Origin of the sequence: Salipiger marinus, assembly GCF_035481585.1 — a bacterium.
Taxonomy (GTDB): domain Bacteria; phylum Pseudomonadota; class Alphaproteobacteria; order Rhodobacterales; family Rhodobacteraceae; genus Salipiger; species Salipiger marinus.
In genome coordinates this window covers 225,068-281,125 of the sequence record NZ_JAYKSL010000003.1, presented here as the reverse complement: position 1 = coordinate 281,125, position 56,058 = coordinate 225,068, and the positions used below count along the sequence as shown (strand labels likewise).

Annotated in this window: 54 protein-coding genes and 1 tRNA gene (1 of these 55 running past the window's edge); 28 read left to right on the top strand and 27 right to left on the bottom strand. The window is 68.9% G+C overall.

Translation table 11 applies throughout. From position 1 onward, the window contains the following. Positions 1-48, bottom strand: the start of a protein-coding gene (locus VK682_RS06160; RefSeq protein ID WP_230795863.1) for a sulfotransferase family 2 domain-containing protein. Its footprint begins 600 nt before the window's first position; only the first 48 of its 648 coding nucleotides appear in the window; its start codon is at positions 46-48; the stop codon falls past the left edge of the window. A 111-nt stretch (positions 49-159) separates the two neighbouring features. Here VK682_RS06160 and VK682_RS06155 point away from each other — a divergent pair, with 111 nt between their 5' ends. From VK682_RS06155 to VK682_RS06135, 5 genes are all read left to right on the top strand, one after another. Then, positions 160-1,785 (top strand): AMP-binding protein, encoded by a 1,626-nt coding sequence (locus VK682_RS06155; RefSeq protein WP_230795864.1) that lies wholly within the window; start codon positions 160-162, stop codon positions 1,783-1,785. Between the two features lie 75 nt (positions 1,786-1,860). Next, positions 1,861-3,108, top strand: a complete 1,248-nt coding sequence (locus tag VK682_RS06150; RefSeq protein ID WP_230795865.1) for a 3-deoxy-D-manno-octulosonic acid transferase — start codon at positions 1,861-1,863, stop codon at positions 3,106-3,108. Then, complete coding sequence (locus VK682_RS06145; RefSeq protein ID WP_089843207.1) at positions 3,105-3,623, top strand: NUDIX hydrolase; 519 nt, start codon at positions 3,105-3,107, stop codon at positions 3,621-3,623. The genes VK682_RS06150 and VK682_RS06145 overlap by 4 nt, the downstream gene beginning before the upstream one ends. Next, positions 3,620-4,063, top strand: a complete 444-nt coding sequence (locus VK682_RS06140; RefSeq protein WP_230795866.1) for a DUF1178 family protein — start codon at positions 3,620-3,622, stop codon at positions 4,061-4,063. The genes VK682_RS06145 and VK682_RS06140 overlap by 4 nt, the downstream gene beginning before the upstream one ends. 9 nt (positions 4,064-4,072) lie before the next feature. Next, positions 4,073-4,717 (top strand): SDR family NAD(P)-dependent oxidoreductase, encoded by a 645-nt coding sequence (locus VK682_RS06135; RefSeq protein ID WP_230795867.1) that lies wholly within the window; start codon positions 4,073-4,075, stop codon positions 4,715-4,717. An 83-nt stretch (positions 4,718-4,800) separates the two neighbouring features. On the opposite strand, the gene VK682_RS06130 is transcribed toward VK682_RS06135, so the two are convergent. Next, positions 4,801-6,240 carry an aldehyde dehydrogenase family protein gene (locus tag VK682_RS06130; protein ID WP_230795868.1) on the bottom strand — a complete coding sequence of 480 codons (1,440 nt, stop codon included), beginning with the start codon at positions 6,238-6,240 and terminating at the stop codon, positions 4,801-4,803. A gap of 174 nt (positions 6,241-6,414) precedes the next feature. Here VK682_RS06130 and VK682_RS06125 point away from each other — a divergent pair, with 174 nt between their 5' ends. Next, positions 6,415-7,068: a peroxiredoxin gene (locus VK682_RS06125; protein WP_230795870.1), complete on the top strand. Its 654-nt coding sequence runs from the start codon at positions 6,415-6,417 to the stop codon at positions 7,066-7,068. A gap of 62 nt (positions 7,069-7,130) precedes the next feature. On the opposite strand, the gene VK682_RS06120 is transcribed toward VK682_RS06125, so the two are convergent. Together VK682_RS06120 and glyA are read right to left on the bottom strand one after the other, a co-directional pair. After that, entirely contained in the window at positions 7,131-8,750 is a 1,620-nt protein-coding gene (locus VK682_RS06120) for an MFS transporter (RefSeq protein WP_230795871.1), read from the bottom strand. A 288-nt stretch (positions 8,751-9,038) separates the two neighbouring features. Further along, complete coding sequence (gene glyA, locus VK682_RS06115) at positions 9,039-10,334, bottom strand: serine hydroxymethyltransferase (RefSeq protein ID WP_230795872.1); 1,296 nt, start codon at positions 10,332-10,334, stop codon at positions 9,039-9,041. Positions 10,335-10,501: 167 nt separating this feature from the next. Here glyA and VK682_RS06110 point away from each other — a divergent pair, with 167 nt between their 5' ends. Next, positions 10,502-11,263 (top strand): NAD kinase, encoded by a 762-nt coding sequence (locus VK682_RS06110; protein ID WP_089843225.1) that lies wholly within the window; start codon positions 10,502-10,504, stop codon positions 11,261-11,263. Positions 11,264-11,275: 12 nt separating this feature from the next. Then, positions 11,276-11,659: an SMU1112c/YaeR family gloxylase I-like metalloprotein gene (gene gloA2, locus VK682_RS06105; protein WP_324781572.1), complete on the top strand. Its 384-nt coding sequence runs from the start codon at positions 11,276-11,278 to the stop codon at positions 11,657-11,659. Between the two features lie 2 nt (positions 11,660-11,661). Here gloA2 and prpE read toward each other — a convergent pair whose 3' ends face one another. Continuing rightward, entirely contained in the window at positions 11,662-13,560 is a 1,899-nt protein-coding gene (gene prpE / locus VK682_RS06100) for a propionate-CoA ligase PrpE (RefSeq protein WP_324781571.1), read from the bottom strand. A 403-nt stretch (positions 13,561-13,963) separates the two neighbouring features. Between prpE and VK682_RS06095 the strand changes: the two genes are divergently transcribed. After that, positions 13,964-14,452 carry a hypothetical protein gene (locus VK682_RS06095; RefSeq protein ID WP_230795875.1) on the top strand — a complete coding sequence of 163 codons (489 nt, stop codon included), beginning with the start codon at positions 13,964-13,966 and terminating at the stop codon, positions 14,450-14,452. A gap of 50 nt (positions 14,453-14,502) precedes the next feature. Here the strand turns inward: VK682_RS06095 and VK682_RS06090 are convergent, their stop codons facing one another. Continuing rightward, complete coding sequence (locus tag VK682_RS06090) at positions 14,503-16,782, bottom strand: NADP-dependent malic enzyme (protein WP_089843239.1); 2,280 nt, start codon at positions 16,780-16,782, stop codon at positions 14,503-14,505. Between the two features lie 165 nt (positions 16,783-16,947). Further along, entirely contained in the window at positions 16,948-17,148 is a 201-nt protein-coding gene (locus tag VK682_RS06085; protein WP_089843242.1) for a DUF3072 domain-containing protein, read from the bottom strand. A 155-nt stretch (positions 17,149-17,303) separates the two neighbouring features. On the opposite strand from VK682_RS06085, the gene VK682_RS06080 reads away from it, so the two are divergent. From VK682_RS06080 to VK682_RS06060, 5 genes are all read left to right on the top strand, one after another. After that, positions 17,304-18,224, top strand: coding sequence for a manganese-dependent inorganic pyrophosphatase (locus VK682_RS06080; RefSeq protein WP_324781570.1), 921 nt, complete (start codon positions 17,304-17,306; stop codon positions 18,222-18,224). A gap of 210 nt (positions 18,225-18,434) precedes the next feature. After that, entirely contained in the window at positions 18,435-19,553 is a 1,119-nt protein-coding gene (locus tag VK682_RS06075) for an HWE histidine kinase domain-containing protein (RefSeq protein WP_324781569.1), read from the top strand. A 61-nt stretch (positions 19,554-19,614) separates the two neighbouring features. Continuing rightward, on the top strand, positions 19,615-20,874 hold the full coding sequence (locus VK682_RS06070; RefSeq protein WP_324781568.1) for a SulP family inorganic anion transporter: 1,260 nt from the start codon (positions 19,615-19,617) through the stop codon (positions 20,872-20,874). A gap of 70 nt (positions 20,875-20,944) precedes the next feature. Continuing rightward, on the top strand, positions 20,945-21,817 hold the full coding sequence (locus tag VK682_RS06065; protein ID WP_324781567.1) for a TIGR01459 family HAD-type hydrolase: 873 nt from the start codon (positions 20,945-20,947) through the stop codon (positions 21,815-21,817). 97 nt (positions 21,818-21,914) lie between these two features. Then, positions 21,915-22,358, top strand: coding sequence for a MaoC family dehydratase (locus tag VK682_RS06060; protein WP_230795881.1), 444 nt, complete (start codon positions 21,915-21,917; stop codon positions 22,356-22,358). Positions 22,359-22,402: 44 nt separating this feature from the next. Here the strand turns inward: VK682_RS06060 and VK682_RS06055 are convergent, their stop codons facing one another. Next, positions 22,403-23,485 (bottom strand): NAD(P)/FAD-dependent oxidoreductase, encoded by a 1,083-nt coding sequence (locus VK682_RS06055; RefSeq protein ID WP_230795883.1) that lies wholly within the window; start codon positions 23,483-23,485, stop codon positions 22,403-22,405. A gap of 50 nt (positions 23,486-23,535) precedes the next feature. On the opposite strand from VK682_RS06055, the gene mnmC2 reads away from it, so the two are divergent. Beyond that, complete coding sequence (gene mnmC2 / locus VK682_RS06050) at positions 23,536-24,204, top strand: tRNA (5-methylaminomethyl-2-thiouridine)(34)-methyltransferase MnmC2 (protein ID WP_089843257.1); 669 nt, start codon at positions 23,536-23,538, stop codon at positions 24,202-24,204. After that, positions 24,201-25,073, top strand: a complete 873-nt coding sequence (locus VK682_RS06045; RefSeq protein ID WP_324781566.1) for a DMT family transporter — start codon at positions 24,201-24,203, stop codon at positions 25,071-25,073. Before mnmC2 ends, VK682_RS06045 begins: the two co-directional genes overlap by 4 nt. 156 nt (positions 25,074-25,229) lie before the next feature. Here VK682_RS06045 and VK682_RS06040 read toward each other — a convergent pair whose 3' ends face one another. Then, a complete protein-coding gene (locus tag VK682_RS06040) occupies positions 25,230-27,185 on the bottom strand; it encodes a lytic transglycosylase domain-containing protein (RefSeq protein ID WP_089843263.1) in 1,956 nt (651 codons plus the stop codon). A gap of 128 nt (positions 27,186-27,313) precedes the next feature. Between VK682_RS06040 and dapA the strand changes: the two genes are divergently transcribed. Next, positions 27,314-28,189 (top strand): 4-hydroxy-tetrahydrodipicolinate synthase, encoded by an 876-nt coding sequence (gene dapA / locus VK682_RS06035; protein WP_089843266.1) that lies wholly within the window; start codon positions 27,314-27,316, stop codon positions 28,187-28,189. 259 nt (positions 28,190-28,448) lie between these two features. Here dapA and VK682_RS06030 read toward each other — a convergent pair whose 3' ends face one another. From VK682_RS06030 to VK682_RS06000, 7 genes are all read right to left on the bottom strand, one after another. Continuing rightward, entirely contained in the window at positions 28,449-29,783 is a 1,335-nt protein-coding gene (locus VK682_RS06030; RefSeq protein WP_324781565.1) for a M16 family metallopeptidase, read from the bottom strand. Then, complete coding sequence (locus VK682_RS06025) at positions 29,780-31,135, bottom strand: M16 family metallopeptidase (RefSeq protein WP_324781564.1); 1,356 nt, start codon at positions 31,133-31,135, stop codon at positions 29,780-29,782. The genes VK682_RS06030 and VK682_RS06025 overlap by 4 nt, the downstream gene beginning before the upstream one ends. A 141-nt stretch (positions 31,136-31,276) precedes the next feature. After that, positions 31,277-31,798, bottom strand: a complete 522-nt coding sequence (locus tag VK682_RS06020; RefSeq protein ID WP_230795893.1) for a DUF3035 domain-containing protein — start codon at positions 31,796-31,798, stop codon at positions 31,277-31,279. 55 nt (positions 31,799-31,853) lie between these two features. Continuing rightward, positions 31,854-32,342: a signal peptidase II gene (lspA, locus tag VK682_RS06015; protein ID WP_230795894.1), complete on the bottom strand. Its 489-nt coding sequence runs from the start codon at positions 32,340-32,342 to the stop codon at positions 31,854-31,856. Between the two features lie 122 nt (positions 32,343-32,464). Continuing rightward, on the bottom strand, positions 32,465-34,054 hold the full coding sequence (gene purH / locus VK682_RS06010) for a bifunctional phosphoribosylaminoimidazolecarboxamide formyltransferase/IMP cyclohydrolase (RefSeq protein ID WP_089843275.1): 1,590 nt from the start codon (positions 34,052-34,054) through the stop codon (positions 32,465-32,467). A 21-nt stretch (positions 34,055-34,075) separates the two neighbouring features. Next, entirely contained in the window at positions 34,076-35,824 is a 1,749-nt protein-coding gene (locus VK682_RS06005) for a heparinase II/III family protein (protein WP_230795895.1), read from the bottom strand. 188 nt (positions 35,825-36,012) lie between these two features. Next, entirely contained in the window at positions 36,013-37,275 is a 1,263-nt protein-coding gene (locus VK682_RS06000; protein WP_230795896.1) for an RsmB/NOP family class I SAM-dependent RNA methyltransferase, read from the bottom strand. A 93-nt stretch (positions 37,276-37,368) separates the two neighbouring features. On the opposite strand from VK682_RS06000, the gene VK682_RS05995 reads away from it, so the two are divergent. Further along, positions 37,369-37,560 carry a DUF1674 domain-containing protein gene (locus tag VK682_RS05995; protein WP_230795897.1) on the top strand — a complete coding sequence of 64 codons (192 nt, stop codon included), beginning with the start codon at positions 37,369-37,371 and terminating at the stop codon, positions 37,558-37,560. A 104-nt stretch (positions 37,561-37,664) separates the two neighbouring features. Here VK682_RS05995 and dapB read toward each other — a convergent pair whose 3' ends face one another. Further along, on the bottom strand, positions 37,665-38,480 hold the full coding sequence (dapB, locus tag VK682_RS05990; protein ID WP_324781563.1) for a 4-hydroxy-tetrahydrodipicolinate reductase: 816 nt from the start codon (positions 38,478-38,480) through the stop codon (positions 37,665-37,667). 83 nt (positions 38,481-38,563) lie between these two features. On the opposite strand from dapB, the gene rbfA reads away from it, so the two are divergent. The 7 genes from rbfA (at position 38,564) to lpxK (ending at position 44,372) form a co-directional block, all read left to right on the top strand. Further along, positions 38,564-38,959: a 30S ribosome-binding factor RbfA gene (gene rbfA, locus VK682_RS05985; protein WP_089843285.1), complete on the top strand. Its 396-nt coding sequence runs from the start codon at positions 38,564-38,566 to the stop codon at positions 38,957-38,959. Continuing rightward, positions 38,956-39,708: a phosphodiester glycosidase family protein gene (locus tag VK682_RS05980; RefSeq protein ID WP_375342669.1), complete on the top strand. Its 753-nt coding sequence runs from the start codon at positions 38,956-38,958 to the stop codon at positions 39,706-39,708. The genes rbfA and VK682_RS05980 overlap by 4 nt, the downstream gene beginning before the upstream one ends. Positions 39,709-39,741: 33 nt before the next feature. Beyond that, positions 39,742-41,088 carry a TldD/PmbA family protein gene (locus VK682_RS05975; protein WP_324781562.1) on the top strand — a complete coding sequence of 449 codons (1,347 nt, stop codon included), beginning with the start codon at positions 39,742-39,744 and terminating at the stop codon, positions 41,086-41,088. Further along, on the top strand, positions 41,075-41,854 hold the full coding sequence (locus tag VK682_RS05970) for a 3'(2'),5'-bisphosphate nucleotidase CysQ (protein WP_324781561.1): 780 nt from the start codon (positions 41,075-41,077) through the stop codon (positions 41,852-41,854). The genes VK682_RS05975 and VK682_RS05970 overlap by 14 nt, the downstream gene beginning before the upstream one ends. A gap of 72 nt (positions 41,855-41,926) precedes the next feature. After that, complete coding sequence (locus tag VK682_RS05965; RefSeq protein WP_089843294.1) at positions 41,927-42,169, top strand: DUF4170 domain-containing protein; 243 nt, start codon at positions 41,927-41,929, stop codon at positions 42,167-42,169. A gap of 68 nt (positions 42,170-42,237) precedes the next feature. Next, a complete protein-coding gene (locus tag VK682_RS05960) occupies positions 42,238-43,380 on the top strand; it encodes a 3-deoxy-D-manno-octulosonic acid transferase (RefSeq protein WP_230795900.1) in 1,143 nt (380 codons plus the stop codon). Next, a complete protein-coding gene (gene lpxK / locus VK682_RS05955; RefSeq protein WP_230795901.1) occupies positions 43,380-44,372 on the top strand; it encodes a tetraacyldisaccharide 4'-kinase in 993 nt (330 codons plus the stop codon). Before VK682_RS05960 ends, lpxK begins: the two co-directional genes overlap by 1 nt. A gap of 2 nt (positions 44,373-44,374) precedes the next feature. Here the strand turns inward: lpxK and VK682_RS05950 are convergent, their stop codons facing one another. Then, the gene (locus tag VK682_RS05950) at positions 44,375-45,235 is read right to left on the bottom strand and encodes an N-formylglutamate amidohydrolase (protein WP_230795902.1); all 861 of its coding nucleotides are present in this window, start codon (positions 45,233-45,235) and stop codon (positions 44,375-44,377) included. A gap of 148 nt (positions 45,236-45,383) precedes the next feature. On the opposite strand from VK682_RS05950, the gene VK682_RS05945 reads away from it, so the two are divergent. Both VK682_RS05945 and ykgO read left to right on the top strand, forming a co-directional pair. Beyond that, positions 45,384-45,458 (top strand) — tRNA-Val (locus tag VK682_RS05945). 83 nt (positions 45,459-45,541) lie between these two features. Next, a complete protein-coding gene (gene ykgO, locus VK682_RS05940; RefSeq protein WP_089843309.1) occupies positions 45,542-45,667 on the top strand; it encodes a type B 50S ribosomal protein L36 in 126 nt (41 codons plus the stop codon). Positions 45,668-45,790: 123 nt separating this feature from the next. On the opposite strand, the gene VK682_RS05935 is transcribed toward ykgO, so the two are convergent. The 9 genes from VK682_RS05935 to VK682_RS05895 form a co-directional block, all read right to left on the bottom strand. Continuing rightward, positions 45,791-46,471, bottom strand: coding sequence for a phosphoribosylanthranilate isomerase (locus tag VK682_RS05935; RefSeq protein WP_324781560.1), 681 nt, complete (start codon positions 46,469-46,471; stop codon positions 45,791-45,793). A 90-nt stretch (positions 46,472-46,561) separates the two neighbouring features. Next, positions 46,562-46,912 (bottom strand): lipopolysaccharide assembly protein LapA domain-containing protein, encoded by a 351-nt coding sequence (locus VK682_RS05930; RefSeq protein WP_089843319.1) that lies wholly within the window; start codon positions 46,910-46,912, stop codon positions 46,562-46,564. Positions 46,913-46,917: 5 nt separating this feature from the next. After that, complete coding sequence (gene ihfB, locus VK682_RS05925; protein WP_089844074.1) at positions 46,918-47,199, bottom strand: integration host factor subunit beta; 282 nt, start codon at positions 47,197-47,199, stop codon at positions 46,918-46,920. A 287-nt stretch (positions 47,200-47,486) separates the two neighbouring features. Further along, complete coding sequence (rpsA, locus tag VK682_RS05920; RefSeq protein ID WP_089843325.1) at positions 47,487-49,163, bottom strand: 30S ribosomal protein S1; 1,677 nt, start codon at positions 49,161-49,163, stop codon at positions 47,487-47,489. 361 nt (positions 49,164-49,524) lie between these two features. Next, positions 49,525-50,523 carry an aldo/keto reductase gene (locus VK682_RS05915; protein WP_324781559.1) on the bottom strand — a complete coding sequence of 333 codons (999 nt, stop codon included), beginning with the start codon at positions 50,521-50,523 and terminating at the stop codon, positions 49,525-49,527. After that, positions 50,520-51,140: a (d)CMP kinase gene (locus VK682_RS05910; protein ID WP_230795905.1), complete on the bottom strand. Its 621-nt coding sequence runs from the start codon at positions 51,138-51,140 to the stop codon at positions 50,520-50,522. Before VK682_RS05910 ends, VK682_RS05915 begins: the two co-directional genes overlap by 4 nt. Positions 51,141-51,264: 124 nt before the next feature. Continuing rightward, the gene (gene aroA, locus VK682_RS05905; protein WP_230795907.1) at positions 51,265-52,626 is read right to left on the bottom strand and encodes a 3-phosphoshikimate 1-carboxyvinyltransferase; all 1,362 of its coding nucleotides are present in this window, start codon (positions 52,624-52,626) and stop codon (positions 51,265-51,267) included. A 176-nt stretch (positions 52,627-52,802) separates the two neighbouring features. Continuing rightward, entirely contained in the window at positions 52,803-53,516 is a 714-nt protein-coding gene (gene trmB, locus VK682_RS05900) for a tRNA (guanine(46)-N(7))-methyltransferase TrmB (protein ID WP_324781586.1), read from the bottom strand. A gap of 44 nt (positions 53,517-53,560) precedes the next feature. Beyond that, entirely contained in the window at positions 53,561-54,604 is a 1,044-nt protein-coding gene (locus VK682_RS05895; protein WP_324781558.1) for an aldo/keto reductase, read from the bottom strand. Positions 54,605-54,768: 164 nt separating this feature from the next. Here VK682_RS05895 and VK682_RS05890 point away from each other — a divergent pair, with 164 nt between their 5' ends. Beyond that, on the top strand, positions 54,769-55,992 hold the full coding sequence (locus VK682_RS05890) for an MFS transporter (RefSeq protein WP_324781556.1): 1,224 nt from the start codon (positions 54,769-54,771) through the stop codon (positions 55,990-55,992). Positions 55,993-56,058 lie beyond the last annotated feature (66 nt).

Sequence of the window (56,058 nt, the reverse complement as noted above, 5' to 3'; positions counted from 1 at the left end):
CTTGGGGATATGCACGAAGATGTAGCCGCGGCCGCGAGAGATGATCATGCCCCGCAGACTATCCCGGCCCGCGCCACGCGCAAACGGATCGTTCACGGCTCTTTCCCAAAGCGCCCTGCCCGCGCATAGTGTCTGCGGAGCAGGGAGGAGACCACCACCATGGGCTGGCTTGCCGACGAGACCGGGCTGGAGAAATGCGCGGCGAACCATGTGCCGCTGACGCCGCTGTCCTTTCTGGCCCGCGCGGCGCGGGTGTTTCCCGACCATGCCGCCGTGGTCTATGGCAGCCACCGCAGGAGCTATGCCGAGCATCACGCGCGGGTCAGCCGTCTGGCCTCGGCGCTGGCGCGGGCAGGGATCGCGCCGGGCGATGTGGTGGCGACGCTGCTGCCCAACATTCCCGCGCAGGCGGAGGCGCATTTTGGCGTGCCCGCCTGTGGCGCCGTGCTCAACACCATCAACATCCGGCTGGATGCGGACACGCTGGCCCATATCCTTGACCATGGCGGGGCCAAGCTGGTGCTCTGTGATCCGCAGATACTGCCCCGTCTCGCCGAAGCGCTGGAAATCATGACAGGGCCGCCGCCCCGGGTGATCGAGGTTGCCGATCCGGTGGCGGGCATCGCCGCCTATGGCGATTACATGGACTATGAGGAGTTTCTGGCCAGTGGCGATCCGGCCTTTGACTGGATCCTGCCGCAGGATGAATGGGAAAGCCTTGCGCTCAACTACACCTCCGGCACCACGGGGCGGCCCAAGGGCGTGGTCTATCACCATCGCGGCGCCTATCTGAACGCCATGGGGCAGGTGCTGTCGTGGCGCATGGTGCTGCATCCGGTCTATCTGACCATCGTGCCGCTGTTTCACTGCAACGGCTGGTGCCACACATGGATGATGCCCGCCATTGGCGGGACGCTGGTCTGCTGCCGTGACATCACCGCGCGCGCCATCTATGCCGCCATTGCCGACGAAGGTGTCACGCATTTTGGCGGCGCGCCCATCGTGCTCAACATGCTGGTCAACGCCCCCGCCGAGGAACGCCGCGCCTTCGGCCATGTGGTCGAGGTGTTCACCGCCGGGGCGCCCCCCGCCCCCGCCACGCTGGCCAAGATCGAGACCATGGGCTTCAGCGTCACGCAGGTTTACGGGCTGACCGAAACCTACGGGCCGGATGTGGAATGTATCTGGCGCAGCGACTGGGACAGCGGGCCGGCGCCGGAGCGCGCGGCGCTCAAGGCGCGGCAGGGCGTGGGCATGCCCTTCATGGAGGATGTGGCCGTCATGGCGCCGGATCTGACCCCGGTGCCCGCCGATGCCACCACGCGGGGCGAGATCCTGCATCGCGGCAACGGCGTGATGAAGGGCTATTACAAGGCGCCGGAGGCCACGCGCGAGGCCTTTGCCGGGGGCTGGTTCCATTCCGGCGACATCGCGGTGCGCCATGCCGACGGCTATGCCCAGATCGCCGACCGCGCCAAGGACATCATCATTTCGGGCGGCGAAAACATCTCCTCGGTGGAGGTGGAGAACACGCTGATGGGCCATGACGCGGTGCTGCTTTGTGCCGTGGTCGCCAAGCCGGATGACCGCTGGGGCGAGGTGCCCTGCGCCTTTGTCGAGCTGAAACCGGGGCACGATGCCAGCGCTGCGGATCTGATCGCCTATGCGCGGCAGCGGCTGGCCGGGTTCAAGACCCCGAAATTTGTGGTGTTCGAGGATCTGCCCAAGACCTCTACCGGCAAGATCCAGAAGTTCGAGCTGCGGGCGCGGGCGCGGATGCTCTGAGCCTAGGGCTTGCACCTCTGGCCCCGCCTGCCCTAAGCCGGGCGCAGGCGCGGCACGCGCGCCACGGAGGGATGGATGGCGCTTTACCGGCTGCTGGTCTCGGTCTTTGCCGTCTGGGTGCTGGCCCGGGCGGCGCTGGCGCGCGACTGGTCCGCGCTGCGCGACCGGCTGGCGCTGGGTCCGGTGGCGCCGGGACCGCATCTGTGGCTGCACGCGGCCTCGAATGGCGAACTGGCCTCGGTCCGCCCGGTGATCGAGGCGCTGCGCGCCGCCCGCCCCGGCCTGCCGCTGCTGGTCACCTGCAACTCCGCCTCCGGCGTGGCCTTGGCGCAAAGCTGGGGGCTCTGCGCGCGCCTCTCGCCGCTGGATCTGGGATGGGTGGCGCGGCGGATGCACCGGCGCTGGCAGGTGGTCGCGCATATCGCCATGGAATCCGAGCTCTGGCCGCAGCGCCTGCTCGCCTGTCCCGGGCCGGTGCTGGTGCTGGGCGGGCGGCTGACCCATGGCACCGCGCGCGGCTGGCGGATCTTCGGCGGGCTGCAGGCGCGTCTGCTGGGGCGCGTGGCCTTTCTTTCGGCGCAGGACGAAGGCTCGCGCGCGCGGTTTCTGGCGGCGGGCCTGCCCGCGCAGGCCGCAGGGCCGGTGGTGGATCTGAAGGCGCTTTATGCCCCGCCCGATCTGCGCGACCCTGTGCTGGAGCGTACCTTTGACCGCAGCGCCACATGGCTCGCCGCCTCCACCCATGAGGGCGAGGAGGAGATCGTGCTTGACGCCCATCTTGCCGCCCGCGCGCAGGATCCGGGGCTGCGGCTGATCCTTGCGCCACGCCATCCGCGCCGGGCCGCCGAGGTGGCGCGGCTGATCGCGGCGCGCGGCCTGACCTGCGCGCGGCGCTCCGAAGGCGAGCCGCCGGAGGCGGAGGTCTATCTGGCCGACACGCTGGGCGAGATGGCGCTGTTCTACCGGCTGGCGGGGCGGGTGTTCATCGGCGGCACGCTCACCGACCGCGGCGGGCATACGCCCTATGAACCGGCAGCCTTCGGCGCGGCGCTGATCCACGGCCCGGATGTGGCAAATTTTGCCGCCCCCTTTGCGGCGCTGGATCACGCCGGGGCGGCGCTTCGCATTACCGATGCCGCCACGCTGGCCCGCGCGCTGGCCGATCTGGCGCCCCCTGCCCTGCAGCAGCAGCGCGGAGACGCGGCGCAGCAGCTGCTCAGACCGGAGGCAGATGTTCAGGACCTGCTAAAAACCCTGCTGGGCCATCTGGACGCGGGCACGCCGCCCCGGCAGACTGACAGGCAAAACAGGCACATCCCATGACCTTCACCTTTGCCCTCCGGTCCCATGCCCCTCAGGCAGCCAGCCCGCTGCTGCAATGTGCCGCCCTGTGCTACCGCATCCGGGGCAGCAAGCTGCAGCTGCTGCTGATCACCAGCCGCAGCGGGCGGCGCTGGACCCTGCCCAAGGGCTGGCCGATGCCGGGCCGGTCCATGGCCGAGAGCGCCGCGCGCGAGGCATGGGAGGAGGCGGGCGTGCGGGGCCGCCTGCAGGGCGGCTGCGCGGGCAGCTACATCTATCGCAAGCGCCACAGCCCGCATCCGCATATGGCCATGGTCTTTCCGCTGGAGGTGACCGGGCTCGACAAGCGCTTTCCCGAACGCGGCCAGCGCAAGCGCCGCTGGCTCAGCCGCCGCCGCGCGGCGGCGCTGGTGCACGAACCGGACCTCGCCCGCCTGCTGCTGCAGTTCGATCCGGACGAGCTTGGCAGCACGCCCATCTTGACCTTCGGGCCGCACTCCCCAGATCAAGGGGGTCCATCAGGGTTTTCCTCATGATCCAGTATTCGCTTCGCTGCGCGGCGGACCACCGCTTTGACAGCTGGTTCCAGTCCGCCACCGCTTTCGACAAGCTGCAGGCCGCAGGCATGGTGGCCTGCGCCGTCTGCGGATCCACGGACGTGGCCAAGGAACTGATGGCGCCGCGCGTCAATCACGGTGCGGCAGCCCCGGCGCCTGCGCCCGCGCCGCAGAAGCCGCGGCTTTCCGAACCCGCCTCCCCCGCCGAACAGGCGCTGCGGGCGCTGCGCGAGCATGTGGAACGCACCTCCGAATATGTGGGCCGCGATTTTGCGCAGGAAGCCCGCGCCATGCATAGCGGCGACACGCCGCATCGCCCGATCTGGGGCGAAACCCGCGGCGAAGAAGCCCGCGCCCTGATCGAGGAGGGCGTGCCGGTGGCGCCGCTGCCCTTCCTGCCCACCCGCAAAGCCAATTAGGATCCTGCCATGACCCTGCTCATCACCGGCGCCAATCGCGGCGTGGGCGCGGCGCTCGCCGCAACCTTCACCGCCCGGGGCGAAAAGGTTCTGGGCACCGCCCGCGCCACGCCGGGCCTGCTGCCGCTGGACGTGACCGATCCCGCAGCCCCCGCAGCACTGGCGGCGCAGCTTGGCGACATCGCGCTGGATGCGCTGATCTGCAATGCCGGGGTCTATCTCGACAAGGCCGAGGATCTGGACAGCGGCTATGCGCCGGAGCAGTGGGCGCAGACCTTCGCGGTCAACGTGACGGGCGTGTTCCTCACCGTGCAGGCCATGCTGCCGCTGCTGGACCGGGCCCCCGCCGCCAAGATCATGATCATCAGCTCGCAGATGGGATCGAATGCGCTCGCCAAGGGCAACGCGCTGATCTACCGCGCCTCCAAGGCGGCGGCGCTCAATCTGGGCAGCAACCTTGCCATGGCGCTGAAACCGCGCGGCATCGCCGTGGGCACCTATCATCCCGGCTGGGTGCGCACCGGCATGGGCGGCGAGACGGCGGATCTGACCCCCGAACAGTCCGCCGAAGGGCTGGCGGCGCGGCTCGACGCGCTGAGCCTCGACAGCACCGGCTGCTTCCAGACATGGGACGGGCGCACCCACCCGTTCTGACGCCCCCGGCGCAGCCCTGCGGCAGACAGGAAAGCGGCGCCCGCAAGGGACGCCGTTTCCGGTTCAGCGCGGCGGAACGGGCCTTACTCGGCGGCCCAGCCGCTTACCGACTTGATCTCGAGGAAATCGGCGATCCCGAAGGTGCCGCCCTCGCGCCCGTTGCCGGACTGTTTCACGCCGCCAAAGGGCGCACCCGCCCCGCGCGAGGCGCCGTTGTTCTGCACCATGCCCGAGCGCAGCTGCCGCGACAGCCGGTTGACGCGCGCGCCATCCTGGCTCTGCACATAGTTCGTGAGGCCATAGGGCGTGTCATTGGCGACGCGCACCGCCTCTTCCTCGGTCTCGAAGCGGAGGATCGACAGCACCGGGCCAAAGATCTCCTCGCGCGCGATGGTCATGTCCGGGGTGACATCGGCAAAGACGGTGGGCCGGACGTAGAAGCCCTTGTTGAGCCCCTCGGGACGCCCGACGCCGCCCGCGACCAGCCGCGCGCCCTCGTCGATGCCCTTCTGGATCAGATCCTGAATCTTGCCCCACTGCACCGCATTGACCACCGGGCCGATGTGATCGCCCTCCTGCTGCGGATCGCCCACCTTGACCTCGGAGGCGACGCGGGCCGCTTCCTCCACCACGCGGTCATAGACCGGTGCCTCGACCAGCATGCGCGACGGCGCGTTGCAGCTCTGGCCCGAATTTTCCATCATGTGCAGCACGCCGCGCTTCACCGCCGCCTCGTCGGCATCGGCAAAGACCAGATTGGCGCCCTTGCCGCCCAGTTCCAGATGCACGCGCTTCAGCGTCTCGGCGGCGGTCTTGGAAATCAGCCGCCCCGCGCGGGTGGAGCCGGTGAAGCTCACCATGTCCACGTCCGGATGCCCCGACAGCTGCGTGCCCACGCCCGCGCCATCGCCGTTCACAAGGTTGAACACGCCCTTGGGGAAGCCTGCCGCATCCATCATCTCGGCAAAAAGCAGCGCGTCGAGCGGGCTTTCCTCCGAGGGTTTCAGCACCATGGTGCAGCCCGCCACGGCGGCGGCGCCGACTTTCAGCGTGATCTGGTTCATCGGCCAGTTCCACGGCGTGATCAGCGCGCAGACCCCGATGGCCTCGTGGAGGATGCGGTCCTTGGTGGCGCCTTCGCGCAGCGGGTGCTCGAACTCGAATTCCTTGGCGGCGCGGATGAAATTCTTCAGATGGAAGCTGCCCGCCCCCACCTGATCGGAGCGCGACAGCGAGATGGGTGCGCCCATCTCCAGCGTCATCGCCTGCGCCATCTCTTCGGCGCGGGCCTGATAGACCTCCAGCAGCTTTTCGACATAGCCGATCCGCTCGGCCACCGGCAGGGCCATCCAGCCCGGCAGCGCCGCCTTGGCGGCGGCCACCGCCGCATCGGTATCGGCCTGATCCCCCAGCGAGATGATGGCGCAGGGCTCTTCGGTGGCGGGGTTGATGACCTCGTGATCGCGGGCCGTCGCGGGATCCACCCAAGCCCCGTTGATGTAGAACTGACGCTTCTCGATCATCTCGCGATCTCCTTGTCCGTGGTGGTCTGCACATGCGCAGGCGAGGGCTCGGCCTGCGCGGCACTCTGTCACCGGCACCGGTGCGCTGCAAGCCGGGGCTTTACTTCGCAGGATCAGACCGTATCTGAAAGGGGTGCCACATGCCGCGACATCGACCCAGGAAAGGATATCTCCATGGCTCTGCGCATCAACGACACCCTGCCGAACCTGCATGTCGTCACCGATCAGGGCGACTTTGACCTGCATGACTGGATCGGCGACTCTTGGGCGGTCCTGTTTTCCCATCCCAAGGATTTCACCCCCGTCTGCACCACCGAATTCGGCGCCGTGGCGCAGCTTTCGGCGGAATGGGCCAAGCGCGGCACCAAGGTGCTGGGCATCTCGGTCGACGGGGTCGAGGAGCACAAGGCGTGGAAGGGCGACATCGAAAAGACCGCCGGCGCGCCCGCAGGCTTTCCCATCGTCGCGGATGGCGACCTGACCCTGTCCAAGGCGCTGGACATGCTGCCCGCCGATGCCTACCTGCCCGATGGCCGCACGCCCGCCCATTCCGCCACCGTGCGGTCGGTCTTCATCGTCTCGCCCGACAAGAAGGTGCAGCTGATGATGACCTATCCCATGTCGGTGGGCCGCAACTTCGCCGAGGTGCTGCGCGCGCTGGACGGGCTGCAGCGCACCTACCAGCAGCCGCTGGCCACCCCCGCCAACTGGGAAGTCGGTCAGGACGTGATCGTGGCGCTGTCGCTGAAGGATGACGAGGCGCGCGAGAAATACGGGGATCTGGACATCAAGCTGCCCTATCTGCGCTTCGCCAAGAACCCCGGCTGATCCGGTTCTGACAGAACGGCCAAGGGCCCGCCGGACACTGGTCCGGCGGGCCTTCTGCTGCCTCAGTTCTCGAAATCATAGACGCCGTTGCGGCGGCGCGGGATCGACTGGCGTTCGATCATCCGCCGGGTATGCGGGCGGGCCTCGCCCCGGTGCAGCGCCAGCAGCCGGGCATAGGTGCCCTGATCGGCCTTAGTCCGGCGGGTGTTGTGGCGGATATATTCCACCCAAGTCGGCACGTGATAGGTTTCCTCCCAGATGCGCGGTTCTTCCAGATCGCGCATCAGCACCCAGTTCTGCGCGCCGTCGCGGATGCGCACCCGCCGCCGTTCCGCCATCACCGCCAGAAACTCGGGCACGTCCGCCGGGTCGATCTCGAACCGCGTGATGGCGACGATGGGGCCGCTGCGCGCCTTCAGATCGAGATGCAGCGTCGGTTCGCGGAAGAGATCGAGCGGCGACATGTCGAGATCGCCATATTCGGTCAGGGGCCGGACCAGACCGATGGCCGCCGCCGCCGCCAGCACCACCGCCGCCGCCAGAAAGGCCACGGTCAGCCCCTGCAGATCCGACACCGCCCCCCAGAGCCAGCTGCCCGCCGCCATGCCGCCGAACGAGGCGGACTGATAGAGCGCGATGGCGCGCCCCACCACCCAGCGCGGCGTCGACAGCTGCACCGTCACGTTGAACAGCGACAGCGCCACCACCCAAGCCATGCCGCTGACCAGCAGCGCGGGCAGGCAGGCCCAGATCGTCGGCGCCACCGCCAGCCCCGCCGTGCCCAGAAGCGCCGCCAGCGCCGCCACCCGCACCACATGTTCATTGTCGAACCGCTCGCGCAGCCGCGCGTTGTTCAGCGCGCCAAGGATGGCGCCCAGCCCGAACACGCCCAGCAGGATGCCATAGGTGGTGGCATCGCCGCCCAGCCGGTCATGCGCCACGATGGGCAGCAGCGACAGCACCGCCACCGATCCCAGCCCGAAGACGAAGGCGCGGCCCATGACGTTCATCAGGTTGGGCGACATGGCGACGTAGCGCAGCCCCGATCCCACCGCCAGCCGCAGCGGTTCCGGCGGCAGGGTCGACACGGGGGGCGGCGCCTTCCAGACCCAGAGCGTCAGGATCATCACCACGTAGCTGACCGCGTTCAGCGCGAAGGCCGCCGCCGCCCCCGCCGCCGCCACGATGATCCCGCCCGCCGCAGGCCCGATGGAGCGCATGGCGTTGAAGGCCATGGAGTTGAGCACCACCGCCGAGGGCAGATCGCTGCGCGGCACGATGTCGCCGATGGAGGCCTGCCATGACGGGTTGAAGAAGGTCGATCCGGTGCCGATGAGAAAGGTCAGCAGGATCAGCAGCCATGGCGTCATCAGCCCCAGCAGCGTCAGCACGGTCAGCAGCGTCGCCGCCGCCATCATGAAAAGCTGCGCGCCGATCATCACCCGCCTGCGGTCGAAATTGTCGGCAAGCGTGCCCGCAAACACCGCGAACAGCATGGTGGGCACCGTCACCCCGGCCTGCACCAGCCCCACCATGGCATCGCTGTCGCTGATCTGGGTCATCATCCAGCCCGCACCCACCGACTGCACCAGCGTGCCGAGATTGGAGACCATGGAGGCCAGCCAGCGGTTGCGGAAGGCGGCGATGCGCAGGACGGACAGCGGAGAGGCGGCGGCGGGCATGAAGGCTCTTTGCTCTGGCCACGCGGGGGCGCGGCACGGGGGATGCCCAAAGATAGAGCCCGTTTTATGCCCTCCGCCAAGGGGCTTTGGCAAAAAACATGCGCAGTGCATGTATCAGGAGGCGCGCGTCCCCCCGGCAGACTGCGGCGTGGAGGGGGGAAAAGGCGGGGGCTCTGCCCCCGACCCCGGGATATTTTCGGTCAGAAGAAGCGCAAGGGGCGGCCCTGCCCCGCGCAAGCAAAAGGGCCGGCGCGGGGCCGGCCCTTGGTCAGTGCTGCTGTCCCGCGATCAGAGCGAGGGATAGATCGGGAAGCGCTTGAGGAACTCGGTCACCTCGCCGCGCACCTTGGCCTCCACCTCGGCATTGCCTTCCTCGCCATTGGCGGCAAGCCCGTCCACCACCTCGATGATCCAGTCGGCGATCTGGCGGAATTCGGCCTCGGCGAAGCCGCGCGTGGTCCCGGCGGGGGAGCCGAGCCGGATGCCGCTGGTCACGGTGGGCTTTTCGGGGTCGAACGGCACGCCGTTCTTGTTGCAGGTGATATGCGCGCGCCCCAGCGCCTTTTCGGTGGCATTGCCCTTCACGCCCTTGGGGCGCAGGTCAACCAGCACCACATGGGTGTCGGTGCCATGGGTCACGGTGTCGAGCCCGCCCTTGATCAGCTGGTCGCTGAGCGCCTGCGCATTGGCGATGACCTGCTTGGCATAGGTCTTGAACGACGGATCCAGCGCCTCGCCGAAGGCCACGGCCTTGGCGGCGATGACATGCATCAGCGGGCCGCCCTGAATGCCGGGGAAAATGGCGGAGTTGAATTTCTTCGCCAGATCCTCGTCATTGGTCAGGATCATGCCGCCGCGCGGGCCGCGCAGGGTCTTGTGGGTGGTGGTGGTGGCCACATGCGCATGCGGGAAGGGCGAGGGATGTTCGCCCGCCGCCACCAGACCGGCGAAATGCGCCATGTCCACCAGCAGCCATGCGCCGACGCTGTCGGCGATTTCGCGCATCTTGGCGAAATCGATCTGGCGCGGGATGGCCGAGCCGCCCGCGATCAGCAGCTTGGGCTTGTGTTCGGCGGCCAGCGCCGCGACCTGATCGTAATCGAGCCGGTTGTCCTGCTGGCGCACGCCATATTGCACGGCGTTGAACCATTTGCCCGACTGGTTGGGCCTTGCGCCATGGGTCAGGTGGCCACCCGCATCAAGGCTCATGCCCAGAATGGTGTCGCCGGGCTGCAGCAGCGCGGTGAACACGCCCTGATTGGCCTGACTGCCGGAATTGGGCTGCACATTGGCGAAGCCGCAGCCGAAAAGCTGCTTGGCCCGGTCGATGGCGAGGTTTTCCGCCACGTCCACCCAGTCGCAGCCGCCATAGTAGCGCTTGCCCGGATAACCTTCGGCATATTTGTTGGTCATCACCGACCCCTGCGCCTGCATCACGGCGCGGGACACGATGTTTTCGGACGCGATCAGTTCGATCTCGTCACGCTGCCGGCCAAGCTCGCCGGTGATCGAGGCGAAAAGCTCGGGGTCGCTGGAAGACAGGTCTTCGGTAAAAAAGCCGCTGTCGCGTTGCGGGGCGTTCATGGGCGGGCCTCCGGTGTCATGGATTCGTCACTTGGCGCCTAGGTAAAGGAAACCGGACCCAGCGCAAAGCCGTCAAAGCGACACGGGGGCCTCAACCTGCGTCGTGACTGGCAGAAGGCGGAAACTTGTGATTGTTTCGGAACGACCGGAAAGGGTCAGGAAACCTCATGTCGCTGCGAATTGCCTTCTGCGCCTCCCGCGCGCCCATCGCGCAGGCCGCCCTTGCCTCGCTGACCAACCGCTATGGCGACCACGCCGAACAGGGCGCGGATGTGATCGTGGCGCTGGGGGGCGACGGGTTCATGCTGCAGACCCTGCACCGCACCGAGGAACTGGCCGTGCCGGTCTATGGCATGAACCGGGGCACGGTGGGGTTCCTGATGAACGCCTATTCCGAACACCGCCTGCCGGAACGGCTGGAAGCGGCTGAGGAGGCGGTGATCAATCCGCTGGTGATGCGCGCGCAGACCGTGGATGGCGCCGTGCATCAGGCGCTGGCCATCAACGAGGTGTCGCTGCTGCGCACCGGCCCGCAGGCGGCCCGGCTGGCGATCCATGTGGATGGCAAGCTGCGAATGCCGGAACTGGTCTGTGACGGCGCGCTGCTGGCCACGCCCGCCGGATCCACCGCATACAATTATTCCGCGCATGGGCCGATCCTGCCCATCGGGTCGGACGTGCTGGCGCTGACCTCGGTGGCGGCGTTCCGGCCCCGGCGCTGGCGCGGCGCGCTGCTGCCCAAACGCGCCGAGGTGACATTCGAGGTGCTGGAGCATGAAAAGCGCCCCGTCATGGCCGAGGCTGACAGCCAGTCGGTGCGCAACGTGGTGCGGGTGGTGATCCGGTCCGAACCGTCGGTGGAACACCGGGTGCTGTTCGATCCCGGCCACGGGCTGGAAGAGCGGCTGATCCGCGAACAGTTTGTCTGAAAGGGAATTGGAATGATCGAAGGGCTGCATCATGTGGCGCTGATCTGCGGCGATTACGCGCGAAGCCGGGCGTTTTACGTGGATCTGCTGGGGCTGCGGGTGATCGCGGAGACGCATCGCGCCGAGCGGCAGAGCTGGAAGCTGGATCTGGCGGTGCCGGGCGGCGGGCAGATCGAGCTGTTCAGCTTTCCCGCCCCGCCCGACCGTCCCTCCCACCCCGAGGCCAAGGGCCTGCGGCATCTGGCCTTTGCCGTGGCCGATGTGGAGGCCGCAAAGGCGCGGCTGGAAGCGGCGGGCGTGGCGGTGGAGCCGGTGCGGACGGATCCGCTGACCGGCAAGCGCTTCACCTTCTTTCCCGATCCCGACGGCCTGCCGCTGGAATTTTACGAAAGCTGAGATCAGGCGGGCAGCCTGCCATAGCCCAGAGGTTCCAGTGCCGCGCGGATCTCGTCCAGAATGGCGGGATCGTCGATGGTGGCGGGCAGTTTGAACGGCTCGCCATCCGCGACCTTGGCCATGGTGGCGCGCAGGATCTTGCCCGACCGGGTCTTGGGCAGGCGGTCCACCACGGCGCAAAGCTTGAACGCCGCGACCGGGCCGATCCGGTCGCGCACCAGCGCCACACAGTCGTGCACGATTTCTGCATGCGGGCGGTCGCAGCCCCGGTTGAGGCAGACAAACCCCAGCGGCAGCTGGCCCTTGAGCGGATCGCTGACCCCGATCACCGCGCATTCCGCCACATCGGGATGGCTTGCCAGCACCTCCTCCATGCCGCCGGTGGACAGGCGGTGGCCCGCGACGTTGATGACGTCATCGGTGCGCGCCATGATATACAGATAGCCGTCCTCGTCCTTCATCCCCGCGTCGCCGGTTTCGTAAAAGCCGGGGAAATGCGTGAGGTAGGATTTGCGGAACCGCTCTTCGGCGTTCCACAGCGTCGGCAGCGTACCCGGCGGCAGCGGCAGCCTGATGGCGATGGCGCCCAGCGTGCCCGGCGCCACCTCGTGCCCGCCCTCGTCGAGGATGCGCACGTCATAGCCCGGCATCGGCACCGAGGGGCTGCCCAGCTTCACCGGCAGCGGTTCGATCCCCATGGGGTTGGCGGCGATGCCCCAGCCGGTTTCGGTCTGCCACCAGTGGTCGATCACCGGCTTGCCCAGCATGGTCTGCGCCCAGAGGATGGTGTCGGGATCGGCGCGTTCGCCCGCCAGATAGACCGCCTTCAGACAGGACAGATCGTATTTCGCCACGAACTCCCCCGCCGGATCCTCGCGTTTCACCGCGCGAAAGGCGGTGGGGGCGGTGAAGAAGGATTTGACCCGGTGTTCCGAAATCACCCGCCAGAAGGTGCCCGCATCGGGGGTGCCCACCGGCTTGCCCTCGAACACGAGGGTGGTGGCGCCATAGATCAGCGGCGCATAGCAGATATAGCTGTGCCCCACGACCCAGCCCACATCCGACGCCGCCCAGAACCGGTCGCCCGGGTCGACATCATAGATGTTCTTCATCGACCAGTGAAGCGCCACCAGATGCCCGCCGGTATGGCGCACCACGCCCTTGGGCGCCCCGGTGGTGCCGGAGGTGTAAAGGATATAGGCCGGGTGGTTGCCCTCCACCGGCACGCAGTCGGCGGGGGTCACGCCATACTGAAAGCCGTGCCAGTTCACGTCCCGGCCTTCGACGAGGGCCGCCACCTCCTGTTCGCGCTGGTAGATCACGCAGAACTCGGGCTTGTGGCGGGCGCGGTCGATGGCGCCGTCCAGCAGCGGCTTGTAATGCACCACCCGCCCCGGCTCCAGCCCGCAGGAGGCGGCGATGATGCATTTGGGCTGCGCGTCGTCGATGCGCACCGCCAGCTCATGCGCGGCAAAGCCGCCAAAGACCACGGAATGGATGGCGCCAAGCCGCGCGCAGGCCAGCATCGCCTCCAGCGCCTCGGGGATCATCGGCATGTAGATGATGACGCGGTCGCCCTTTTCCACCCCCTTGGCGCGCAGGGCCCCCGCCAGCGTGGCGACGCGGTTGCGCAGTTCCACATAGGTGATCTCGCGCTTGGTGTGGGTGACGGGGCTGTCCCAGATGATCGCCACCTGTTCGCCGCGCCCGGCCTCCACATGGCGGTCCACGGCGTTCCAGCAGGTGTTGACCATGCCATCGGCGAACCATTCGTACCGCCCCTCCCCGGGCTCCGACAGCGCCCGCGACGGCACCCTGTCCCAGTCGATGGCGCGGGCGGCCTCCATCCAGAATCCTTCGGGATCGGATTGCCAGCCTGCGTAAACATCCTTGTAGCCCATGGGTCGCCTCCTCTCGTCCACTGCGAAAGAGGATTAGGCACCTGCCCCGATTTCGGGCAAGCCTGTTACCGTGCGACAGGACCGAAGGTCGCAGAAGTTTTGCAGAAACACCCCGGAATCGGACTGCAAACTTTGCAAAGCCCCGGAAAGTTTGCCGCCACGCCGCAGCGCGGCGCGCGTTTGCAAATTCGCTAAGTCAAAAGCTGCAAATCACGCCGCAGCTGCCTGCCGCACCGGCAGATGACGGTGATTCTGCCCGTGCCAGGACCAGCACCGCGCCAGAGGTGACACAGCTTTGCTGCGGCTGCAGCATCAGGATTGACCGCCCTGCCCGCCGTGCCGTTTTCTGTGCCTGGCGGGGCCGACTCGCCGTCATTCAACCCGGATATTGTTAGGAACGACCATGAACAGAAGAGCATTCCTTGGCGCGGCGGCGGCCGCGCTGCTGTATGTGGTGGCGACCCCGGCAGAGCTTGCTGCAGCCGAGGTTCGGTTGAAAGAACTTATCGCGATGACAAAAAAGGCCAAGCCACAGGACATGGCCTCGCTCGCCTGGTCCGCCGCGGAGGCGAAGAAACTGGGCTGGGATTCCCCCACCAGCGGCAAGGACATGCACTGGCTGGGCAAGTGGAACGTGACCACCCACAAGGGCGAAAAGGCGCAGCTTTCGGTGCTGAAGGGTGGCAAGATCCGGCCCGACAATGGCGCCAAAATCCCGTTCCGGCGCTGGGAGGTGCTTGGCAAGCCGGGATCGCCCGCGATGATGAGCCTGTCGGGCTCCGGCAACCTGAACGTCTATTACCAGTATTATGAATGGCGGAACGGCGCCGCCGTGTTCCTGTCCAACTTCGCCAACCGCGCGCAATACATGACGCTGACCATGCGCAGCTGATCGGAGCCGCGGGGGCCGGCGCCGGGCGAGCCCCGGCGCCGGTTTCGGCCTTAGCCGTAATGCGCGACAGGCGTGCCCGCGATGGCGGACATGTTCAGCAGCCCGCGCGAGGTGATCGACGGCGTGACGATATGGGCGCGGTTGCCCATGCCCATCAGGATCGGCCCGACTTCGAGCCCGCCCGCCTTGACCTTCAGGATGTTGCGCACGCCAGAGGCGGCATCGGCCTCGGCAAAGACCAGCACGTTGGCGGCGCCGTCCATCCGGTTGTCGGGCAGCAGGCGGGCGCGCAGTTCGGGATCCAGCGCCGCATCCACATGCATCTCGCCCTCATAGACAAAATCGCGCGGCGCGCTGTCGAGGATGGCAAGCGCGCGGCGGATGCGCGGGCCGGACCCGTCAGCCTGATTGCCGAACTGTGACCGCGAGCACAGCGCGATCTTCGGCTCCAGACCAAAGCGGCGGACATGGCGCGCGGCACCAATGGCGGCCTCGGCGATCTGTTCCGGCGTGGGTTCGATCCAGACCTGCGTGTCGGCGATGAAGAGCGGCCCATCTTCAAGGATCATCATGGACAGCGCGCCATGCGGCTGGTGGCGGACATCGCCCAGCACCTGCGTTACATAGTTCAGATGCCAGCGGTATTCCCCGAAGGTGCCGCAGATCATCGAATCGGCCTCGTCGCGATGCACCATGACGGCGGCAATGGCGGTCAGGTTGGTGCGCATCACCGCACGGGCCAGATCGGGGGTGACGCCGCTGCGCGCCATCAGCCGGTGATAGGTTTCCCAGTAATCGCGGTAGCGCGGATCGTCCTGCGGGTTGACGATGTGGAAATCGCGCCCCGGGCGGATGGTCAGCCCCAGCCGTTCGCAGCGCGCCTCCAGCACTTCGGGGCGACCGATCAGGATCGGATGTTCGGTGGTGTCCTCCAAGATGGCCTGCGCCGCGCGCAGCACGCGCTCGTCCTCGCCCTCGGCAAAGACGATGCGGCGCGACGCGGTGGCCGCCGCTTCGAAGACCGGACGCATCAGCAGCGCCGACTTGAACACGCTGGCATTCAGCTTGTCCTTGTAGGCCTTCAGGTCCGTCAGCGGGCGGGTGGCCACGCCGGTCTCCATCGCCGCCTTGGCCACGGCAGAGGAGACGACGGCAGAAAGCCGGGGATCGAACGGCTTGGGGATCAGGTAATCCGCGCCAAAGGTCATCTGTTCGCCATGATAGGCCGCCGCCGCCTCGGCGCTGGTGGTGGCACGGGCCAGCGCCGCGATGCCTTCGACACAGGCGATCTGCATCTCGTCGTTGATCTCGGTCGCGCCCACATCCAGCGCGCCGCGGAAGATGAACGGGAAGCACAGCACGTTGTTGACCTGATTGGGGAAGTCGCTGCGCCCCGTGGCGATGATGGCATCGGGCGACACCGCGCGCGCCACATCCGGCATGATTTCCGGGGTCGGGTTGGCCAGCGCAAAGATGATGGGCCGCGCGGCCATGCGCGTCACCTGATCGGGGGTCAGCACGCCCGGACCGGAGAGGCCAAGGAACAGATCCGCGCCCTCGATCACGTCATCCAGCGTGCGCAGATCGGTCTTCTGCGCAAAGGCGGCCTTCTGCGGGTTCATGTCCTCGGCCCGGCCTTCATAGACCAGCCCGTGAATGTCGCAGAGCCAGATGTTTTCGCGCTTCACGCCCAGCTTCACCAGCATGTTGAGGCAGGCAATGCCCGCCGCCCCGCCGCCGGTGGAGACGATCTTGATGTCTTCCCACGCCTTTTCGGCCACGAACAGCGCGTTGGTGGCCGCAGCCCCCACCACGATGGCGGTGCCGTGCTGGTCGTCGTGAAAGACCGGAATGTTCATCCGCTCGCGGCAGATCTTTTCGACGATGAAGCAGTCGGGGGCTTTGATGTCCTCAAGGTTGATGGCGCCAAAGGTCGGCTCCAGCGCGCAGACGATCTCGGCCAGCTTCACCGGGTCGTTTTCCGCCAGTTCGATGTCGAAGCAGTCGATATCGGCGAATTTCTTGAAAAGGACGGCCTTGCCCTCCATCACCGGCTTAGAGGCCAGCGGGCCGATATTGCCCAGACCCAGCACGGCGGTGCCGTTGGACACCACCGCCACCAGATTGCCGCGCGCGGTGTAGCGGGCGGCATTGGCGGGGTCGGCCTTGATCTCCAGACAGGCCTCGGCCACGCCCGGCGAATAGGCGCGACTAAGGTCGCGACCATTGGCAAGCGGCTTTGTCGCGCGGATCTCGAGTTTCCCGGGCTTGGGATTCTCGTGATAGAACAGCGCGGCCTGACGGAGGGATTCCTGAGCGGTATCGGACATGCGCGGCCTCGTCCCGAAAATTGTTCAACACTGAACTATCTGCCGCATGGGCATCGGGATCCGGGTAACAGGAATGCCGCGAGGCGTAAACTCAAAATGGCCGGCGCACGGATCCACGCGCCGCCCGGCGGGCGGAGCAGGGACGGATCCTGCATAAAAGGCGGGTCAGACCGGCACGATCCGGCCTTCCAGTTCGGCAATGCGCTGTTCGGCCTGCCATTCGGTCAGCTCTTCGGTAAAGGGCTCGCCCGTCTGCTCGGACAGCTCGCGCAGGCGCACGGTCTGCACCTCGGTCATGGGTTCGCGCGGGTCGGGCGGCACGTCCATGGCAGCATCGATGGCGGGATCTTCGGATTGGGTCGACATAAAGAACCTCCTTTCGGCACAAACGCGCCGATGCTGGCCGGGGTTCCATGCGCGCCCCGCCCACCCCGCCCCAGCCGCCACTTCGCCGCGTGACAAGCCAGCGGGCCACTCCTATAACGCCCGCGAAATCCGATCATCACCCAAGGAGCATTTCCATGACCACCCTGGTTTTCGGCCACAAATCCCCCGACACCGACAGCACCGGCAGCGCCATCCTCTGGGCGTGGTATCTGACCGAGGTGAAGGGCGAGGCGGCGAAGCCCGCCCTGCTGGGCGAACCCAATACCGAAGCCGCGTTCATGCTGCGTCACTGGGGTCTGGAGAAGCCGGAGATCATATCGGATGTGGCCGAAGGCGCGCCGGTGGTCATTGTGGACACCAACAACCCGGCGGAACTGCCGCCCTCGATCAACTCCGCCGACATCCGCGCCATCATCGACCACCACAAGCTGGTGGGCGGCCTCGAAACCAAGGGCCCGATCGACATCACCATGCGCCCGCTGGCCTGCACCGCCACCGTCATGCTGGATCTGATGGGCGCCGATGCCGACAAGATGCCGAAGGCGATCAAGGGCGCGGCGCTGACCTGCATCCTGTCCGACACGCTGGAATTCCGCTCGCCCACCACCACCCCGCATGACCGCGCCGTGGCCGAAAAGCTGGCCGCCGATCTGGACGTGTCGATCCCCGAATTTGCCGCGCAGATGTTCGCGGCAAAATCCGATGTCTCCAGCTTCGCGGATGCCGACCTGCTGCGGATGGATTCCAAGGAATTCACCGTGGACGGCACCGAACTGCGCGTCTCCGTGCTGGAAACCACCTCTCCCGCGACGATCCTTGACCGCAAGGACAGCCTGATGGCCTCCATGGTCGAGGTGGCCAAGGAAGACGGCGCCGATCAGGTGCTGCTGTTCGTCATCGACATCCTGAAGGAAGAAGCCACGCTGCTGATCCCCAACGATCTGGTGAAGACCATGGCGGAAAAGAGCTTTGGCGTGACCGTGACCGGCGACACCGTGGTGCTGCCCGGCGTCATGAGCCGCAAGAAACAGATCATCCCCAGCCTCAAGGTCTGATCCCGGCACAGACCGGATGCAAAGGGGGCGCCCTGCGCCCCCTTTTTGCTGCCCTGCGGCACCGTCGCTGCACCCGCAGTTTTTTTGGGGCGCCCCCCTCAACGGGGATGGTTTCTGCTTGCGCCGTGCTAGAGTTTGGGCTCGGGCGCGACGGTCCGTAGCCACCGCCGGGGATTTGCCCATCTCTCCGGCCCGTTGGAGGAGCATCTGGTGCCGGGTCAGGCTCGTCTGGACTATCCCTTTCTTCGGGGCGGCGGGGCCATGGGACGCGCGATCACCGCGCATGACTGGGCCTCCACGCCGCTTGGTGCCATTTCCGGCTGGCCCAGCGTGCTGAAGATCAGCGCGGGCACCATGCTGCAATCGGCCTTTCCCAAATGCCTGTGCTGGGGCGACGATCTGACCATGATCTACAACGATGCTTTCGTGCCGATCCTTGGCCGCAAGCATCCCTGCCTTGGCATCCCCTTTCTGGAGGTGTGGAAGGAAGCCGCCGAAAGCCTGGCCCCCATCACCGCCCGCGCGCTGGCCGGAGAGGCGACCTTCATCGAGGATTTCGAGATTCACACCACCCGGTCGGGCACGATGGAATCCGCCTATTTCACCTTCTGCTACAGCCCGGTGCGCGACGAGACGGGGCTGGTGCGCGGCATGCTCGACACGGTGATGGAAACCACGGCCAAGGTCAAAGCGAACTCGCTGGCGCAGCTGCGCAACCGCGAACTGGTCCACCGCTCGCGCAATGCCTATGCGCTGGTCTCGGCGCTGGTGAACCTGACCTTCCGCAGCGGCCGCCCGTCCGAAGAGATCAAGTCCGAAATCCACAAGCGCATCGCGGCGCTGGTCCGCGCACAGGATCTGCTGATGGAGGCGGGGGCGACCCGCGGCCTGCTGCGGCTTGTGGCGGAACGGGCGCTGGAGCCGTTCGAGGATGGCGGCGCCCGCATCACCGTCACCGGCCCCGACATCGCCATCGGGCGCGAACAGGTCACAGCGCTTAGCCTCGCGCTGCATGAACTGGCGACCAATTCGATCAAATACGGCGCGCTTGGCAGCCTGACCGGGCAGGTCACGCTGGGCTGGCAGGTCACCGGCACCCGCTTCCGCATGGACTGGACCGAACGCGGCGGCCCGCCGGTGCAGATCCCCGCGACGCAGGGCTTTGGCAGCCGCATCATCCGCTACACCCTGCCCGAGGCGTTCGGCGGCGCGCTGTCGCTGGATTACGCCCCCGAGGGCCTGCATCTGAGCCTCAGCACGGCGGCGGACCGGCTGCTGGCCGACGATCCCTTCGCCGCCGACGCGGTTCTGCCCGAACTGCCGCGCTAGGCTGTCGCAGCCGCGACACGCGCCTTGCGCGACTCAGGATCGCGGGCGTAGCGATAAGGTCATGACACCTGCCCTTGCCTCTTCGCTGCGCGGCTACAGTGCCGCCGACCTGCGCGCCGATCTCTGGGCGGGGATCACCGTGGCCATGGTGGCCCTGCCACTAAGCCTTGCCATCGCCATCGCTTCGGGGGCCGGGCCCGAAACCGGGCTGATCACCGCCGTGGTGGCGGGGTTCCTGATCTCGGCGCTGGGGGGCAGCCGGGTGCAGGTGGGGGGCCCCACCGGCGCCTTCATCGTGGTGGTGGCCGACGTGATCGCCCGGCACGGCTTTTCCGGGCTGGTCACCGCCACCTTCATGGCCGGGCTGATCCTGCTGGTGGCGGGGCTGCTGCGCGCGGGCAAGCTGATCCGCTTTGTCCCCGAGCCGGTCATCAACGGCTTCACCATCGGCATCGCCGCGATCATCGCGCTGAGCCAGCTCAAGGATCTGCTGGGCCTGACCGGCGACCTGCCCGCCGAGGCGGTGGAAAAGATCGCGGCACTCTGGCAGGCGCGCGGCGCGGTCGAATCCTGGGCGCTGGCCACGGGGCTCGCCACCATGGCGCTGATCACGCTCTTCCGCCGCCTTGCCCCGGCATGGCCCGGGCTGATCGTGGCGGTGGCGCTGGTGTCGGGCGCGGTGGCGCTGTTCGATCTGCCGGTGGCAACGCTGGGCGACCGCTTCGGCACCCTGCCGCGCGGCCTGCCGATGCCCGCCCTGCCCACGCTCGACCTCGCGACGCTGCGCGCGCTGCTGCCCTCGGCGCTGATCATCGCCTTTCTCGCAGGGGTGGAATCGCTGCTCTCGGCCATGGTCGCCGACCGGATGACGGGCGACCGCCACCGCTCCGGCGCCGAACTGCTGGCGCAGGGCTGGGCCAATCTCGCCTCGGCGCTGATGGGGGGCCTGCCCGCCACCGGCGCCATCGCCCGCACCGCCACCAACATCCGCGCCGGCGCGCGCTCGCCGGTGGCAGGCATGGTGCATGCGGTGGCGATCCTTGGCGCCATGGCGGTGGCGGCACCGCTGGCCTCGGCGCTGGCCATGCCCGCGCTCGCCGGTCTGCTGATCCTCACCGCATGGAACATGAGCGAGCCGCAGCACTGGCGCGCCCATGCCACCACCGGCCCCATGGCAGACCGGCTGCTGCTCGCGCTGACCTGCGTGCTGACCGTGCTGGCCGATCTGACCGTGGCCATCGGGCTGGGCGTGGCGCTTGGCCTCGCGCTGCGGCTGCAGCGCCGCGCCTCCGCGCCGGACTGGCAGCCCCCCGACCGCTAGGCCGGTTTCGCGCTGGCCAAGCGGCAGCGCGCCGCCTATCAAGGCCGCAACGCTCAGCAGCGAGGCCAGCATGACCCGGATCATCGAACAACTCTCCGACATTTCGCAGGATTACGAGGCGCTGTTCGTCGACCTCTGGGGCTGCCTGCACAATGGCGTCACCGCCTTTCCCGACGCGGTGGAGGCGCTGCGCGGCTTCCGCGCGCAGGGCGGCGCGGTCATCCTGCTGACCAATGCCCCGCGCTCGCGCCACGAGGTGATGAAGCAGATCGAAGGCTTCGGCATCCCCGAAGACTGCTGGGACAACATCGCCACCTCCGGCGACAGCGCCCGCGCCGCGATGTTTCAGGGCGCGGTGGGCCAGAAGGTCTGGTTCATGGGCACCGAGTTCGACACCAGCTTCTTCGAGCCGCTGAAGCTGGTGGAAAACCCCGTGGAGATCACCCGCGTGCCGCTGGACGAGGCCGAAGGCATCATCTGCTGCGGCCCCTTCGATCCCGCAGCCGACCCCGCCGTGATGCGCCCCGAATTTCTGCTGGCCAAGACCCGCGGCCTGAAACTGCTCTGCGCCAATCCCGACATCGTGGTGGACCGGGGCGAGACCCGCGAATGGTGCGCGGGCGCGCTGGCCGCGCTTTATACCGAAATGGGCGGCGAAAGCCTCTATTTCGGCAAGCCGCACCCGCCGGTCTATGACCTCGCCCGCCGCCGCCTGACCGAAATCGACCGCGAACTGCCCGACAGCGCCATCCTCGCCATCGGCGACGGCATCCGCACCGACGTGCTGGGCGCCATCGGCGAAGACATCGATTCGCTCTTCATCACCGGCGGGCTGGCGGCGCGGGAAACCCTCACCACCCGCTCCCCCGATCCCGAGGCGCTCGCGCGCTATCTCGATCAGGAAAACCTGCATCCCAGCTTCGCCATGGGCTTCCTGCGCTGACATCCCCTTGACTTTCTGCGGTCGCGAAGTAATAAAATTGCGAAACCATCATTCTGGATGGCGCTTTATTACCGGGCCGCAGATCATGGAGGACAAGATGCTGGACAACCTGCCGCGTGGCACGATCTGCATCGAGGATATCGAGATGGGCATGTCGCGCCACCTGCGCAAACAGGTGACCGACCACGACATCGCGCTGTTTGCCGAAGTCTCCACCGACCGCAATCCGGTGCATCTGGACGACGCCTATGCGCAGGACACCATCTTCGAGGGCCGCATCGCCCATGGCATGCTGACCGCCGGGCTGGTCTCGGCGGTGATCGGCGAACAGCTGCCCGGCCATGGCACGGTCTATCTGGGCCAGACGCTGAAATTCCTCGCCCCCGTCCGCCCCGGCGACACCGTGCTGGCCGAAGTCACCGTCACCGGGATCGACATTGCCAAGCGCCGCGTCACCCTCGACTGCCGCTGCTCGGTCGAAGGCAGACCCGTGCTCGCGGGCGAGGCCAAGGTGCTCGCCCCCTCGCGCAAGTTCGACTGACGCCCCCGCTTCCAGCGGCCCCAAATATCCCGGGGGAGTCCGCGTCAGCGGACGGGGGCAGCGCCCCCTGCCCCGCCTGCGGCGGGCCGCAGCGCATCCTGCAGCCGGAACCCGTCGGGGATGGCATCGCGCCCCTCCAGCACCAGATCGGCCATGACCTCCGCCACTTTCGGCGCCATGCCGAAGCCGATCTTGAACCCGCCATTGGCGACATACTGCCCGGGCCGCCCCGGCCATGGCCCCAGCAGCGGCGCCCGGCTCCGCGCCCTTGGCCGCACCCCCGCCCAGCGGTCCAGCACCTCCGCGCCCTCCAGCTGCGGCAGCGCCGCCACCGCCCGCGCCAGCAGCGCGTCGCATTGCCCGTCCACCGCGCCCGGATCGTCAAACTCGCGCTCCGAGGTCGATCCCACCGCCAGCGTGCCATCGCCATGGGGCACGAGATGCAGCCCGTCGACAAACAGCTGCGGCGCGTTCCGCGCGTCAAAGCGCAGCAGCAGCGACTGGCCCTTCACCCCGTCGCCCACAGGCTGCCCCAGATCCTGCGACAGCGCGCGCAGCCCCTGCCAGCCGCTGGCCCAGATCACCGCGCCGCGATCCTCCGCCTCGGTCACGATCTCGGCCCCGCGCGCCCGCAGCGCCGCCACCAGCGCCGCCACCACGCGGCGGGGGGCGACCCGCGCGCTCAGCGTGTCGCGGATCAGCCAGCCCTCGGGGGCTGCGGGGGCAAACGCGCCCGCCTCCTCTGCCGGGATCACCTCCCAGACCGCCGCATCGCCCCAGAGCGCCCGCGCGCCCTGCCCCCGGGCGCGGGCCAGCGCCAGCGCCGCCTCTCCCGCCACCGGCTGCAGGCGACCGGTGCGGGCATAACCTGCGGACAGGCCCCCCGCCGCCTCGACCTCGGCCCAGAACGCCTGTGCCATCAGCAGGCTCTCCAGCTGGAAGGCCTTCTTGGGGTTCCAGTTTTCCGGCACATGCGGCGCCAGCGCCCCCACCGTGCCGCCGCTCGATCCCGCGCCCGGGCCAAAGGGGTCGACCACCCGCACCCGCGCGCCGCGCCGCGCGCAGACCCATGCAAGGCTGAGGCCAAAGATGCCCGCGCCGCGCACTGTCACGTCCCCGCTTGCCATTCCCGTGCCTCCGCTCCAATGTCGCGGCAGTTCTAGAACAGGCGCGCAAGATGAACCAGCCCGACGCCCCGCTCTGGCGGGACGGAGATGTCCCCGTCTCGCCCCGGTTCGACGATCCCTATTACTCGCTGGAGAACGGGCTCGCCGAGACGCGGCACACCTTCCATGCCGGAAACGACCTGCCCGCGCGGTTCCGGGACGGGTTCCATGTGGCCGAACTGGGCTTCGGCACCGGGCTGAACCTGCTGGCGACGCTGGCACTGTGGCGCGCCACGGGTCAGGACGGGCGGCTGGTCTTCACCAGTTTCGAGGCTTTCCCGCTTGCAGCACCCGACATGCTGCGCGCACAGGCGGCCTTTCCGGAACTGGCCCCGCTCGCGGCGGAACTGGCGCCGTTCTGGCAGGCAGAGGCCCGCCGGATCGACCTGCCGGATCTGGCCTTCACGCTGGTCGAAGGTGATGCGCGGCAGACCCTGCCGGTCTGGCCGCACCGCGCCGATGCGTGGTTTCTGGACGGGTTTTCCCCGGCCAAGAACCCCGAACTCTGGGGGGCCGACCTGATGGCGCAGGTGGCGGCCCATACCGCCCCCGGCGGCAGCGCCGCCAGCTACACCGCCGCAGGCCATGTGCGCCGCGCGCTGGCCGAGGCCGGGTTCGAGGTCACCCGCCGCCCCGGTCATGGCCGCAAGCGCCACATGACCACGGCGCGCCTGCCATGACCACGCAGAACACCTCTCTCGGCATCTGGCTGATGGTGCTGACCACGCTGATCTTTTCGGCGCAGGACGGTCTGTCGCGCCACCTGTCCGAAGCCACCAATGTGTATATGGTCACCATGGTGCGCTACTGGTTTCTGGCCGCCTTCGTGATCTCGCTTGCCGCGCGCCAGCCCGGCGGGCTGCGGGCGGCGGCCCGCACCAGCCGCCCCGTGATGCAGATCTTCCGCGGCACGCTGCTGGTGCTGGAAATCTGCGTGATGGTCACCGGCTTCGTGCATCTGGGGCTGGTGGAAAGCCATGCGGTCTTTGCCTGCTACCCGCTGCTGATCGCGGCATTCTCCGGCCCGGTGCTGGGCGAAAAGGTCGGCTGGCGGCGCTGGACCGCGATCGGCGTGGGGTTTCTGGGCATCCTCGTGATCCTGCAGCCCTCGGGCGGGGTGTTCTCGCCGCTGGCCGCCATCCCGCTGCTCGCGGCGCTGATGTTCGCGCTTTACGGGCTGCTGACCCGCAAGGTCGCCAGCACCGACAGCGCCGCCACCTCGTTCTTCTGGACCGGAGTCAGCGGCGTGGTGGTCGCCACCGGCATCGGGATGTGGTTCTGGACGCCGATGAGCCTTGGCGACTGGGGGCTGATGGGGCTGCTCTGCCTGCTGGGGGCTTCGGGGCATTTTACGCTGATCAAATGTTACGAAGTGGCCGAAGCCTCGGCGGTGCAGCCCTTTGCCTATCTGCAGCTGGTTTTCGCCTCGATCCTCGGCATCGTGGCCTTTGACGAGGTGCTGCGGCCCAACGTGGCGCTGGGGACCGCGATCATCGTCTGCGCGGGCGTGTTCACCCTGATCCGCGCCCGGCGCCAAGCCCGGAGCTAGAGGGGGCGCTGCCCCCGCCGCCCGTTCCGGGCGGCCCCCCGGGATATTTCCGGTCAGAAGAAGCAGGGCGCGATCCGCGTTTCTTCTGACCTCAAATATCCCCGCCGGAGGCAGGCCGGACATCGCCACAGGCACTGCTGCCGCCCAAGGGCGCCGTCATTCCCCCAGCGGCTGCAGCGTGGCGCCCACCAGTTCTTCGCTGAAGGGGACCGGATGCGGATCCTGCCCCAGCCGCGCGCGGTAGATCGGCAGGCTTTCGGTGACGCGCATCACGTAGTTGCGGGTTTCGTTGAAGGGGATCATCTCGATCCAGTCCACCACGTCGATCTTGCCCTCGCGCGGGTCGCCATACTGCTCCATCCACGTGATCGGGCGCGAGGGCCCGGCGTTGTAACCTGCGGCCATCATCACCGCGTTGCCGTCGAAGCGGCGCGCGAGGCTCGCCAGATAAGCCGAACCCAGCCGGGCGTTATAGGCGGGATCGTCCAGCAGCCCGTCGAGGCTGTAAGGCAGGTCGAGCCAGCCCGCCACCTCGCGGGCGGTGCCCGGCATCAGCTGCATCAGCCCGCGCGCGCCCGCGCCCGAAATCACGCGCGGGTCGAATTCCGATTCGCGGCGCGCGATGGACAGGACCAGTTCGCGCGGCACCGGAAAGCTTGCCTGCACCAGATCGGGATGCAGCGCGTAATAGGGCCCCGGCAGTTCCACGCCATATTGCGCCGCGCGCTTGCCCAGCATGACCTGCACATGCGGGCGGCCCATCTCGGCCAGCATGTCGCCAAGCTGGCCCATCTGCTCGCGGTCGAGCCCCTCGGCCAGATGGGTCAGGAACCGCTCGCCCAGCGACCTCTCACCGGCGGCCAGAAGCAGGACTGCGGCCTTGTAGACGCTGGAGGAGGTGAAGGGAGCCGTGCGCCAGTCGGGGAAGGGTTCGGTCCCCGCCAGCTTGGGATCGGGTGGCACCTCGGCGCGTTCCGCCGCCAGGAGCCCGTAGAACGAGGTCTGGTAGCGCGCGCCCTCGGCATAGGCCTGCCGCGCCGCCTCTGTCTCGCCCTTGTCGTCCAGCGCGCGACCGGTCCAGTAGCCCGCCCGGCCCAGCGAAATCGGCGAGGAGACGGCGCCGCCATGGGCGCGGAAATGCGCCAGCGCCACGTCTGGCTCGCCCAGAAAGCGCAGCGCGATGAAGCCCGCCAGCCATTCCAGTTCCGCGAACTGCGCGCCATCGGTCAGGCCGTGCCGGGCCGCCACCGCATAGGCATCGCGGAAATCGCCGCGCAGCAGCAGCGCATGGGCAAGATCGTCGCGCCGCCCCGCCCAGGCCCAGGGCTCGCCCAGAGCCGTGGCACTGGTGGAGCGCTCGAGCAGCAGCGCCACCGCGTCTTCGTCGCGGTTCTTGCGCAGCCGCCACAGGTAGCGCTCATAGGCCAGCCCCGGATCCTCTGCCAGCGCCTCGGGCACCTTGGCGATCAGACCGTCCACCCCCGGCGCCATGTCGCGCAGCGCCAGCCGCGCCTCGGCCAGCGCGCGCCAGTCTTCGGGCACCAGCGGCAGCATGGCGCGGGCATTGGCGGTCCAGCCCTGCCACAGCGCCATGTCGAGCCGGGCGATGTGATGCGGCGCCAGCAGGTCGCGCCAGTCGCGCAGGAAGGTGTCGTGTTCCTCGGGCGCCAGCCGCAGCGTGCGCCATGCCAGCACGATATCCGCCTCGGCGGTGCCGCGTTCGCCAAGCGCCAGATGGCTGCGGGCCAGCGCCAGCGCCCCCGCCCCGGTCTGCGGGCTGTAGCCGTCGAAAAAGGCGCGCACCGTGTCATTGTCGGATTCCGAGATGGCGATTTCGCTTTTCTCGCGCAGATAGGGCATGCCCGGCCAGTCGGGATTGCGGGTGACAAAATCCATGACCTGCCGTGCGTCGCCGCGGCTGGCCCGCAGGTAATGCCACAGGATCACGTCCAGCGCCGCCTGCCCGTCGCCGCGCGCGCCGATCAGGGCCGCCGCCCAGTTGCCGCCCCGCATGTCGGCCATGGCCTGCGCCAGCGGGCGCTCCTGCTGGGCGGGGGCGGCTGTGGCGAAGAGAGCGACCAGAAGGAGGAGAGCGGCGCGGAGGCGCGACATGATCTTGCAATTTCCCTGCCAAAAAGGAATAGACACGGCGCGGAGGATACCGCGCGGCCCGGGGGGTTCCAACTCACATTCCCTTCAGGCCCGCTAGACGACTTTCACTCACGAAGGAGACGCGTGTCATGTTCAAAGGTTCCATGCCTGCATTGGTCACGCCGTTCAAGGACGGCGCAGTGGACTTCGACACGCTGAAAAAACTTGTCGACTGGCACATCGGTCAGGGCAGCCACGGGCTGGTGCCGGTGGGCACCACGGGCGAAAGCCCCACGCTGAGCCATGACGAGCACGAGGCGGTCATCGACTGCGTGGTGCAGGCGGCGGCGGGCCGGGTGCCGGTGATCGCGGGGGCGGGATCCAACAGCACGCGCGAGGCGATCCGCCTGATGCGCTTTGCCGAAAAGGCGGGGGCGCAGGGCGCGCTGGTGGTGACGCCCTATTACAACAAGCCGACGCAGGCGGGGCTGATCGCGCATTTCACCGCGCTGCATGACTGCTGCGATCTGCCGATCATCATCTACAACATTCCCGGCCGGTCGGTGGTGGACATGAGCCCCGCCACCATGGGCGAACTGGCGCGGCTGCCGCGCATCGTGGGCGTGAAGGATGCCACCGGCGATCTGGAGCGGGTGTCGCAGCAGCGCATCACCTGCGGGCCGGACTTCGTGCAGCTGTCGGGCGAGGATGCCACCGCCCATGGTTTCAACGCGCAGGGCGGCTGCGGCTGCATCTCGGTCAGCGCCAATGTGGCGCCGAAGCTCTGCGCCGAGCTGCAGGAGGCGACGCTGGCGGGGAATTACGCGCGGGCGCTGGAGATTCAGGACCGGCTGATGCCGCTGCATCAGGCGATCTTTACCGAGCCGGGCCTCTGCGGCGCGAAATACGCCATGTCGAAGCTGGGCCTGTGTTCCGAGGAAATCCGCCTGCCGCTGCTGCCGGTCACCGCCCCCACCCGCGACAAGCTCGACGCGGCGCTGCGCCATGCCGGGCTGATGAACTGAGAGCAGGCGCCGGGGGCTCTGCCCCTCCCCCGTCCGCCACAGGCGGACACAAAGAGAAGGGGGGCTCTGCCCCCGGGCCGCCACAGGCGGACGATGGCAAAAAAGGGGGCTCTGCCCCCCGTCCGCCACAGGCGGGCATAGGTGAAGAAGGGGGCGCTGCCCCCGTCCCCTGCGGGGACTCCCCCGGGATATTTGGGCCAAGAAGAAGGGGCGGGCGCAAAAAGCGGCCCGCCCCTTTGGCTGTGGGGGGATGGCGCGGTCAGGGCGTGGCGGTGTCCGCGTCCTCGAAGCCCTCGGGCTGGCCGACCACCACGACGCGCAGCGCTTCGGGGTCCAGCAGATCCGCCGCCACCCGCTTCACATCCTCCAGCGTCACCGCCTCGACCATGGCGTTGCGGTCGGTGACATAGTCCGGGGTCAGCCCGTCCATCTGCATGCCCGCAAGGATCTGCGCGATGGGGCCGTTGCCGTCAAAGCGCAGCGGATAGGCGCCGGTCAGATAGGTCTTGGCCTGATCCAGTTCCGCCTGCGTCACGCCCGCCTCTGCCAGCTTCGCCCATTCGTCGCGGATGACGGCGATGGCTTCGGCGATGCGGTCATTGGCCGAGGCGACGCGGCCCATGTAAAGTGCGGCATGATCCATGGGCAGCAGGTAGGAATAGACGCCATAGGTCAGGCCGCGCTTTTCGCGCACCTCCTGCATCAGCCGCGCCTCGAAGCCGCCCGCGCCAAGGATCGTGTTCATCACATAGGCCGCGAAGAAATCGGGATCGTCCCGCGCCAGCCCGCGCTGGCCGAACACCGCCACCGATTGCGGCGTCTCGAACGGCACCACGGTGACACCTGCGGTGGTCTCTACCGCCACATCCTCCGGCAGATCCTGCGTGCTGTCGGGCAGATCGCCCAGCAGCCCGTCGATCAGGGTCGACAGTTCCTCGGCGGTGATGTCGCCTGCGGCGGCAATCACCACGCGGTCGCGGGTCATCCCGGCCTGATGCGCCGCCATGATGTCCTCGCGGGTCAGCGCCGTGACGCTGTCCTCGGTGCCGCTCAGATCCGAGCCATAGGGATGGTCGCCAAAGACCAGCGCATCGAAGGTGGCATCGGCGATGGCATCGGGATCCTTGGCATCGCTGCGGATGCCGGACAGCACCTGCGCGCGGACCCGGTCCAGCGCGTCCTGATCGAAGCGCGGCGCGATCAGGCTCTGCCGCAGCAGATCCACCGCCGCCTCGCGGTTTTCGGTCAGGAAGCGGGCGGAAACACCGATGGCATCCTGCCCCGCGTCATAGCGGAACTGCGCGGCCAGCGATTCGGTGGCCTCGGCGAAGCCCCGGGAATCGAGATCGCCCGCCCCTTCCTCCAGCAGCGCCACCATAAGGTTGGTGGCCCCGCGCTTGCCCGGCAGATCCAGCGCCGCACCGCCGCGAAAGCGCAGCTCCAGCGCGGTGAAGGGGATCGACGGCTCCTCCACCAGCCAGGCCTTGAAGCCTGCGGGGGTTTCCACCTGCTGGATCTCGATCTCGGCCCGGGCGGGCAGCGTAAAGGACAGGGTGAAGGCCAGCGCCAGCAGCGGTTTCAGAACGGGGATCATTGCGACACCTCCTTGGTGGGCGCCTCTGCGGTGAGCCAGCCGGTGACGGAGCGGCGGCGGTCCAGCACGGCGCGGGCGGCGGCGGTGATGTCCTCGCCGGTCACCGCCTGCAGCGCGTCGGGCCATGCCTGCACGTCGGCCACGGTCAGGCCGGAGGTCAGCGCGTTGCCATAGCGCTGCGCGATGTCGGACACGTCGTCCTGCGCATAGATGCGCTGCGCGCGCAGCTGGAACTTGATCCGGTCAAGCTGGGCCGGATCCACGCCTTCGGTCATGAACTCCGCCAGTTCCGCATCCAGCGCCGCTTCGGCCTCGGCCAGCGTCACCCCCGGCGCGGGCACCACGGCAAAGCCGAAGCTGCCATCGTCATAGGCGGTGCCGTCGTAAAAGGCAGAGACATAGATCGCCTTCTGCTGGTCGAACTGCAGCGCCCGGTTCAGCACCGAAGTCTGCCCGCCGCCCAGCACCTCGGCCAGCAGGGTCAGCGCCGCCGCCTGCTCCTGCGCGCCCGGCTCGCGCTCGGGGGCCAGATAGCGGCGCATCACATAAGGCTGGGCGACGCGCGGATCGGTCATCACCAGCCGCCGTTCGGCAAGCTGCGGCGGCTCCTGCGGGCGCATCCGTTCGGCGGGAAGGTCGGGATTGGCGGGCAGCGGGCCGTAATGCTGCTCGGCCAGATTGCGCACCTCGTCGGCGGTCACGTCGCCCGCCACGATCAGGATCGCGTTATTGGGCGCATAGAAGCGCTCGTAATAGGCCAGCGCGTCATCCAGCCCCAGCGTCGACATCTCTTCGGGCCAGCCGATCACCGGCACGCCATAGCGGTGGTTGAGATAAAGCGCTGCGGTCATCTGTTCGCGCATCAGCGCGCCGGGATCGTTTTCCACCCGCATGTTGCGCTCTTCGATGATGACGTCGCGCTCGGTCAGGATGTCGGCCTCGGTCAGCTGCAGGTTGACCATGCGGTCCGCCTCCATCTGCATCATCAGGCCCAGCCGGTCGGCGGCGACGCGCTGGTGATAGGCGGTCTGGTCAAGACTGGTAAAGGCGTTGTCGGTGCCGCCATTCTCCGCCACGACGCGGGAAAACTCGCCCGGCTCCAGCGTATCGGTGCCCTTGAACAGCAGATGTTCCAGAAAATGCGCGACCCCGGAACTGCCCGCCGTCTCGTCCGCCGATCCGGCCTTGTACCAGACCATATGGACCACGACCGGGGCGCGATGATCCTCGACCACCACCACCTCCATGCCGTTGTCGAGCGCAAAGGTCGTGACCTTTTCCTCGACCTCCTGCGCTGCGGCGAATCCTGCGCCGAACGCAGCCAGCGCGATGACCGCGGCAAGTGACCTCATGAACACTGTTCCTTCTCCCCTCGTGCGGATCCCGCACCGCTGCTCGTCTGTTCCCTGCCTCCCAACCTACGAAGCGGGCGCGGGCTTTCAAGCGGGGCTTGCGCGTTCGTGATGGCCGCGAAGGTGCTGCGGCGCCGCGCCTTACTCGCCCGCGGGCGGGGCGGAGGGGGTGCGCACGCCGGTGCGGCGCCATGCGTCCAGCGCGCCCTGCGAATCCAGCGACTGGTCGCGATAGGCGCGGTTGTATTCGTTGTCCGGCACCAGCTTCCAGTTGAAGATGGATTTGCGGCGGCGGAAGGCCGCGTCTTCGGTGGCAAGCTGGGTCCGGATCGCCGGATCGGCACCGTAGCGCGTCGCGCGCGACAGCAGCGCCATGTCGCTGGCCGGAGCCGCAGAGGAGGCCAGCGCAGCCGGATTGCCGCCAAGGGCCGCCACCACATCGGCGCGCGGGGTCTGGTCGGTGCGGTTGGCTCCGCCCGGCGTCGGCGCGGGCAGGCTGCCATAGGTCTCGGGCCGCACCAGCGGCTTGTTGGGAACGATGGCGAATTCCTCGGGCGTGCCGCGGTTGTTGCGCAGCTGGTGCAGCGTGCGTCCCTCCCCGCCCGAACAGGCGGCGAGCGTCCCGACGAGCCCGATCATCAGCGCGGCTTGCGGCAGCTTCATGGCCATCCTCCGGTTCTTGCCTTGATCCCTGCTTTAGACCATCCGGCCCGCCCCGTCACGAGCCCTTTTTGCGGGACTTGGGCATGGCTTCGGCAGGAAACAGCACAAGCCCCAGCGCCCCGGCAAAGATCGCGATATCGGCGATGTTGAAGGCGAAGGGGTTGGAGATGCCGCAGCAGGACATGTTCAGGAAATCCGCCACCGCGCCATAAAGCAGCCGGTCCACCACATTGCCAAGCGCGCCGCCGATCAGCACCCCGCCCGAGATCAGCCCCCAGCGCCCCGGCGGATCGCGCCGCAGCCAGAGCGTGACAAAACCCACGATGGCCAGCGCCAGCGCGATCAGGATCCAGCGCGTGGCGTCGGGCCCGCCGGAAAACAGCCCGAAATTGATGCCGTAATTCCACGCCATGCGGAAATTCAGAAACGGCGGCAGCACGTCGATCGCCTGCTTCTGCGCCAGCCCCATGACATGCACCACCAGCCATTTCGACAGCTGGTCGGCCAGAAAGACCCCCAGCGCCGTTGCCGCGACGATCCGCATGATCCTGCTCCCTCGCATGCGGGAACCAAGGCCCCCGTCTTCATCTTGCCCGGAAAACTCCGGGGGTGAATGGCGCGGCACGCGCCAGAGGGGGCAGAGCCCCCTGCCCCCTCACGACCGGCTCAGTGCCGGAAATGCCGCATGCCGGTGAACACCATGGCAAGCCCCGCCGCATCGGCGGCGGCGATCACCTCGGCATCGCGCATCGACCCGCCCGGCTGGATGACAGAGGTCGCGCCCGCCGCCGCCGCTTCCATCAGCCCGTCGGCAAAGGGAAAGAACGCGTCAGAGGCGACGGCCGACCCCTGCGTCAGCGGCGACGGCAGGCCCAGTCCCTCGGCCATGCGCTCGGCCTTCTTCGCGGCGATCAGCGCCGAATCAAGCCGGCTCATCTGGCCCGCGCCCACACCCACCGTCGCCTTGTCCTTCACATACACGATGGCGTTGGACTTGACGTGTTTGGCGACGGTCCATGCAAACAGCAGATCCTCCAGCTCGGCCTCGCTGGGCTGGCGCTGCGTCACCACCTTCAGATCGGCGCGGGTGATCACGCCATTGTCGCGGTCCTGCACCAGCATCCCGCCCGACACCTGACGGAAGGCGAGCCCCGGCGCGGCGGTGTCGGCAAGACCGGAGGTGGTGAGCAGGCGCAGGTTCTTCTTGGCGGCAAAGATCTCGCGCGCGGCGTCATCGGCGCCGGGGGCGATCACCACCTCGGTGAAGATCTCGGTGATGGCGCGGGCCGTGTCGGCATCCAGCACCTGATTCAGCGCCACGATCCCGCCAAAGGCAGAGGTGCGGTCGCAGTCAAAAGCGCGGGCATAGGCCTCGGCCAGCGTCGCGCCGCGCGCCACGCCGCAGGGATTGGCATGTTTGATGATCGCGCAGGCCGGGCCGTCCTCGGGCCGGAATTCCGATACAAGCTCAAAGGCCGCATCGGTGTCGTTGATGTTGTTGTAGCTCAGATCCTTGCCCTGATGCTGCACCGCCGTGGCCACGCCCGGACGGTTCGACCCGTCGCGGTAGAAGGCCGCCGCCTGATGCGGGTTCTCGCCATAGCGCAGGGTCTGGGCGATCTCGCCCGCGATCACCCGGCGGCGCGGCGCGGCCTGTTCCAGCGCGCCCGCCATCCATGTGGACACCGCCGCGTCATAGGCCCCGGTGCGGGCATAGGCGATCTGCGCAAGGCTCTGCCGGAAGGCCAGCGTGGTGGCGCCCTCCTGCGCGTCCAGTTCGGCCAGCAGCGCGGGATAATCCGCCACATCGGTCACCACGGTGACAAAGCCGTGATTCTTCGCGGCGGCGCGGATCATCGCAGGGCCGCCGATGTCGATATTCTCGATGCAGGTGGCGTAATCACCGCCCTGCGCCACGGTCGCCTCGAAGGGATAAAGATTGACCACCAGCAGGTCGATGGCGGGAATGCCATGCTCGGCCATCGCCGCCAGATGCGCGTCGTCGTCGCGCAGCGCCAGCAGGCCGCCATGGATGCGCGGATGCAGGGTCTTGACCCGCCCGTCCATCATTTCGGGGAATTCGGTCACCTCTGCCACGTCGCGCACGGCGATGCCGGCCTCGCGCAGGGCGCGGGCAGAGCCGCCGGTGGACAGGATCTCGATCCCCCGCGCCTCCAGCGCACGGCCAAGATCCAGAAGGCCGGTCTTGTCGGAAACGGAAATCAGCGCGCGGGCGACGGGGTGCAGGTCAGGCATATGGCATTGGTCCCAGATGGTTCAGAGCATCATGTCCAGCTCGTCCCGGACCAGATCGCGCACCGCAAGCGCGGTGTCCTGCGCCTTGGCCAGGCTCCAGCGGATGCGGGTCGCATACTCCATCGCGCGGCCGGATAAAACGACCTGTTTCGCGGCGCGGGGCCGCAGCCTGCCCTTTTCCAGATAGACCGAGGGCTCCAGCGTCAGATCCACCCCCGGTTCGGGCCGGAACACCCAGATCTCGCCCGAGCGCAGCCCCAGCGACACCGCCGCCCCGCCCAGATCAATCTCCGCCTCAACCTCGGGATGCAGGTGAAAGCGGATCTCCCATGGCAGGCCCGCCAGCCGCCCCGCATCCAGCTTCCGGCTGAACTGGCGCCGGTCGGCCTCGTCCAGCGTCAGCAGCATGTCCTCGCCGCTCAGCTCCCGCCCGTCCGGCGACAGCTGCAGCACCCGCGCATGGGTCAGCCCGTGGCTGGCGCGCCAGCCGTCATGCCCGGCCTCCAGCCGCGGCCCCTCCGCCGTGGCGCGCAGTTCCACCGGCACGCGCTTCGGCGCCTCGGCCAGCAGTTCGACCTCGACCCCCGCCAGCCGCCGCCGCTCCGCCAGCCGCGCGCTGGACTGCCCCGCCAGCGCCAGCGTGGAATGCGAGGGCGTCGCCCGCCCCGCCCGCCGCCAGTCCTCGCCGAACATCTCGCCGGTGCCGCAGCTGACGATCAGCGGCCGCCGCCCGGTGGTCAGCTCGAAAGCCAGCGTCGAGGCATGGGCATCCCCCGAAGCCCGCCCCAGCACCGGCGGCGCCGCATCGACAATGACGCTGGTCCGCCCCGCCGACAGCCGGGCATAGCCCATGGCCAGCCCCTCGGGCGGGCGCCAGCGCAGCCCGGCGCCGACCAGCGCCTGCTCCAGCCGTCCTTCGGCGCCGCGCCCGCCGCCCTGAAACCGCGCCAGCCCGCCATCGGCATGGCGCAGCGCGCGCAGCGTGGGGGCGATGCGGGAAATCGCCGCCAGATGCGCAGGTCCGGGGCTGCGATCCGCCTCGCGCAGCGCGGCGGCAGCCCATGTCAGCAGGCTCAGCACCTCCAGCAGCTCTTCGGGATTGCGCGAGGGGATGCCGCCCTGTGCATCGACGCGGGCCTCGCATTCGGCTTCCAGCGCGCGGCAGGCGGGATCCACCTGCGCCTCCATCCCCTCCAGCGACAGGCCCGCATATATCAGCCCGGTCAGCGCGGCAAAGCGCGGCAGCCCCGGCGGTGCCACCTGCCAGCGGCGGCCCAGAAACAGCGTCTGGCTGCCAAGCGCGCGAAAAAACCCCGTGGCGGCGGCGGCATCGCGGCCCCGCAGCAGAAACAGCGCATGATGGGTCCAGCGGATCAGCCGCTGACCGGCGAGATCGGGCACCCAGCCCGGCCCCTGCCCGCGGCCATAGCGCGCGATCCAGCCCCAGAGCCACTCCTGCGCCAGCGCGCGGGCGGGCGCATCACCCACCGCCGCCAGATCGTCGAGCCAGCCAAAATCATGGATCTGCGCCTGCCACGCCCAGTCCGGCGCGGGCAGATCCCAGATCATCGCCCCCGGTGCCTCGACCAGATGACCGGCAAAAAGCAGATTTCCCGCGCAAAGCTGGCGCCCGCGCGCGGCGGATCCGGTGGCGCGGGGTTCGGGCTGCGACCGGAAGGCGGTGGCGGGCCGCGCCCGCGCCGCCGCCCGGGCGGCCAGACGGTTGCGCCAGCGCGTGACCGCCAGCGACCAGCTCCAATCCTCCATCATGCCCCGCCCCATCGTCGCGCCCCTGAATGGCGTCTTGACGGAACCTTAACGCAGCCGCCGCGGCAAGTCACCGGACAAACCGCCCGCCGCGCCCCGCAGGCCACCGCCTGCCCTTCTTCTGACCAGAAATATCCCGGGGGTGAATGCGGCGCAGCCGCAGAGGGGGCAGCGCCCCCTTTGCGACCGCTTCAGCCGCGCTGCAGCACCGCCATGTAGAACCCGTCCATGCCGCCACGCGCGGGCCAGCAATCGGGGCGCAGCCGCAGCCCGCCCTCGGGCGCGCGCCAGCCCGGCTCGACCCCCGGCGCCTCGGCGGGCAGCACCTGCAGGCCGGGATGGCGGACCAGAGCCTCCTCGATCTGGCATTCGCCCTCATCGGGCAGCAGCGAGCAGGTGCAGAACACCAGCCGCCCGCCCGGCGCCAGCAGGCTCAGCGCGTGATCGAGCATCCGCGCCTGCAGGTCGATCAGGTCGGAAATCCCCTCGCCCTGCCGGGCACGCGGCAGATCGGGGTGGCGGCGGATGGTGCCGGTGGCCGAACAGGGCGCATCCAGCAGCACCACATCCCACTGGCCACGCGCTTCCAGCGCGTCGCCCGCCACCAGCTCGGCGCCAAGCCCGGTGCGGGCCAGATTTTCGGCCAGCCGCGCCAGCCGGGGTTCGGACAGATCGAGCGCCGTGACATGCGCCCCCGCCGCCGCAAGCTGCAGCGTCTTGCCGCCCGGGGCGGCACAAAGATCCAGCGCGCGGAGCCCCGCCACATCGCCCAGAAGCCGCACCGGCAGGGCGGCGGCGGCATCCTGCACCCACCACGCGCCTTCGTCATAACCGGGCAGACCCGAAACCTGCCCCGCCTCGGTCAGCCGCAGCGAGCCGGTGGGCAGCAGCTCCGCCCCCAGCCGGTCGGCCCAGCCCGCCGCATCATCCTTCACGGTCAGGTCAAGCGGCGCGCCCGCCAGATGCGCCGCCTCCATCGCCGCCACCGCCTGCGGCCCCCATGCCGCGCGCAGCGGATCGCGCAGCCAGCGCGGCAGGCGCGGCACCCGCAGCTTGGCCCATGCCGCAGGGCCATCCTCGGCGATGCGGCGCAGCACGGCATTGACCAGCCCCGCCATGGTCCGCGCCTTGCGGTCGGCGGAGACAAGGGTCACGCAGTCATTCACCACGCCATGCGCGGCGCCGCCGGTGCAAAGCTCCCATGTGCCAAGCCGCAGCACGTTGCGCACCATCAGCGGCGGCGCCTTGCGCAGATGCGGTTTCAGCAGCGCATCGCAGCGGTCGAGATTGCGCAGCACCTCCAGCGTCATGCGCTGCGCTGCGGCGCGGTCGGCGGGGGCCAGCGCGGCCCATGCGGGGCCGGTCATCGCCTCGGACAGCAGGCGGCCCTGCCCCGTCACCTCGCCCAGACATCTGAGGGCGGCGCCGCGCGCCGGGCTTGCCTTGTCGGACATGGGGTCTCTCCGTTCCGCGCAGGCCCTGTTGCCCGGTCGCGCCGGGCCCTATATCAGGGGCACCCCCGCCTGAAAAGCCGAAGGACCGCCGCCATGACCACCGACACCCCCGCCGACCTGCCCGCCGCCGCCCGGCGCGCGCTGGCCGAAGCCGCCGAACGCCGCGCCGCCGCCGAGGCGGAAGCCGCCCGGTCCCCGCAGCCGAAAGAATATGGCGGCCGCGACGGGCTTGACCCCGCGCGCTATGGCGACTGGGAGAAAAAGGGCCTCGCCATCGATTTCTGAGGCGCGAGAGGTCCGGGGAGAGAGGGGGCGCTGCCCCCGTCCGCTGACGCGGACTCCCCCGGAGTTTAGGGGCAAGATGAAGCCCCGAGCGCGGCCGGAACGGGTCAGTCGTTCAGGCCGAGCACATCCAGCATGTCATATTCGCCGGGCGCCCTGTCCTGCCCCCAGAGGGCGGCGCGCAGCGCGCCCCGGGCAAACAGCGCGCGGTCGGAAGCGATGTGTTTCAGCACGATGCGTTCGCCCTCGGTGGCGAAGATCACCTCGTGTTCACCCACCACATCGCCGCCGCGCAGCGCGGCAAAGCCGATATCGCCGCGCCTGCGCGCGCCGGTCAGCCCGTCGCGGCCCCGGTCCGAGGCGTCGGCCAGATCGACGCCCCGGCCTGCCGCCGCAGCCTCTCCCAGCATCAGCGCCGTGCCGGAGGGCGCGTCGACCTTGCGGTTGTGGTGCATTTCCACGATCTCGATGTCCCAGTCGGCATCCAGCGCCGCCGCCACCTGCCGGGTGATGCGGGTCAGCAGGTTGACGCCAAGGCTCATGTTGCCCGCACGCACGATCACCGCGTGATGGGCGGCGGCGCGGATGCGGTCGAGATGCGCAGGCTGAAGCCCGGTGGTGCCGATCACATGCACGCAGCGCGCCTGTGCCGCCAGATCGGCAAACTCCACCGTCGCCTCGGGGGCGGTGAAATCCAGCACCGCCTGCGCGCGGGCGAAGGTGTCGAGCGGATCGTCGCTGACCGTGACGCCAAGCGGGGCACCGCCCATCGCCTCGCCCAGATCGCGGCCCACCCATGGATGGCCGGGCCGTTCCAGCGCGCCCGACAGCCGCAGCCGGTCGCTGCGCCCCAGTTCGCGCACCAGCATCTGCCCCATGCGCCCCGACACGCCTGTCACCACCACGCCCGGTTGATCGGTCATCTTGCCCTCCATGTCGACACGCGGCCTGCTTAGCGCGCGCGGGTCGGCTTGGCAAAGGGGCGCAACAGGCCTATGTCTGCGCCATGGGCAAAAACAGATTCCAAGAAGGTTCGGGGCCGAGCCAGCGGCAGCTTCGGGTGGGGGAACTCATCCGGCGCACGCTGTCCGACGTCCTGAACCGGGGCGACATCCACGACCCCGAACTGAACCGGCAGTCGATCACCGTGGGCGAGGTGCGCGTGTCACCCGACCTGAAGGTGGCGACCGCCTATGTGGTGCCATTGGGCGGCGGCGATCCCGCCCCCATGTTCGAAGGGCTGGAGCGCAACCGCGCCGAGCTGCGGCGGGCGGTCTCCAAGGGGCTGACGCTGAAATTCGCGCCAGAACTGCGGTTCCGGCTCGACGAGACCTTCGACCGGCTCGACGAGACGCGGCGCCTCTTCGCGCAGGACGCGGTGCGCCGCGATCTGGACGAGTGAGCCTCTGGCGCATCCTTGCCACCGCCTGTCTGGCGGCTGCGGTCCTGTGGCCGGGCCGGGCTGCGGCGGTGGATTGCGCAACCGAGAGCTTCGAGGGCCAGCGCTACACGCTCTGCCGGGTCGATGCGGCGCGCGAGGATCTGCGCACCTTTCTGCGTGATCCCGAGGGCCAGCCCTGGGGCCAGTTTTCGACGCTGGAAAGCGCGCTGGCGCCGCAGGGGCTGACGCTGGCCTTCGCGATGAACGCGGGCATGTATCATGCCGACCGCGCGCCGGTGGGCCATTATGTCGAGGACGGGCGCGAGGAGATGCGCGTGGTGCCGAACCCCTCGCCGGGGAATTTCGGGCTGCTGCCCAACGGCATCCTGTGCATCCGCGACCGCCGCGCCGAGGTGATCGAGACGCGCGCCTTTCTGGCCAGCAGGCCAGACTGCCGCTTTGCCACGCAGTCGGGGCCGATGCTGGTGATCGACGGCGCGCTGCATCCGCGCTTCCTGCCCGACAGCACCTCGCGCTATGTGCGCAACGGTGTCGGCGCTTCGGCGGACGGGCGGCGGCTGGTCTTTGCGATCTCGGAACAGCCGGTGACCTTTCACGAGTTCGGGCGGCTGTTCCGCGACGGGCTGAAGCTGCCGCAGGCGCTGTATTTCGACGGCAATGTCTCGCGGCTTTATGCGCCCGCGATCGGACGTGCCGATCCGGGCCGGACCATGGGCCCCATCGTGGGCGTGGTGCAACCCGCAGGCTGAGCCTGCCATTCCTGAACCCGTGCCGGAGGACAGATGTCGAAGGATCTTGAAACCCTGACCGCGGCCCTGTTGCAGGCCGCGACCCGCGCCGGGGCCGATGCCGCCGATGCCATGGCGCTGGATGGCACGGCGCTTGGCATCGATACGCGCGGCGGCAGGCTGGAACAGGCGGAGCGCGCCGAGGGGCTGGAATTCGGCCTGCGCGTGCTGATCGGGCAGCGCAGCGCCGTGGTCTCCGGCTCTGACGCGCGGCCCGAGGTGCTGGCCGCCATGGCGGAGCGGGCGGTGGCCATGGCGCGCGAGGCGCCTGAAGATCCCTATATCGGCCTTGCCGATCCCGCCCTGCTGGCGCGGGATGTGGATGCCGCGGCGCTGGAGCTGTTCGATCCCGCCGCCGAACCGTCCCCCGCCGAGCTGGAGCAGGACGCGCGCGAGGCGGAGGCGGCGGCGCAGGCGGTGCGCGGCGTCACGCAGGTGGATGGCGCCTCGGCGCATTACAGCGCGACGCGGGTGCATCTGGCCGCCACCAACGGCTTTTCGGGCGGCTATACGCGCAGTTCGCGGTCCATTTCCTGCGTCGCCATCGCGGGCAGCGGGCTGGGGATGGAGCGCGACCATGACGGCGACACCCGCATCTTTGCCGCCGACCTGCGCGGCGCTGCCGAGATCGGCACGCGCGCGGGCGAGCGCGCGGTGGAGCGGCTGAGCCCGCGCAAGCCGCGCACCGGCGCCTATCCGGTGATCTTTGACGAACGCATTTCCGGCTCGCTGATCGGGCATCTGGCGGCAGCGATCAATGGCAGCGCGATCACGCGCGGCGCCTCGTGGCTGCGCGACGCGATGGGGGAACAGGTGCTGCCCGCAGCGCTGTCGCTGATCGAGGATCCGCGCCGGGTGCGCGCGCCCTCCTCGCGCCCCTTCGATGCCGAGGGCCTGCCGACCCGGGCGCGGGCGCTGGTGCAGGATGGCGTGCTGCAGGGCTGGTCGCTGGATCTGGCCACGGCGCGCAAGCTGGGGCTGGCGCCCACCGGCAATGCGGCGCGCGGCACCTCCTCGGCGCCGTCGCCCACGGCGTGGAACCTTGACCTGACCCAAGGCGGGCAGAGCCGCGCCGAGCTGATCGCGGAGACGGGGCGCGGGCTGCTGGTCACCTCGATGATCGGATCGACCATCAACCCCAATACCGGCGATTATTCCCGGGGTGCCGCAGGCTTCTGGATCGAGAATGGCGAGATCGCCTATCCCGTCTCCGGCGTCACCCTCGCGGGGAACCTGCGCGAGATGCTGCTGAGCCTGACGCCTGCCAATGACGCGCGGCCTTGGCTGTCGCGCGTCGTGCCCTCGCTGCGGGTCGAGGGGCTGACCCTTGCCGGAGAGTGATGGCGCCCTCTTGGTGCGTGCCGCCGAAGCTGCGGCAGAGGTGGCGCTGGCCTATCGCGGCGGGCCGCTGGACATCCGGCTGAAGGCGCAGGATGGCAGCCCCGTCACCGCCGCCGATCTGGCGGTGAATGACCGGCTGGAGCAGATCCTGCGCACCGCCCGCCCCGGCTATGGCTGGCTGTCGGAAGAAAGCGCCGATGCCCCCACCCGGCTGGCATCGGAGCGGGTGTTCATCATCGACCCCATCGACGGCACCCGCAGCTTCATCGAGGGCGAGGACAGCTGGGCGCATTCGCTGGCCATCGCCGAGCGCGGCGAGGTGATCGCCGCCGCCGTGCTGCTGCCGGTGCTGGGGCTGGGCTATGCCGCCACGCGCGGGCGCGGCGCAACGCTGAACGGCGCGCCGCTGACCGTGACCCGACAGGGCGACCTGACCCGGGCGCATGTGCTGGCGCCAAAGCCGGTGCTGGATCCGGGATTCTGGCGCGGCACCGTGCCGGGGTTCCGGCGCAGCCACCGCCCCTCGCTGGCATGGCGGCTGGCCCTTGTGGCAGAGGCGCGCTACGACGCGATGCTGACCTTCCGCCCGACATGGGAGTGGGACATCGCCGCAGGCACGCTGATCCTGCAGGAGGCGGGGGCACGGGTGACGGACCGTTTCGGGCGCCCCTTGGCCTTCAACGCCCGCAGCGCGCAGCACGAGGGCGTGATCGCCGCCAATCCGGTGCTGCATGACGACATTCTGGCCCGGCTGCACCCGCGCTGAGACCATGACCACGGCTTGACGTGCCGCCCGCAGGCCGTAGGGTGCGCGCGTCAGCGCGAGAAAGGACACCGCATGGGTCAACGCCTTCATCTCGTCTTCGGCGGCGAACTGGTCACGCCGGAGAAAACCGTCTTCAAGGACGTGAACGACATTCATATCGTCGGCATCTTCCCCGATTACGCCTCGGCGCATGATGCGTGGAAGGCCGAAGCGCAGCGCACCGTGGACAATGCGCATATGCGCTATTTCATCGCCCATCTGCACCGCCTGCGCGACGAAGAGCGCGAAGACTCAGCCGCCGTGGATCTTGGCTGACCTTGACGCGCAGGCCGTTTTCCCTGTCCGCCTATCTGGCTTTCGCCAGAGGCAGGACCAGTTCCGCCGTGGCGGAACCGGACCAGCCAAGGCCTGCGGGACCGATCATCTGGGCGCAGGCGGGCACGCCCGGCAGCGCCCGGCCTCTGGCCGCGCTTCTGTCGCGCCTGCAGATGCAGCGCCCGGATCTGTCGCTGCTGGTCACCGGTGATTCGGCCTGCGCCCCGCCCGGCGCCATCGCGACCGACCTGCCCGGCGAAAGCCAGCCCGAGGTGACGGGCTTTGCGACCCACTGGCGCCCCGCCATCGGCTTCTGGACCGGCCAGCATCTGCGCCCCGCCCTGCTGCACACGCTGAAGGCGCGCGGCACGAAGCTGGTGCTGCTGGATGCGCGGGACGCGCAATGGACCACCCCGGCGCCGGGCTGGATGCCCGATGCCGCCCCGGCCACGCTCAGCCTGTTTGACCGCGCCTATGGCGTGGATGACGCCGCCCGCCGCCGCCTGCGCCGCGCGGGCCTGCCCGAGGACCGGCTGCCGCGCACCGGGCTGCTGACCGAAACCGCGCCGCCGCTCGACTATCCGCGCCGCGCCCATGAAGAGCTGGTGGCGGCCTTTGCCGCCCGCCCGGTCTGGCTCGCCGCCCGCGTGCGCACCGCAGAGGCGGAGCAGGTGCTGGACGCGCATCTGCGCGCGGTGCGGCTGGCGCACCGGCTGCTGCTGATTCTGGTCCCTGCCGAGGGCGAGGATGCGGCGGCCATCGCCGACCGCGCCCGCGCCTCTGACCTGCGGCTGTGCCTCTGGGACAATGGCGAGATGCCGGACGAGACCACGCAGATGATCCTGACCGAAACCCCGGGCGAGCTGGGCCTGTGGTACCGGCTGGCGCCGCTGGTCTTTCTGGGCGGCTCGCTGGTGCCCGGCCATGGCGGCGAGGATCCTTTGGAGGCGGCGGTGCATGGCACGGCGCTGCTGTATGGTCCCAATGTGGGCCGCCACCTGCCCGCCTATTCCCGGCTGGCCGAGGCGGGGGCAGCGCGGATCGTGCGCGATTTCGATTCGCTCTCCGCCGCCGTCAGCCAGCTGATCGCCCCCGACCGCGCCGCCGCCATGGCCCATGCCGGCTGGGATGTGGTGAGCCAGGGCGCCGCCCTGACCGACGAGCTGCTGACGCTGGCCGGGGACTGGCTGGATACCGGGGAGGCCGCCTGATGCGCGCCCCCGGCTTCTGGGACACCCCCCCCGACCGCCCCGCGTGGCAGGCCCGCCTGCTGGCGCCGCTGGCGGCGCTGACTGCCCGCGCCACCGCCCGCCGCGTGACGGCAGGCCCGCGCCTGCGGGTGGGCGTGCCGGTGATCTGCGTCGGCAACCTCAACGCGGGCGGCACCGGCAAGACCCCCAGCGTCATCGCGGTGCTGGAACGGCTGGCGGCGCGCGGCATCGCGGCGCAGGTGTTGTCGCGCGGCCATGGTGGGCGGCTGACCGGCCCGGTGCAGGTCGATCCGCGCCGCCACAGCGCCGCCGATGTGGGCGACGAACCGCTGCTGCTGGCCGCCTTCGCCCCGGTTTGGGTGGCGCGCGACCGCGCGGCGGGCGCCAAGGCGGCTGTGGCGGCGGGCGCGCAGGCGGTGGTGCTGGATGACGGCTTCCAGAACCCGGCGCTGGCGCAGGATCTGGCGCTGGTGGTGGTCGATGCGCGCTATGGCTTCGGCAATGGCCGCTGCCTGCCCGCAGGGCCGCTGCGCGAGCCGGTCGACCCCGGCCTTGCCCGCGCCGATCTGCTGCTCTCCATCGGGGCGCCCGGGGCGCAGCAGGAATTTGCCGCGCGCTGGCGCCGCCATATCACCCTGCCGCATCTGACCGGCGCGCTGGAGCCGCTGCAGACCGGCATGGACTGGCAGGACATGCCCGCCTTCGCCTTCGCCGGCATCGGCCATCCCGAGAAATTCTTCGCCACGCTGCGCGGGCTTGGCGCCGATCTGCGCGGCACGCGGGCGCTGGACGACCACCAGCCGCTGACCCCCGCCCTGCTGACCCGGCTGGAGCGGGACGCCGCCGCGGCGGGCGCGCAGCTTGTCACCACCGAAAAGGATGCCGTGCGCCTGCCCGACAGCTTCCGCCCCAAGGTGCTGACCCTGCCGGTGCGCCTGCGGCTGCAGGATCCCGCCGCGCTGGACAGCCGGCTCGACGCGCTGTTCGGCTGAGCCTATTCCGCCGCCAGCTGCTGGTCGCGGTGACCGATCGCCGCCACCTCGGACACCACGCCGCGCAGCAGCCGCCGGAACGGCTGGAAATTCGCATTGGGCCGGATGCTGGCCTCGTCCATGTAGATGGCGCGGTCAATCTCCACCTGCACCGCATGCTGGCGCCGCGACGGGCGGCCATAGGCCTGCGTGATATAGGCCCCGGCAAAAGGCGCGTTGCGCGCCACCACCAGCCCGGCGCGGCGGAAGGCCGTCTCGATCAGCTCGACGATCTCCGGCGCCGCCGAGGCACCAAACCGGTCGCCGATCACGATCTCGGGCCGCCGCGCGCCACCGCGTGCCGCCCCCTCCACCGCCTCATGCGGCATGGAATGACAGTCGATGAGAATCGTCTCGCCGAATCCCAGCAGCGCCCGGCTCAGCAGCGCCTGAAGCTGCGTGTGATAGGGCCGCCAGTACTGGGTGATCCGCCGCTCCGCCTCGGTCATGGGCAGCTTGCCGCTATAGATCGCCCTGCCATTGGCCACCACGCGCGGCACCACCCCCAGCCCGCTCGCGACGCGCGGATTGTGGCCGCCCCGCCGCACCCCTTCGATCAGCGCGGGATCCAGCTCGTCGGCAGCGCGGTTCAGGTCGACAAACGCGCGCGGCGCCCCGGCCCGCAGGAAAGGCGCGCCAAACTGCGGCGCACAGTCGAACAGCCGGTCGACAAAGGCATCCTCAGACGAGCGGATGGCGTGTTCGTCCAGAACGGTGCTGCGCAGGAAGCTCCACGGATAATCCCGGCCCGAATGGGGCGACGCGAAGACCACGCAGGACGTGGCCGCCTCGGGCATGTCAAGGTGATAGGCGACTTTCGGCATCTGCGCTCCTTCCGGCCGACAATAAACCATTTTCCCGGGCTGCCAAAAGCCCTTGATCCCGCTTCCGACTCCTTTTATAGACCCCTCCACCGGCGCGGTTCACCGCGCTCCGCATCATCGCGGAGCAAGGAGATCGCGCACACCATAAGGGCGGTTAGCTCAGCGGTAGAGCACTACGTTGACATCGTAGTGGCCACTGGTTCGATCCCAGTACCGCCCACCATGGAATTCACCGCGCGCGGAACTTGTCCCGCCGCATGCTGCAACGAAAGGCGCTCGCGCGCCGCGACAAGAGGAGAGACTGGAATGAAGGTCGCAAACTCACTCCGCTCGCTCAAACAGCGCCACCGCGACTGCCGCGTTGTGCGCCGTAAGGGCCGCGTCTATGTGATCAACAAGACCCAGCCCCGGTTCAAAGCCCGTCAGGGCTGAACCAAGGCTGACGCCTGATCTGACAAGGGCCATCCAAACGGGTGGCCCTTTGCTTTTGCAGCGTCTTTTATCCCGTGCCGGTGCTTGCCGCCGGAAAAGCGGCCCCCCACCGGTGCCCGCCCGTCAGAGGCGGGGCACAGCAGGCGCGCGGGCCAGATCGCGCGCCGCCGCCACGAAGGCCCGGATCAGATCCGCAGATTTCTGCCCCGGCGCCGTCTCGACCCCGGAGGACACGTCAAGCTGCCGCGTGCCGGTCATCGCCACCGCCTGCGCCACATTCTGCGGCGCGAGCCCCCCCGCCAGCATCCACGGCACCGGCCAGCGCCGCCCGGCAATCAGCCGCCAGTCAAAGGCCAGTCCGTTGCCGCCCGGCAGCGCCGCGTCCTTTGGCGCCTTGGCATCGACCAGAATCTGGTCTGCCACCCGGGCATAGGCGTCAAGCTGCGGCAGATCCTCGGCCCGCGCGACCCCCACCGCCTTCATCACCGGCAGGCCATACCGCGCCCGGATCTCCGCCACGCGCTCGGGCGATTCGTGCCCATGCAGCTGCAGCATGTCGAGCGGCACCCGCGCCACGATCGCATCCAGCGCCGCATCCTCGGCATCCACCAGCAGCGCCACCTTGGCGAGCCCCACCGGGGCCGCCAGCGCCAGATCCCGCGCCAGATCCACCCCGACCGCACGCGGCGACCGGGCATAAAACACAAGGCCCGCATAATGCGCGCCCGCCGCCGCCGCGGCAGCCACGTCCTCGGGCCGCGTCAGCCCGCAGATCTTGACCCTGATCCCGTCCGCGCTGGTCATCGGCGGCCCGTTCCTTTCATCTTGCCCCTAAACTCCGGGGGGAGGCGCGTCCCGCGCCGAGGGGGGCAGCGCCCCCCTGCCCCGCAGGGGTCAGCGGCTCTGGTCGAGAATGGCCAGAACCTCGTCCTTGTCCTTGTCGCGCTCGGCCTCGGTGCGCTTCAGCTGGCGCTCCAGACGGCGCAGCTCGGCCTTGCGCTGTGCTGCGGCGGCGCGGTGCTTGTGCTCGCGCAGCCATTCCCAGACGAAGCCGATCAGCAGACCCGCCAGAATCCCGCCGAAAAACACCAGAAACACCGGCACGGTCAGCATCTGCTGGAAGGCCAGCAGGGTCGCCATGTCATCGGGCAGCAGCTGCAGCGTGACCGGCCCCCGGTTGGCCAGCGCGATGGCGATCAGCAGCACGGCCAGCAGGCCCAGAAGCAGGTAGCGGATGTAGGTCATTCAGGTCACTTTCCGTTCAGGCGGTCGCGCAGCAGTTTTCCGGTCTTGAAGAAGGGCACACATTTCTCCTCGACATCCACCGCCTCGCCGGTGCGCGGGTTGCGCCCCAGCCGGGCATCGCGCTGCTTGACCGAAAAGGCGCCGAAGCCGCGCAGCTCCACCCGGTCGCCCCGGGCCATGGCATTGGTGATCTCGTCAAAGATCGTATTCACGATCCGCTCCACATCCCGTTGATAAAGATGCGGGTTCTCCTCCGCGATCTTCTGGATCAATTCCGATCTGATCATCTTCACCATCCCTGTGCTGCGTCTTCCGCGCCCCTCGTATTCTAGGACTATACGCCGAGCCGCTCAAAAGGAAACCGGGCGGTGAGGAGAAAAGCCCATTTATCGCAGCAGTTTGCAGCCATTCCAGCGGGCAGCGGGGCCCCTGCGCGGGCCTCTCGCGCGGTTTTCCGCCGAAAGTCCGGGTGCTGCGACTCACCCGCGCGCTCCGCCAGCCAGCCCGCCGAAGGCCGCGCGCAGCAAAAAGGCCCCGCCGAAGCGGGGCCTTTCCAGCCTGTCACAGACAGGACTTACTCGTCGCGCTTCAGTGCCGCGCCAAGGATGTCGCCCAGCGATGCGCCCGAATCAGAGGAGCCATACTGTTCCACGGCTTCCTTCTCTTCGGCGATCTCGCGCGCCTTGATCGACAGGCCCAGACGACGGGTCTTGCTGTCGATATTGGTCACGCGCACGTCGATCTTGTCGCCCACCGAGAAACGCTCGGGGCGCTGGTCGGCACGGTCGCGGGCAAGGTCGGACCGGCGGATGAAGGACTTCATGCCTTCGTATTCCACCTCGACGCCGCCTTCCTCGATCGCCGTCACTTCGACGGTGATGATCGAGCCGCGCTTCACGCCGCCAACCGCATCGGCGAACTTGTCACCACCCAGGGCCTTGATGGAGAGCGAGATGCGCTCCTTGTCGGTGTCCACTTCGGTGACCACGGCCTTGACCACGTCACCCTTGCGGTAATCCTGAATGGCTTCTTCGCCGCGCTGGTCCCACGACAGGTCGCTGAGGTGCACCATGCCGTCGATCTCGCCGGGCAGGCCGATGAACAGACCGAATTCGGTGATGTTCTTGACTTCGCCCTCGACCTCGGTGCCCTCGGGATGAGTTTCCGAGAACACTTCCCACGGGTTGCGCATGGTCTGCTTGAGACCCAGCGACACCCGGCGCTTGGCCGCGTCGATCTCCAGCACCATGACATCCACTTCCTGCGAGGTGGACACGATCTTGCCGGGATGCACGTTCTTCTTGGTCCAGGACATTTCCGACACGTGGACCAGACCTTCGACACCGGGCTCCAGCTCCACGAAGGCGCCGTAATCGGTGATGTTGGTCACGCGGCCCTGATGGACCGAGCTCAGCGGGAACTTGACCGCCACCAGATCCCACGGATCTTCCTGCAGCTGCTTCATGCCGAGGCTGATGCGGTGGGTGTCCTTGTTGATCTTGATGACCTGAACCTTGACGGTTTCGCCGATCGCCAGAATCTCGGACGGGTGGTTGACCCGGCGCCACGCCATGTCGGTGACGTGCAGCAGGCCGTCGACACCGCCCAGATCCACGAACGCACCGTATTCGGTGATGTTCTTGACCACGCCGTCGACCGTCTGGCCTTCGGTGAGGTTGGCGATGACTTCCGCACGCTGTTCGGCGCGCGATTCTTCAAGGATCGCACGACGCGAGACAACGATGTTGCCGCGGCGACGGTCCATCTTGAGGATCTGGAAGGGCTGCTTCAGACCCATCAGCGGGCCGGCATCGCGCACGGGGCGCACATCGACCTGAGAGCCGGGCAGGAACGCGACAGCGCCGCCCAGATCCACGGTGAAGCCACCCTTGACGCGGCCGAAGATCGCGCCTTCGACGCGGGCATCGTCGGCATAGGCCTTTTCCAGACGGTCCCAGGCTTCCTCGCGGCGGGCCATCTCGCGGGAGATGACGGCTTCGCCCCGGGCGTTCTCGGCGGAGCGCAGGTAAACTTCGACCTCATCGCCGACGGAAACGTTGGGAGTCTCGCCGGGTTCGGCGAATTCCTTAAGATCGACGCGGCCTTCCATCTTGTAGCCGACATCGATGATGGCCTGGCCCGCTTCAATCGCGATGACCTTGCCGCGGACAACCGAACCTTCGTCCGGGGTGTCCATTTCGAGGCTTTCGTTAAGGAGGGCCTCGAATTCCTCCATGGTGGTATTTGCCATGTGGCGTATATGTCCTTTACATCGGTTTTTTTGCTGGCCATGCGGTTGTCTCCGCCGGTCTTGGGATTGGTCTTTCGGGCTTCCGCGAAGCACAGGATGGGCCGTTGAACCGACCCTGCCCGCCCCCTGAAGGCGGGCGTCGCAAGCCTTGCTGGACGCGCGCGATATAGCTGCCACACCCCGTCAAGGCAAGGCTTAAAGCCATCCGGCCCGCAGGTCCTGCCCGCAGCGGCGCACCGCCCGCGCGCCCGGCCCCGGTCCCGCGCCCTTCTTCTTGGCACAAGTATCCCGGGGGGCGCGCGCCGCAGGCGCGCGGGGGGCAGCCCCCCCCTCTGCCCCCTCCAGCCCGCACAAGCCGCGATCAGCAGAACCGTTCCGGCCCCACATACTGCCCGTCGGAATAGCGGTCGCCATGCGCCCAGCCCACCGGCAGCACCGACTCGATCCGGGCCAGATCCTCCGGCCCCAGATCCAGCTCGAGCCCGCGCAGCAGTTCGCGCAGATGCGCCACCGACCGCGTGCCGGGGATCGGCAGCACCGGGCCGTCCTGCGCCAGAAGCCATGCGATGGCCAGCCCCGCCGCAGGCACCTCCATCTCTGCCGCCAGCCGCCGGAACCCGTCGGTGATCGCCAGATTGGCGGCAAAATTCGGCGGCTGGAACCGGGGATTGTCGCCCACGAAGCTGCCCTTGCCGAATTTCGCCGGATCAAGCGGCGCATCGGTCAGCAGCGACCGACCCACCGGCGAGAATGCCACCAGCGCCACGCCAAGCGCGCGGCAGGCCTGCAGCAGCCCCAGTTCGACAAAGCGCGAGGAGAGCGAATATTCCGACTGCACCGCCGCCACCGGAAACACCGCATGGGCCCGCCGCAGCGACGAGGGCGCGATCTCGGAAAAGCCCACCGCCCGCGCCTTGCCCTTGGCGACGATCCGGCCCAGCCCCTCCGCCACCTCCTCGATGGGGATGGCCGCCTCGCGCCGGTGGACATAGAACAGGTCGACCTGCTCCACCCCCATCCGCGCCAGCGATCCGTCCAGCTCTGCCTCCAGATGCGCGGCGCTGTTGTTGAAGACGCGCCGCCCCTGCGCATCCTGCGTGATGCCCGCCTTGGTGGCGATGTGCAGCTTGTCCCGCGCGCCGGGATTGGCGGCAAGCCACGCGCCGATGGTGCGCTCCGACCGGCCCTTGCCATAGACATTGGAGGTGTCGATATGGCGCAGCCCCGCCGCCACGGCCGCATCCAGCACCGCAAAAGACGCGGCCTCGGTGGTCTCGCCGTAAAAATCGGCAAAGGACATGGCCCCGATCCCCAGCGCCGGAATCTCCGGCCCGCCCTGTCCCATGATCAGCGTTTTCATGCCCGCGCTCTCCCGCTTCGTGTTTCTACCGCCGCAATGGCCGCCGCCACCGCCGCCTCCACATCCAGCGCCGAGGTGTCGATCACCACCGCGTCGGGCGCCGCCCGCAGCGGCGCATCGGCCCGCGTCGCATCCCTGTCGTCGCGCTCGCGGGTCTCTTCCAGCACGCGCGCGTAATCTGTCGTAACGCCGGTGGCGCAAAGCTCGTCAAAACGCCGCCGCGCCCGCACTTCGGGGCTCGCGGTCACGAAGAGCTTGGCATCCGCCTCGGGGCAGATCACCGTGCCGATGTCGCGCCCGTCCAGCACGGCCCCGCCATCACGCCGGGCAAAGGCGCGCTGGAAATCCACCAGCGCCGCGCGCACCTCCGGGATGGCCGCCACCCGCGACGCGGCCTGCGACACCTCCGGCGCGCGCAGCCCGGACCCGCCCAGATCCTGCGCCGTCAGCGTCTGCGCCGCCGCGATCGGCGGCACGCCCTCCAGCATCAGCCGCCCCACCGCGCGGTACAGCAGCCCGGTATCCAGATGCGCAAAGCCGAAATGCGCCGCAACCGCGCGGCTGATGGTGCCCTTGCCAGCCGCCGCCGGCCCGTCGATGGCGATGGTGAAAGCCATGCGTCGTCCTTTCCCTCAAAGCCTGATGCCGTGCCCAGGGCGGCAAGCTTAACCCGCGTGACCGGACTGACAAGCCGCATGGTCCCGCACCAGAGCAGCGCACCAGACCAGCGCGGCGGCCACCTTAGCCCGCCGGATCCGCGTCCGCAGCCCCCAGATCCGCCCCAAGCCCGCGCATCAGCGGCTCGAACACCGGGAACGAGGTGGCGATGGGGCCGCCATCATCCACCGTCACCGGCGCCTCCGTGGCCAGCCCCAGCACCAGAAACGACATGGCGATGCGGTGATCCAGATGCGTGGCCAGAGTGGCCCCGCCCGGCACGGCGCCAAAGCCGCGCCCCTCGACCGTCCACCAGTCTTCGCCCGCCTCCACCGTCACGCCGCAGGCGCGCAGCCCCACGGCCATGGCCTCGATCCGGTCGCTTTCCTTGACGCGCAGTTCCTTGACGCCGGGCATATGGGTGCGCCCCTCGGCAAAGGCCGCCACCACCGACAGCACCGGATATTCGTCGATCATGCTCGCCGCGCGCTCTGCCGGCACCTCGATGCCGCGCAGGTCGGGCGAAAACCGCGCCCGCAGATCGGCGACGGGCTCGCCGCCCTCCTCGCGCGGATTCTCGAAGACCAGATCAGCCCCCATCTCCTGCAGGGTAAAGAACAGCCCCGCCCGCGTCGGGTTCAGCCCGATATTCGGCACCAGCACGTCCGAGCCTTCGGTGATCAGCGCCGCACAGACCGGAAACGCCGCCGAGGACGGATCGCGCGGCACCGCAATCACCTGCGGGCGCAGCTCGGGCTGGCCCTGCAGGGTGATGACCCGCCCCTCCGGGCCGTCTTCGCTGGAAATGACCGCGCCGAACCCCGCCAGCATCCGCTCGGAATGATCCCGCGTCGCCTCGCGCTCGATCACCACGGTCTCGCCCGGCGCATTGAGTCCGGCCAGCAGCACCGCCGACTTCACCTGAGCCGAAGGCACCGGCGTGGCATAGCGCACCGGCATCGCCTGCTCCGCCCCGACCAGAACCAGCGGCAGCCGCCCGCCCGACCGGCCATAGGCATGGGCCCCGAACAGCCGCAGCGGATCGGTGATCCGCGCCATGGGCCGCTTGTTCAGGCTGGCATCGCCGGTGAAGGTGGCAGAGATCGGCGTGGTGGCCATGGCCCCCATGATCAGCCGCACCCCGGTGCCGGAATTGCCGCAGTCGATCACCTGCGCGGGCTCGGCAAAACCGCCAACGCCAACACCCGTCACATGCCAGACATCGCCGCGCTTCTCGACCTCGGCGCCAAAGGCGCGCATGGCGCGGGCCGTGTCCAGCACGTCCTGCCCTTCCAGCAGCCCGCTCACCCGCGTCTCGCCCACGGCCAGCGCACCAAGGATCAGCGCGCGATGCGAAATCGACTTGTCCCCCGGCACCTCCGCCTGCCCGCGCAGCCCTGCGGACTTGCGCGACACCATCGCTCTGGCTTCCCCGTGGCTCGACATGACGCCCCTCCTGTGATCACTCGCGCGCCATGTAGCAGCGCCCGCCGCCTCCGTCCATCGCCCTGCGGCGCCCGGGTCTCGGCATAAGGCCCGCCCCTTCATCTTGCCGGATAAACTCCGGGGGGAACGGACCGCAGGTCCGTGGGGGGCAGCGCCCCCCTGCCGCGCCGGTCGCCTCAGCCGCGCCGGAAGGTCAGGTAATGCGGCACCCTTCCCTCGCGCAGCGCCTTTTTCTCGTAGCGCGTCGGCAGCCAGTCCTCCCAGGCGCGGTGCAGATCCTCCGCCGCGCAGCGCACCCGCGTGAACCCGGCCTTCGGGACCTCCGCCAGCGTCTGGCGCACGTAATCGGGAATGTCGGTGGCCACCCGGAACTCCGCCCCAGGCGCCAGAACCCGGGCCAGCGGCACCAGATGCTCCTGCGTCACGAAACGGCGGCGGTGATGCCGGGTCTTGGGCCATGGGTCGGGATAAAGCAGAAAGGCCTTCTGCACCGATCCGTCGGGCAGCACGTCAAAGATGTTGCGGGCATCGCCGGGATAAACGGCAAGGTTCGACACGCCCGCCGCGCGGATCTTGCCCAGCAGCATGGCCACGCCATTGATGAAGGGCTCGCAGCCGATGATCGCCACCTGCGGATGGGTGGCGGCCTGATGCACCAGATGCTCGCCGCCGCCGAATCCCACCTCCAGCCAGACCGGCACCTCGCCAAAGCGCGCGCGCAGATCCAGCGGCACGCGGTCGGGATTGACCTCCCAGTCGACCGGGCCCGGCGACAGCGCCACCAGATCCTCGTCCAGATAGGCTTCCTGCGCCGGGCGCAGCGTCTTGCCCTTCAGGCGGCCATAGAAATTGCGCCACGGCGCGCCGGGATGCTTGTTGGAACTGGTCATGCCCGCGCCATAGCCAAGGACGCGGGCCAAGGCAACATCGCGCCTCAATAGGGCATGGGATGGGCCTTGTGCAGATCATCCAGCGCCGCCAGCAGATCCTCCGGCAGGACCAGATCGGCCGCCCCCAGCAGATGCTCCAGCTGCGCCAGCGTGGTGGCGCCAAAGATCGCCGAGGTGACAAAGGGCCGCCCCGCCGCCCAGGCCAGCGCCATGTGCACCGGATCGATCCCATGCGCCCGCGCCAGATCAAGATAGGCCGCGACGGCATCAAAGGCGCGGTCGGTCTTGCGCCCGCCCAGCGTGCCGTTCAGCGCCATGCGCGAGCCCTCGGGCACCGACCCGCCCTGATACTTGCCGGTCAGCAGCCCCGCCGCCAGCGGCGAATAGGGCAGCAGCCCCACCTCCTCGTTCACCAGAAGCTCCGCCAGATCGGTATCGGCCATGCGGCACAGCAGCGAATATTCGTTCTGCACCGAAGCGACGCGCGGCCCGCCGGTATCCGCCGCGATGCGCAGCCATTCCGCCGTGCCCCATGTGCTTTCATTGGACAGACCAAAGGCGCGGATCGTGCCGCGCGCCACCTCCTCGGCCAGCGTGCCCAGGGCATCCGCCATATGCTGGCGCGTCGCCTCGCGGTCCTGCGTCCATGGCGCAAAGCGCCAGCTCTGCCGGAAGGCATAGCTGCCCCGGTTGGGCCAGTGGAACTGGTAAAGGTCGATCACCTCGCAGCGCAGCCGCTTCAGCGAGCCTTCGATGGCCGCGCGGATCTTCTCGGGCGTAATCGGCGCGCCGTCGCGCACCGCCTTCTGGCCCTCGCCGGTGATCTTGGTGGCCAGAATCCAGTCCTGCCGCCGCCCGCTGCGGGCAAACCACGCGCCCAGAATCTCCTCGGACCGGCCCACGCTTTCCGCCCGCACCGGGTTCACCGGATACATCTCGGCGCAGTCCATGAAATTGATCCCCGCCGCCTGCGCCCGCTCGATCTGGGCAAAGGCCTCCTCCGGCGCGGTCTGGTTGCCAAAGGTCATGGTGCCAAGGCACAGCCTCGACACCGTCATCCCGGTGCGCCCAAGCGGGGTCATCTGCATCGCGTCTCTCCTGGTTCCCATGTCGCGGCGCAGACTAGCGGGCCGCGCGGGCTTGCCAAGCCCCGATTCTCCCACCGCGCCAAAGCCGCCCCAAGCACCGAAAACGACCCCGCAATGTCGCAGCCGGTCGCGACACCCCCGGTTCCCCATGATCCTCAGAACCCATGCGCCTGCCTTTGTCCTTTGCGGCCCTGTTTCTGTCGGTGGTCCTTCTGCAACTGTCCACCGGCGGCGTCGGCCCGCTAGACGCGCTTTCCGGATTCGCACTGGACTTCACCACCACCGAAATCGGCCTGCTGGGGTCGGCACATTTCTTGGGCTTTTTTGCGGGCTGCTGGTGGGCGCCGCGGCTGATGGGCTCGGTCGGCCATTCCCGCGCCTTCGCCGCCTTCACGGCACTTGGCGCAATGGGGCTGATCGCGCATCCGCTGGTCCCCACCCCCGAAGCCTGGGCGGTCTTCCGCCTCGCCTCGGGGCTCAGCGTCGCGGGCGCCTATACGGTGATCGAGGCCTGGCTGCAGGCAGAAGTCACCAACGAGACCCGGGGCCGCGCCATGGGCGCCTACCGGGTGGCGGATATGGGCGCCTCGCTCGCAGCACAGCTGGTGATCGGCGTGCTCGAACCTGCGCATTACGTCAGCTACAACCTGCTGGCGCTGCTCTGCTGCATGGCGCTGCTGCCCATCACCCTGACCCGCCGCCGCCAGCCCCGCACCCCCGCCGCCCCGCGGCTGCGCCCGGCGCTGGCGGGCGCGCGCTCGCCGCTGGCCGTGGCGGGGGTGCTGACCGCCGCGCTCTCTTCGGCCAGCTTCCGGATGGTGGGCCCGGTCTATGGCGCAGAGGTGGGGCTCGCCCCCGACCAGATCGCCTTCTTCCTTGCCGCCTTCGTGGCCGGGGGGGCGCTGGCGCAATATCCCGTCGGCTGGATCGCCGACCGCTGCGACCGCAGGCAGGTGCTGATCTGGCTCTCGGTCGCGGCCATCGCCTCCTGCGTCGCCACCGCCACGCTCACCAGCCTCTCCCCCACCGGCGTCATGATCATGGCGGCGATCTTCGGGCTGACCACCTTCCCGATCTATTCGATCGCCGCCTCCCATGCCCATGATTTCGCCGAGGATTCGGAACGGGTCGAACTCTCCGCCGCCCTGATGTTCTGGTATGCGGTGGGGGCCATCGCCGCGCCCTCCGCCGCCGCCGCGCTGATCGAGGGCTTCGGCCCGCCCGCGCTCTTCACGATGATCGGGCTTGGCCATCTGGCGCTGGTGATCTTCGGCCTGATCCGCCGCCGCGCCCGCCCCGCCACCCGGCGCACCGCCTATGTCTATGCCCCCCGCACCAGCTTCCTGATCGGGCGCCTGCTGTCGCGCCAGCGCACGCCGCGCGACTGAGCGTTTCTTCTGACCGCAAATATCCCCGGGGAGCGCGAGGGGCAGGCAGCCCCTCGCTCCGCCACT

Coding starts and splice junctions, on each gene's coding strand:
- VK682_RS06090 (WP_089843239.1), bottom strand. CDS start 16,782: ATGTCCGATACCGCTCAGGAATCCCTCCGTCAGGCCGCGCTGTTCTAT.
- VK682_RS06040 (WP_089843263.1), bottom strand. CDS start 27,185: ATGTCGCGCCTCCGCGCCGCTCTCCTCCTTCTGGTCGCTCTCTTCGCC.
- VK682_RS06030 (WP_324781565.1), bottom strand. CDS start 29,783: ATGATCCCCGTTCTGAAACCGCTGCTGGCGCTGGCCTTCACCCTGTCC.
- purH (WP_089843275.1), bottom strand. CDS start 34,054: ATGCCTGACCTGCACCCCGTCGCCCGCGCGCTGATTTCCGTTTCCGAC.
- dapA (WP_089843266.1), top strand. CDS start 27,314: ATGTTCAAAGGTTCCATGCCTGCATTGGTCACGCCGTTCAAGGACGGC.
- VK682_RS06005 (WP_230795895.1), bottom strand. CDS start 35,824: ATGATGGAGGATTGGAGCTGGTCGCTGGCGGTCACGCGCTGGCGCAAC.
- gloA2 (WP_324781572.1), top strand. CDS start 11,276: ATGATCGAAGGGCTGCATCATGTGGCGCTGATCTGCGGCGATTACGCG.
- VK682_RS05975 (WP_324781562.1), top strand. CDS start 39,742: ATGTCGAAGGATCTTGAAACCCTGACCGCGGCCCTGTTGCAGGCCGCG.
- VK682_RS06135 (WP_230795867.1), top strand. CDS start 4,073: ATGACCCTGCTCATCACCGGCGCCAATCGCGGCGTGGGCGCGGCGCTC.
- aroA (WP_230795907.1), bottom strand. CDS start 52,626: ATGTCGAGCCACGGGGAAGCCAGAGCGATGGTGTCGCGCAAGTCCGCA.
- VK682_RS06070 (WP_324781568.1), top strand. CDS start 19,615: ATGACACCTGCCCTTGCCTCTTCGCTGCGCGGCTACAGTGCCGCCGAC.
- VK682_RS05950 (WP_230795902.1), bottom strand. CDS start 45,235: ATGCCGAAAGTCGCCTATCACCTTGACATGCCCGAGGCGGCCACGTCC.
- VK682_RS06085 (WP_089843242.1), bottom strand. CDS start 17,148: ATGTCGACCCAATCCGAAGATCCCGCCATCGATGCTGCCATGGACGTG.
- VK682_RS06150 (WP_230795865.1), top strand. CDS start 1,861: ATGGCGCTTTACCGGCTGCTGGTCTCGGTCTTTGCCGTCTGGGTGCTG.
- ihfB (WP_089844074.1), bottom strand. CDS start 47,199: ATGATCAGATCGGAATTGATCCAGAAGATCGCGGAGGAGAACCCGCAT.
- dapB (WP_324781563.1), bottom strand. CDS start 38,480: ATGACCGATCAACCGGGCGTGGTGGTGACAGGCGTGTCGGGGCGCATG.
- trmB (WP_324781586.1), bottom strand. CDS start 53,516: ATGACCAGTTCCAACAAGCATCCCGGCGCGCCGTGGCGCAATTTCTAT.
- VK682_RS05890 (WP_324781556.1), top strand. CDS start 54,769: ATGCGCCTGCCTTTGTCCTTTGCGGCCCTGTTTCTGTCGGTGGTCCTT.
- prpE (WP_324781571.1), bottom strand. CDS start 13,560: ATGGGCTACAAGGATGTTTACGCAGGCTGGCAATCCGATCCCGAAGGA.
- VK682_RS06140 (WP_230795866.1), top strand. CDS start 3,620: ATGATCCAGTATTCGCTTCGCTGCGCGGCGGACCACCGCTTTGACAGC.
- VK682_RS06155 (WP_230795864.1), top strand. CDS start 160: ATGGGCTGGCTTGCCGACGAGACCGGGCTGGAGAAATGCGCGGCGAAC.
- VK682_RS06145 (WP_089843207.1), top strand. CDS start 3,105: ATGACCTTCACCTTTGCCCTCCGGTCCCATGCCCCTCAGGCAGCCAGC.
- VK682_RS06095 (WP_230795875.1), top strand. CDS start 13,964: ATGAACAGAAGAGCATTCCTTGGCGCGGCGGCGGCCGCGCTGCTGTAT.
- VK682_RS06055 (WP_230795883.1), bottom strand. CDS start 23,485: ATGGCAAGCGGGGACGTGACAGTGCGCGGCGCGGGCATCTTTGGCCTC.
- VK682_RS06025 (WP_324781564.1), bottom strand. CDS start 31,135: ATGAGGTCACTTGCCGCGGTCATCGCGCTGGCTGCGTTCGGCGCAGGA.
- rbfA (WP_089843285.1), top strand. CDS start 38,564: ATGGGCAAAAACAGATTCCAAGAAGGTTCGGGGCCGAGCCAGCGGCAG.
- VK682_RS06080 (WP_324781570.1), top strand. CDS start 17,304: ATGACCACCCTGGTTTTCGGCCACAAATCCCCCGACACCGACAGCACC.
- VK682_RS06125 (WP_230795870.1), top strand. CDS start 6,415: ATGGCTCTGCGCATCAACGACACCCTGCCGAACCTGCATGTCGTCACC.
- mnmC2 (WP_089843257.1), top strand. CDS start 23,536: ATGAACCAGCCCGACGCCCCGCTCTGGCGGGACGGAGATGTCCCCGTC.
- VK682_RS06120 (WP_230795871.1), bottom strand. CDS start 8,750: ATGCCCGCCGCCGCCTCTCCGCTGTCCGTCCTGCGCATCGCCGCCTTC.
- VK682_RS06130 (WP_230795868.1), bottom strand. CDS start 6,240: ATGATCGAGAAGCGTCAGTTCTACATCAACGGGGCTTGGGTGGATCCC.
- VK682_RS05895 (WP_324781558.1), bottom strand. CDS start 54,604: ATGCAGATGACCCCGCTTGGGCGCACCGGGATGACGGTGTCGAGGCTG.
- rpsA (WP_089843325.1), bottom strand. CDS start 49,163: ATGGCAAATACCACCATGGAGGAATTCGAGGCCCTCCTTAACGAAAGC.
- VK682_RS06110 (WP_089843225.1), top strand. CDS start 10,502: ATGTCGCTGCGAATTGCCTTCTGCGCCTCCCGCGCGCCCATCGCGCAG.
- lpxK (WP_230795901.1), top strand. CDS start 43,380: ATGCGCGCCCCCGGCTTCTGGGACACCCCCCCCGACCGCCCCGCGTGG.
- VK682_RS05935 (WP_324781560.1), bottom strand. CDS start 46,471: ATGACCAGCGCGGACGGGATCAGGGTCAAGATCTGCGGGCTGACGCGG.
- ykgO (WP_089843309.1), top strand. CDS start 45,542: ATGAAGGTCGCAAACTCACTCCGCTCGCTCAAACAGCGCCACCGCGAC.
- VK682_RS05910 (WP_230795905.1), bottom strand. CDS start 51,140: ATGGCTTTCACCATCGCCATCGACGGGCCGGCGGCGGCTGGCAAGGGC.
- VK682_RS06000 (WP_230795896.1), bottom strand. CDS start 37,275: ATGTCCGACAAGGCAAGCCCGGCGCGCGGCGCCGCCCTCAGATGTCTG.
- VK682_RS06060 (WP_230795881.1), top strand. CDS start 21,915: ATGCTGGACAACCTGCCGCGTGGCACGATCTGCATCGAGGATATCGAG.
- VK682_RS05995 (WP_230795897.1), top strand. CDS start 37,369: ATGACCACCGACACCCCCGCCGACCTGCCCGCCGCCGCCCGGCGCGCG.
- VK682_RS05915 (WP_324781559.1), bottom strand. CDS start 50,523: ATGAAAACGCTGATCATGGGACAGGGCGGGCCGGAGATTCCGGCGCTG.
- VK682_RS06045 (WP_324781566.1), top strand. CDS start 24,201: ATGACCACGCAGAACACCTCTCTCGGCATCTGGCTGATGGTGCTGACC.
- VK682_RS05930 (WP_089843319.1), bottom strand. CDS start 46,912: ATGACCTACATCCGCTACCTGCTTCTGGGCCTGCTGGCCGTGCTGCTG.
- VK682_RS06065 (WP_324781567.1), top strand. CDS start 20,945: ATGACCCGGATCATCGAACAACTCTCCGACATTTCGCAGGATTACGAG.
- VK682_RS05965 (WP_089843294.1), top strand. CDS start 41,927: ATGGGTCAACGCCTTCATCTCGTCTTCGGCGGCGAACTGGTCACGCCG.
- VK682_RS06020 (WP_230795893.1), bottom strand. CDS start 31,798: ATGAAGCTGCCGCAAGCCGCGCTGATGATCGGGCTCGTCGGGACGCTC.
- lspA (WP_230795894.1), bottom strand. CDS start 32,342: ATGCGGATCGTCGCGGCAACGGCGCTGGGGGTCTTTCTGGCCGACCAG.
- glyA (WP_230795872.1), bottom strand. CDS start 10,334: ATGAACGCCCCGCAACGCGACAGCGGCTTTTTTACCGAAGACCTGTCT.